The organism is Burkholderia diffusa (assembly GCF_902499115.1).
Lineage (GTDB): Bacteria > Pseudomonadota > Gammaproteobacteria > Burkholderiales > Burkholderiaceae > Burkholderia > Burkholderia diffusa.
In genome coordinates, this window is the sequence record NZ_CABVPN010000017.1 from 57672 (window position 1) to 114917 (window position 57246).

50 protein-coding genes (2 of these 50 running past the window's edge) are annotated in these 57246 nt (G+C 66.2%); 10 read left to right on the forward strand and 40 right to left on the reverse strand.

What is annotated here, in order from left to right:
- Window positions 1–414, reverse strand: partial view of a heavy metal translocating P-type ATPase gene (locus BTE28158_RS18460; RefSeq protein WP_151051973.1) — the 5' portion only. It extends 2154 nt beyond the left edge of the window; only the first 414 of its 2568 coding nucleotides appear in the window; the start codon lies at window positions 412–414; its stop codon lies off the left edge, out of view.
- An 81-nt stretch (window positions 415–495) separates the two neighbouring features.
- Here BTE28158_RS18460 and cadR point away from each other — a divergent pair, with 81 nt between their 5' ends.
- Complete coding sequence (gene cadR / locus BTE28158_RS18465; RefSeq protein WP_059602032.1) at window positions 496–927, forward strand: Cd(II)/Pb(II)-responsive transcriptional regulator; 432 nt, start codon at window positions 496–498, stop codon at window positions 925–927.
- A gap of 68 nt (window positions 928–995) precedes the next feature.
- The gene (locus BTE28158_RS18470) at window positions 996–1568 is read left to right on the forward strand and encodes a PadR family transcriptional regulator (RefSeq protein WP_151051975.1); all 573 of its coding nucleotides are present in this window, start codon (window positions 996–998) and stop codon (window positions 1566–1568) included.
- 25 nt (window positions 1569–1593) lie between these two features.
- Here the strand turns inward: BTE28158_RS18470 and BTE28158_RS18475 are convergent, their stop codons facing one another.
- The 4 genes from BTE28158_RS18475 to BTE28158_RS18490 form a co-directional block, all read right to left on the reverse strand.
- Entirely contained in the window at window positions 1594–3024 is a 1431-nt protein-coding gene (locus tag BTE28158_RS18475) for an FAD-binding oxidoreductase (RefSeq protein ID WP_151051977.1), read from the reverse strand.
- A gap of 12 nt (window positions 3025–3036) precedes the next feature.
- Window positions 3037–3825 carry an ABC transporter substrate-binding protein gene (locus BTE28158_RS18480; protein ID WP_124627925.1) on the reverse strand — a complete coding sequence of 263 codons (789 nt, stop codon included), beginning with the start codon at window positions 3823–3825 and terminating at the stop codon, window positions 3037–3039.
- Between the two features lie 115 nt (window positions 3826–3940).
- Window positions 3941–5095: a pyridoxal phosphate-dependent aminotransferase gene (locus BTE28158_RS18485; protein WP_151051979.1), complete on the reverse strand. Its 1155-nt coding sequence runs from the start codon at window positions 5093–5095 to the stop codon at window positions 3941–3943.
- Window positions 5096–5362: 267 nt separating this feature from the next.
- Window positions 5363–6031 (reverse strand): TetR/AcrR family transcriptional regulator, encoded by a 669-nt coding sequence (locus BTE28158_RS18490; protein WP_174920004.1) that lies wholly within the window; start codon window positions 6029–6031, stop codon window positions 5363–5365.
- Window positions 6032–6104: 73 nt separating this feature from the next.
- Here BTE28158_RS18490 and BTE28158_RS18495 point away from each other — a divergent pair, with 73 nt between their 5' ends.
- Window positions 6105–7757 carry an acyl-CoA dehydrogenase family protein gene (locus BTE28158_RS18495; protein ID WP_174920006.1) on the forward strand — a complete coding sequence of 551 codons (1653 nt, stop codon included), beginning with the start codon at window positions 6105–6107 and terminating at the stop codon, window positions 7755–7757.
- Window positions 7758–7876: 119 nt separating this feature from the next.
- On the opposite strand, the gene BTE28158_RS18500 is transcribed toward BTE28158_RS18495, so the two are convergent.
- The 4 genes from BTE28158_RS18500 to hemE form a co-directional block, all read right to left on the reverse strand.
- Window positions 7877–9016, reverse strand: coding sequence for a branched-chain amino acid ABC transporter substrate-binding protein (locus BTE28158_RS18500; RefSeq protein ID WP_124902785.1), 1140 nt, complete (start codon window positions 9014–9016; stop codon window positions 7877–7879).
- A gap of 84 nt (window positions 9017–9100) precedes the next feature.
- Window positions 9101–13033, reverse strand: a complete 3933-nt coding sequence (putA, locus tag BTE28158_RS18505; RefSeq protein ID WP_059602057.1) for a trifunctional transcriptional regulator/proline dehydrogenase/L-glutamate gamma-semialdehyde dehydrogenase — start codon at window positions 13031–13033, stop codon at window positions 9101–9103.
- 376 nt (window positions 13034–13409) lie between these two features.
- A complete protein-coding gene (locus BTE28158_RS18510) occupies window positions 13410–15671 on the reverse strand; it encodes a primosomal protein N' (protein ID WP_174920008.1) in 2262 nt (753 codons plus the stop codon).
- Between the two features lie 448 nt (window positions 15672–16119).
- The gene (hemE, locus tag BTE28158_RS18515) at window positions 16120–17214 is read right to left on the reverse strand and encodes a uroporphyrinogen decarboxylase (RefSeq protein WP_124627913.1); all 1095 of its coding nucleotides are present in this window, start codon (window positions 17212–17214) and stop codon (window positions 16120–16122) included.
- A 148-nt stretch (window positions 17215–17362) separates the two neighbouring features.
- Between hemE and BTE28158_RS18520 the strand changes: the two genes are divergently transcribed.
- On the forward strand, window positions 17363–18172 hold the full coding sequence (locus tag BTE28158_RS18520; RefSeq protein WP_124627911.1) for a transporter substrate-binding domain-containing protein: 810 nt from the start codon (window positions 17363–17365) through the stop codon (window positions 18170–18172).
- Between the two features lie 701 nt (window positions 18173–18873).
- Here the strand turns inward: BTE28158_RS18520 and BTE28158_RS18525 are convergent.
- From BTE28158_RS18525 to BTE28158_RS18645, 26 genes are all read right to left on the reverse strand, one after another.
- Complete coding sequence (locus BTE28158_RS18525; protein WP_151049181.1) at window positions 18874–20601, reverse strand: AMP-binding protein; 1728 nt, start codon at window positions 20599–20601, stop codon at window positions 18874–18876.
- 258 nt (window positions 20602–20859) lie between these two features.
- Entirely contained in the window at window positions 20860–21285 is a 426-nt protein-coding gene (locus BTE28158_RS18530; RefSeq protein WP_006477288.1) for a F0F1 ATP synthase subunit epsilon, read from the reverse strand.
- A 104-nt stretch (window positions 21286–21389) separates the two neighbouring features.
- A complete protein-coding gene (gene atpD / locus BTE28158_RS18535) occupies window positions 21390–22784 on the reverse strand; it encodes a F0F1 ATP synthase subunit beta (RefSeq protein WP_034183838.1) in 1395 nt (464 codons plus the stop codon).
- Window positions 22785–22850: 66 nt separating this feature from the next.
- Complete coding sequence (gene atpG, locus BTE28158_RS18540) at window positions 22851–23726, reverse strand: F0F1 ATP synthase subunit gamma (RefSeq protein WP_059602072.1); 876 nt, start codon at window positions 23724–23726, stop codon at window positions 22851–22853.
- A gap of 69 nt (window positions 23727–23795) precedes the next feature.
- Complete coding sequence (gene atpA, locus BTE28158_RS18545) at window positions 23796–25337, reverse strand: F0F1 ATP synthase subunit alpha (RefSeq protein WP_059602075.1); 1542 nt, start codon at window positions 25335–25337, stop codon at window positions 23796–23798.
- Between the two features lie 44 nt (window positions 25338–25381).
- Window positions 25382–25921 (reverse strand): F0F1 ATP synthase subunit delta, encoded by a 540-nt coding sequence (locus tag BTE28158_RS18550; protein WP_014895498.1) that lies wholly within the window; start codon window positions 25919–25921, stop codon window positions 25382–25384.
- A 2-nt stretch (window positions 25922–25923) separates the two neighbouring features.
- Window positions 25924–26394: a F0F1 ATP synthase subunit B gene (locus tag BTE28158_RS18555; protein ID WP_006477283.1), complete on the reverse strand. Its 471-nt coding sequence runs from the start codon at window positions 26392–26394 to the stop codon at window positions 25924–25926.
- A 129-nt stretch (window positions 26395–26523) separates the two neighbouring features.
- Complete coding sequence (atpE, locus tag BTE28158_RS18560) at window positions 26524–26793, reverse strand: F0F1 ATP synthase subunit C (RefSeq protein WP_006482730.1); 270 nt, start codon at window positions 26791–26793, stop codon at window positions 26524–26526.
- A 75-nt stretch (window positions 26794–26868) separates the two neighbouring features.
- Window positions 26869–27720 carry a F0F1 ATP synthase subunit A gene (gene atpB / locus BTE28158_RS18565; RefSeq protein WP_059602078.1) on the reverse strand — a complete coding sequence of 284 codons (852 nt, stop codon included), beginning with the start codon at window positions 27718–27720 and terminating at the stop codon, window positions 26869–26871.
- Between the two features lie 110 nt (window positions 27721–27830).
- Window positions 27831–28358: an ATP synthase subunit I gene (locus BTE28158_RS18570; RefSeq protein ID WP_151049183.1), complete on the reverse strand. Its 528-nt coding sequence runs from the start codon at window positions 28356–28358 to the stop codon at window positions 27831–27833.
- Window positions 28359–28684: 326 nt separating this feature from the next.
- Window positions 28685–28810: a hypothetical protein gene (locus tag BTE28158_RS32800; RefSeq protein WP_275404634.1), complete on the reverse strand. Its 126-nt coding sequence runs from the start codon at window positions 28808–28810 to the stop codon at window positions 28685–28687.
- Between the two features lie 123 nt (window positions 28811–28933).
- Window positions 28934–30064: an SLC13 family permease gene (locus tag BTE28158_RS18575; protein ID WP_124902795.1), complete on the reverse strand. Its 1131-nt coding sequence runs from the start codon at window positions 30062–30064 to the stop codon at window positions 28934–28936.
- Between the two features lie 13 nt (window positions 30065–30077).
- Window positions 30078–30971 (reverse strand): ParB/RepB/Spo0J family partition protein, encoded by an 894-nt coding sequence (locus tag BTE28158_RS18580; RefSeq protein WP_059682910.1) that lies wholly within the window; start codon window positions 30969–30971, stop codon window positions 30078–30080.
- A 31-nt stretch (window positions 30972–31002) separates the two neighbouring features.
- Entirely contained in the window at window positions 31003–31782 is a 780-nt protein-coding gene (locus BTE28158_RS18585; RefSeq protein ID WP_059602087.1) for a ParA family protein, read from the reverse strand.
- A 51-nt stretch (window positions 31783–31833) separates the two neighbouring features.
- Window positions 31834–32520 (reverse strand): 16S rRNA (guanine(527)-N(7))-methyltransferase RsmG, encoded by a 687-nt coding sequence (gene rsmG / locus BTE28158_RS18590; protein ID WP_151049187.1) that lies wholly within the window; start codon window positions 32518–32520, stop codon window positions 31834–31836.
- Complete coding sequence (gene mnmG, locus BTE28158_RS18595) at window positions 32517–34487, reverse strand: tRNA uridine-5-carboxymethylaminomethyl(34) synthesis enzyme MnmG (RefSeq protein ID WP_151049189.1); 1971 nt, start codon at window positions 34485–34487, stop codon at window positions 32517–32519. The genes rsmG and mnmG overlap by 4 nt, the downstream gene beginning before the upstream one ends.
- 517 nt (window positions 34488–35004) lie before the next feature.
- Window positions 35005–35760: an ABC transporter ATP-binding protein gene (locus BTE28158_RS18600; RefSeq protein WP_059602253.1), complete on the reverse strand. Its 756-nt coding sequence runs from the start codon at window positions 35758–35760 to the stop codon at window positions 35005–35007.
- A complete protein-coding gene (locus tag BTE28158_RS18605; RefSeq protein WP_059602095.1) occupies window positions 35760–37544 on the reverse strand; it encodes a branched-chain amino acid ABC transporter ATP-binding protein/permease in 1785 nt (594 codons plus the stop codon). Before BTE28158_RS18605 ends, BTE28158_RS18600 begins: the two co-directional genes overlap by 1 nt.
- A 4-nt stretch (window positions 37545–37548) precedes the next feature.
- A complete protein-coding gene (locus tag BTE28158_RS18610) occupies window positions 37549–38604 on the reverse strand; it encodes a branched-chain amino acid ABC transporter permease (protein ID WP_059682658.1) in 1056 nt (351 codons plus the stop codon).
- Window positions 38605–38805: 201 nt separating this feature from the next.
- Window positions 38806–39963 (reverse strand): ABC transporter substrate-binding protein, encoded by a 1158-nt coding sequence (locus tag BTE28158_RS18615; RefSeq protein WP_059602101.1) that lies wholly within the window; start codon window positions 39961–39963, stop codon window positions 38806–38808.
- 1123 nt (window positions 39964–41086) lie between these two features.
- Window positions 41087–42061, reverse strand: coding sequence for a branched-chain amino acid ABC transporter permease (locus BTE28158_RS18620; protein WP_170296431.1), 975 nt, complete (start codon window positions 42059–42061; stop codon window positions 41087–41089).
- Entirely contained in the window at window positions 42061–42945 is an 885-nt protein-coding gene (locus BTE28158_RS18625; RefSeq protein WP_059602103.1) for a branched-chain amino acid ABC transporter permease, read from the reverse strand. Before BTE28158_RS18625 ends, BTE28158_RS18620 begins: the two co-directional genes overlap by 1 nt.
- 114 nt (window positions 42946–43059) lie before the next feature.
- Entirely contained in the window at window positions 43060–44259 is a 1200-nt protein-coding gene (locus BTE28158_RS18630) for an ABC transporter substrate-binding protein (RefSeq protein WP_151049191.1), read from the reverse strand.
- A gap of 76 nt (window positions 44260–44335) precedes the next feature.
- Window positions 44336–45091: an ABC transporter ATP-binding protein gene (locus tag BTE28158_RS18635; protein WP_124902807.1), complete on the reverse strand. Its 756-nt coding sequence runs from the start codon at window positions 45089–45091 to the stop codon at window positions 44336–44338.
- Window positions 45088–45867, reverse strand: coding sequence for an ABC transporter ATP-binding protein (locus tag BTE28158_RS18640; RefSeq protein WP_059602111.1), 780 nt, complete (start codon window positions 45865–45867; stop codon window positions 45088–45090). Before BTE28158_RS18640 ends, BTE28158_RS18635 begins: the two co-directional genes overlap by 4 nt.
- Before the next feature lie 485 nt (window positions 45868–46352).
- On the reverse strand, window positions 46353–48038 hold the full coding sequence (locus BTE28158_RS18645; RefSeq protein ID WP_151049193.1) for a GMC family oxidoreductase: 1686 nt from the start codon (window positions 48036–48038) through the stop codon (window positions 46353–46355).
- A 163-nt stretch (window positions 48039–48201) separates the two neighbouring features.
- Here BTE28158_RS18645 and BTE28158_RS18650 point away from each other — a divergent pair, with 163 nt between their 5' ends.
- Together BTE28158_RS18650 and BTE28158_RS18655 are read left to right on the forward strand one after the other, a co-directional pair.
- Window positions 48202–49101 carry a LysR family transcriptional regulator gene (locus BTE28158_RS18650; RefSeq protein ID WP_174920010.1) on the forward strand — a complete coding sequence of 300 codons (900 nt, stop codon included), beginning with the start codon at window positions 48202–48204 and terminating at the stop codon, window positions 49099–49101.
- Between the two features lie 233 nt (window positions 49102–49334).
- The gene (locus tag BTE28158_RS18655; RefSeq protein ID WP_151052713.1) at window positions 49335–49868 is read left to right on the forward strand and encodes a class IV adenylate cyclase; all 534 of its coding nucleotides are present in this window, start codon (window positions 49335–49337) and stop codon (window positions 49866–49868) included.
- A gap of 54 nt (window positions 49869–49922) precedes the next feature.
- Here BTE28158_RS18655 and BTE28158_RS18660 read toward each other — a convergent pair whose 3' ends face one another.
- Window positions 49923–50408 carry an Lrp/AsnC family transcriptional regulator gene (locus tag BTE28158_RS18660; RefSeq protein ID WP_006408082.1) on the reverse strand — a complete coding sequence of 162 codons (486 nt, stop codon included), beginning with the start codon at window positions 50406–50408 and terminating at the stop codon, window positions 49923–49925.
- A gap of 106 nt (window positions 50409–50514) precedes the next feature.
- On the opposite strand from BTE28158_RS18660, the gene phhA reads away from it, so the two are divergent.
- Window positions 50515–51441 (forward strand): phenylalanine 4-monooxygenase, encoded by a 927-nt coding sequence (gene phhA / locus BTE28158_RS18665; RefSeq protein WP_151049743.1) that lies wholly within the window; start codon window positions 50515–50517, stop codon window positions 51439–51441.
- Window positions 51442–51597: 156 nt separating this feature from the next.
- Window positions 51598–51906 (forward strand): 4a-hydroxytetrahydrobiopterin dehydratase, encoded by a 309-nt coding sequence (locus BTE28158_RS18670; RefSeq protein ID WP_151049746.1) that lies wholly within the window; start codon window positions 51598–51600, stop codon window positions 51904–51906.
- 92 nt (window positions 51907–51998) lie between these two features.
- On the opposite strand, the gene BTE28158_RS18675 is transcribed toward BTE28158_RS18670, so the two are convergent.
- Window positions 51999–52229 carry a DUF3717 domain-containing protein gene (locus BTE28158_RS18675; RefSeq protein WP_006756491.1) on the reverse strand — a complete coding sequence of 77 codons (231 nt, stop codon included), beginning with the start codon at window positions 52227–52229 and terminating at the stop codon, window positions 51999–52001.
- Window positions 52230–52352: 123 nt separating this feature from the next.
- Here BTE28158_RS18675 and BTE28158_RS18680 point away from each other — a divergent pair, with 123 nt between their 5' ends.
- On the forward strand, window positions 52353–53045 hold the full coding sequence (locus BTE28158_RS18680) for a response regulator (protein WP_006401494.1): 693 nt from the start codon (window positions 52353–52355) through the stop codon (window positions 53043–53045).
- 116 nt (window positions 53046–53161) lie between these two features.
- On the forward strand, window positions 53162–54646 hold the full coding sequence (locus BTE28158_RS18685; protein WP_151049748.1) for a sensor histidine kinase: 1485 nt from the start codon (window positions 53162–53164) through the stop codon (window positions 54644–54646).
- Window positions 54647–54741: 95 nt separating this feature from the next.
- Here the strand turns inward: BTE28158_RS18685 and BTE28158_RS18690 are convergent, their stop codons facing one another.
- The 3 genes from BTE28158_RS18690 to BTE28158_RS18700 form a co-directional block, all read right to left on the reverse strand.
- A complete protein-coding gene (locus tag BTE28158_RS18690) occupies window positions 54742–55263 on the reverse strand; it encodes an SET domain-containing protein (protein ID WP_059602123.1) in 522 nt (173 codons plus the stop codon).
- Window positions 55264–55451: 188 nt separating this feature from the next.
- Window positions 55452–56564 carry an NADH:flavin oxidoreductase/NADH oxidase gene (locus BTE28158_RS18695; RefSeq protein ID WP_059602125.1) on the reverse strand — a complete coding sequence of 371 codons (1113 nt, stop codon included), beginning with the start codon at window positions 56562–56564 and terminating at the stop codon, window positions 55452–55454.
- A gap of 203 nt (window positions 56565–56767) precedes the next feature.
- Window positions 56768–57246, reverse strand: partial view of a glutamine amidotransferase gene (locus tag BTE28158_RS18700; protein ID WP_151049759.1) — the 3' portion only. Its footprint extends 232 nt past the window's final position; the window shows 479 of its 711 coding nt (coding positions 233–711); its start codon lies off the right edge, out of view; its stop codon occupies window positions 56768–56770.

Here is a 57246-nt window from a genome sequence, read left to right on the forward strand (position 1 = left end):
CCGCGCGACCGGCAGCGGCGCGAGCGATAGCGCGGCCGGCGCGCAGCATGCGCGGGCCGCGTGGTCGTGGTCGTGGTCGTGGTCGTGGTCGTGGTCGTGACCGGCATGATCGTGCGCCGCGTGGCCGTGCGAGCACGCCGCTCCATGCTCATGCCCGTCGTCGCGCGCATGGTCGGCATGGGTGCCGTGGTCGTGCCCCGTGCCGTGCGCGGATGGGCGATCGTGGTCATGATCGTGACCGCATGCATGCGGCTGCGCGCGGTGCGCCGCCGCGTCGCCATGCGCGTGCTCGCCGGCCGCCGGCGCCGCGTCGGCAGTGGTCGCCGCCTGCGTGTCGCGAGCATCGGCGCAGCACGCATCGGCGCCGCCTGCATGACGGTGTCGTGGGTCGGGGGTACGCTGGGCGTCGGTCATGACAACCTCCTCTATGGCTTGACGGTGTAGAGTTAACACCCTGAAGCCACTACAAGGTCAACCCTTACAACGGAGAAAGCCATGAAGATCGGCGAACTGGCCAAGGCGGCCCGCTGCACGCCCGAAACGATCCGCTTCTACGAGAAGGAAGGGCTGATGCCGGACGCCGAGCGCACCGATGCGAACTACCGCAACTACACCGACGTGCACGTCGAGCGGCTGCGCTTCATACGCAACTGCCGCGCGCTCGACATGGCGCACGACGAAATCCGCGCGCTGTTGCAGCTCACCGACACGCCGGCCGACCCGTGCGATTCGGTCAACGCGCTGCTCGACGAGCACATCGGCCACGTCGACGCGCGCCTCGCCGAACTGACGCATCTGCGCGACCAGCTCACCGAATTGCGCCGCCAGTGCGTCGGCGAACATTCGGTCGAGGACTGCGGAATCGTCCACGGTCTCACGACGATGGAAACCGTCGCGCCAGCCGCGAAGCGCTCACACCTCGGCTGAAACGCTTGTGGAATATGATAGTCTAGTCGATACTAGTTATATTCTTACTAGACATAATCGAACTATTCATGGCAACAAGCCGCCCGTCTCCGCTTGCGCTCGCGGTCCTCGCGACGCTCACCGAAACGCCGATGCATCCGTACGGAATGCTCCAGCAGTTGAAGGCGCGCGGCTATGACGAAGTCGTCAACGTGCGACAGCGCACGAGCCTCTACCAGACGATCGACCGGCTGGTGCGCGACGGGCTGATCGCCGTGCACGACACCGAGCGCGACGGCGCGTTTCCCGAACGCACGCTGTACACGCTGACCGAAGCCGGGCATACGGCCGGGCAGGCGTGGCTGCATGCGCTGCTCGCGGAGCCCGCGCGCGAGTTTCCGGCATTCGGCGCCGGTCTCGCATTCCTGCCGCTGCTCGACGCCGACGATGCGCGCCAGCAACTCGAGCGCCGCATCGCCGCGCTCGAGGCCGAACGCGAACGTCTCGAGTCGCTGCGCAACGCCGCGCAGAACGACCAGGTGCCGCGCCTGTTCCTGTTGCAGAACGAACATGCGCTCGTGCTGCTCAACGCGGAACTCGACTGGGCGCGCAGCGTCGTCGAACACCTGAGGATCGGCGCACTGCGCTGGGTCGACGGCTGACGCGCCCGCCATCGGCGCGTGCCGATCAAAGCACCTTGCCGGGATTGAGCACGCCGGCGGGATCGAGCGCGGCCTTCAGGCGCCGCATCAAGCCGATTTCCGCTTCGCTGCGCGTGTGCGCGAGATAGGCGCGCTTGAGCATCCCGATGCCGTGCTCCGCCGACACCGAGCCGCCCATGTCCCGAACGACCGCGTACACACAGCGATCGATCGCATCGGCGTCCGCGTCGCGCATGCCGGTGAGCGATACGCCGATATGCACGTTGCCGTCGCCGACGTGGCCGAAGAACAGGCAAACGATGCCGGGCCAGACCGCACGCAACGCCGCCTCGCAGCGCGAGGCGAACAGGCCGAGCTCCCCCGTCGGCAGGCTCACGTCGAAGTTCACCAGATGCGGCAGCGCATCGATCGCGAGGCCTTCGCGCAACGTCCACAGGTCGCGCGCCTGCCGCTCGGATGTCGCGAGCGCCGCATCGTCGACGAGCCCCGCGTCGATCGCATCCGCCAGGCCGGTTTCCAGCGCCTGGCGCGCATCGCCGCCCGGCGCGCTCGTCGCGCACTCGATCAGCACCGCGAAGCCGCCGTCGCCTGCGAACGGCGCGACGACGCCGGGCGTGTGGCCCGCGACGTGGTCGTAGAAGGCCGGCCACATCGCTTCGAAACTGACGATCTCGGGCAGTGCGCGCAGGCGGTTCCACAACCCGACGACGGCGTCGTAGCCATGCACGCGGCAGAGCGCGGTGGCCGGCGCGGCGAGCTTCGGATGCAGCCGCAGCACGGCGCGCGTGATGATGCCGAGCGTGCCTTCGCTGCCGATGAACAGCTGCTTCAGGTCGTAGCCCGCGTTGTTCTTCAGCATCCGGTTCATCGACGACACGATGGTGCCGTCGGCGAGCACGGCCTCGAGCCCGAGCACCTGCTCGCGCATCATTCCATAGCGGATCGCGCGCGTGCCGCCCGCGTTGGTCGCGAGCATGCCGCCGATCTGGCACGAACCGCGTGCGCCGAGGTCGACGCCGAACGTGAAGCCCGCCGCGTCCGCGGCTTCCTGCACCGTCTGCAGCGGCGTCCCGGCGCGCACCGTCATCGTGGCCGCCGCCGCGTCGATTGCCTCGACACCCGCGAAACGCTCCATCGACAGCACGATCTCGCCGCCCAGCGCGACCGCGCCGCGGGCGAGCCCGGTGAGACCGCCCTGCGGCACGACCGGCTGCCCGAGCCGCGTGCACAGCGCGAGCGTGCGCGACACGTCGTCGACGCTGCGCGGCCGCACCAGCGCGCGCGGCCGCACACCGGCCGGCTCGTTGTACGCGGTGAAGTAGCGCGGATCGATCCCGGCCGCCCGCGTGACCAGCGAGTCGCCCAGGCCGGCGACGAGCGCCGCCTCGAGCGCGTCGTCCGCCTGCACCGTCGCACCGTGGCCGCCTGTCTCCGCGCCCGTATCCAGGCTCTGCATCGTATGCGTCCGTTATTTGGTGGAGATGTCGATATCGCCGAAGTATTTCTGGCCGAGCGACTTCACCGTGCCGTCCGCCTTCAGCTTGTCGATCGCGGAATCGAGTTTCGCCTTCAGCGCGTCGTCGCCCTTGCGCAGGCCGAACGCGATCCCGCTGCCGAGAATCCGGTCGTCGCGCACCGGCTGGCCGACGAACGCGAAACCGTTGCCGTCCGGGCGCGACAGGAAACCGCGCTGACCGGCCGGCGCGAGCACCAGTGTCGCGTCGAGACGGCCCGCCACGAGATCCGCATACACCTGGTTCTGATCCTGGTACGCGACGATCGACACGCCGGCCGGCTCCCAGTGCGCCTTCGCGTAGGTTTCCTGGATCGATGCCTGCAACACGCCGACGCGCTTGCCCTTCAGCGATTCCGGCGTCGGCAGCAGGCCGCTGCCGGTGCGCGCGATCAGCTGCGTCGGCACACGGTAGATGATCGTCGTGAAGTCGATCGCCTGGCGCCGCTGCTCGGTCGCGTTCATCGCCGAATTGATCGCGTCGAACTTGCGGCCCTTCAGCGCGGGAATCAGCCCGTCGAACGACGTCTCGACCCACTTGCACGACAGCTTCGCGGTCTGGCAGACGGCGTTGCCGACGTCGATGTCGAAGCCCTGCAGGTCGCCGTTCGGCGCCTTCGACTCGAACGGCGGATATTGCGCCTCGAGGCCGAAACGCAGCGTTTGCCCGTCGGCGAGCGCCGCGCCGGAACCGAGCGCGCACGCGAGTGCGAACGCGAGCTTGAGTGTGTGTGCATGCTTCATCGTGATCTCCTGGCTTGTCGGCCGGCGCCGTGCGTTCGCACGTGCTCCGGTTCCGTCGGTGGCTTTCCGTGCGACGTACACGTCGCCTGCTTGGGGTGCGGGCCGCGCCCGCGATTTACAGCGACCGCAACCGCCGCGCGCCTTCGATCAGCGTCGCGTCGTCTTTCGAGAAACTGAGCCGGATCACGCCGGCGTCGGTGCCGTCGGTATAGAACGCCGACAGCGGAATCGTCGCGACGCGCGCATCGCGGATCAGGCGCAGCACGAAGTCGCTGTCGCGTTCGTCCGAGAAGTGCCGGAACCGCGCGAGCATGAAGAACGAGCCTTCGCTCGGCAGCAGCTCGAAGCGCGAACCGGCCAGCTCGCGCGCGAGCAGGTCGCGCTTGGCCTGGTAGAACGCCGACAGGCCGAGATAGCTTTCCGGCCGCGCGAGGATCTCCGCGAACGCGACCTGCATCGGCGTATCGGCCGAGAACACCATGAATTGGTGCACCTTGCGGATCTCGTCCATCAGTTCGGCCGGCGCGACGCAATGGCCGACCCGCCAGCCCGTCACGTGGAACGACTTGCCGAACGACGACACGATCACGCTGCGCTCGGCGAGCTCACGGTGACGCGCGACGCTCTGATGTTGCGCGCCGTCGAACACCACGTGCTCGTAGACCTCGTCCGACAGGACCACGATGTCGGTATTGCGCGTGAGTTGCGCGAGCCGTTCGAGATCGTCGGCGGAGAACACCGTCGCGGTCGGGTTGTGCGGCGTGTTGACGATGATCATTCGCGTGCGCGGCGTGATCGCCGCGGCCACTTCGTCCCAGTTCACGCGGAAATGCTCGGGCGACAGCTTGATCGCGACCGGCGTCGCGCCCTGCAACCGCACGATCGGCGCATAACTGTCGAACGACGGCTCGAAATAGATCACTTCGTCGCCCGGATGTACGAGCGCGCTGATCGCCGCGTAGAGCCCTTCGCTCGCGCTCGCGATCACCGTGATCTCCGTGCCCGGGTCGTAGCGCGTGCCGTACAGCACCTCCGTCTTCTCCGCGAGGCGTTCGCGCAGCGACACGACGCCGGCCATCGGCGCGTACTGGTTGTGGCCGTCGCGCATCGCGCGCGCGACGCTCTCGACGAGCGCCGGATCGGGCGCGAAATTCGGCGCGCCCTGCGACAGGTTCAGCGCATCGTGCTGCGCGGCGAGCTGGCCGATCACCGTGAAGATCGTCGTCCCGACGTCCGGCAGTTTCGATCGGGGCGTGGTGGCGCTTCGCATGACTCCTCCTTCAATTGTCCTTCGCGCCGGCCCGCGCGACGCACGCGGCCCGGTTCGTGACGCATGATTTAGCCCGAGCCAATAAGGGCGGACAACCGAAAGTTCGTCATGGCGGCCATGCATTTTTCTCATGACCGGCTATGCGCAATGCTCAATGCCAAGGCCATGTGCCCGGCAATGCATGCGCATCAGGCATCTCCTCCCACGGCCTGCCCACACTCACGACGGGCTTGCGCTGGCCGCCCGAATGCACGGCCACGCCGCGCATCACGCGCCCGCGGCGGCCAGATAGGCGCCCAGGACGGCCTGCAACTCGCCCCGCAACGCGGCGAAGTCCAGCGCCGGCCCGAGCGTGAGCAGCGCCTGCGACACGCCGCCGTAGCAGACCGCATGCGCCATTCGCGCGACCCCGTCGAGCCTCGCTGCCGGCAGCGGATCGCTGCACTGCGCAAGCGCGTCGCGCCACAGCGCGACATACGCGTCGTAATGGCGGCGGTATGCGGACAGCGGCGACACCTGCCGCTCCAGCGCGAAGAACGCACTCCACGGCGCGGCGTCGGCGGCGATCGCATCGACCTGCAGGTCGACGAGCACGGCCGCGAGCTCGGCGCGCGGCACGCCGCGCAGCCCGTGCGCCGCTTCGCGCAGCCGGTCGGCCAGCGCCAGCACGCGCCGGTGGATGCACAGCGCGGCGAGGCTCTGCTTGTCGCCGAAGTATTCGTAGAAGGTGCCGACGCTCACGCCCGCGACGGCCGCGATCTCGCGGATCGTCGCCTTCGCGTAGCCGCGCTCGAGCAAAAGCTGAACGAAGGCCTGCTGGAGCGCCTCGGACGTGGCCTGCGCGCGCGACTGGCGCGGCCGGCGGCGCAACGCGGGCGCGGGTTGCGCCGCCGACTGGCCGGGCGGCGCCGGAACCTGAACATGTCGCGGCGGCATATTTGCTACTCTGAAATTCAGCGGAAACGCGTTTGACCGGCAGACCGCGAAGCACGAGACCGGAGACAGCCCGATGACCGAATCGACCCATGCCATCACGAACCAGTTCGACGAACTGGTCGACTATAACCTCTTCGCCACCGACGTCGCGCTGCGCGAGGCACTCGCCCGCGCGGGCGCCGGCTGGGCCGTGCCGCAGCTCGACGCGTACGGCGCGCGGCTCGGCAGCGCCGACACCGCGCGGCTCGCCGACGAAGCAAACCGCCACCCGCCGGAACTGAACGCGTTCGACCGGCGCGGCCGGCGCATCGACTGCGTCGACTTCCATCCGGCGTGGCACACGCTGCTCGGCATGTACCGCAACGAGGGCTTCGTGTCGCTCGCGTTCCGCGATACGCGCCCGGGCCGCTGGGCCGCGACCGCGGCCGGCTTCTACCTGCACGGCCAGATCGAGGCCGGCACGCTGTGCCCGGCGACGATGACGCAGGCCGCGATCCCGGTGCTGCAGAAGGACCCCGCGCTGTGGGACCTGCTGCGCGACAAGTTGTACAGCGACGACTACGATCCGCGCGACGTGCCGGTCGCCGACAAGCGCTCGATCTGGTTCGGCATGGGCATGACCGAGAAACAGGGCGGCTCCGACGTGCGTGCGAACACGACGCTGGCGAGCGCCGTCGGCGCGGGCGGACGCGGCGGCGAATACCGGCTGCGCGGCCACAAGTGGTTCTTCTCCGCGCCGATGTGCGACGCGCACCTGGTCGTCGCGCGCACCGCGGCCGGCGGCCCGTCGTGCTTCTACGTGCCGCGCTGGCGGCCCGACGGGACGAAGAACGCGGTCGAGATCCAGCGGCTGAAGAACAAGGTCGGCAACCGCAGCAACTCGAGCAGCGAGATCGAGTTGAACGACGCGTGGGGCATCATGCTCGGCGACGAAGGCCGCGGCATTCCGACCATCATCGAGATGGCCACGTACACGCGGCTGAGCTGCGTGCTCGGCAGCGCGGCGATGCTGCGCCAGGGCGTCGTGCAGGCGATCGCGTACACGCGCCAGCGCCATGCGTTCGGCCGCGCGCTCGCCGAGCAGCCGCTGATGCGCACCGTGCTCGCCGATCTCGCGCTCGAAAGCGAAGCCGCGCTCGCGCTCGCGATGCGTCTCGCCGACGCGTTCGAGCGCGACGACTCGCCGCGCGAACGCGCGTGGAAGCGGATCGTCACGCCCGCCGCGAAATTCTGGGTCTGCAAGCGCGCGGTCGAGCTGACCGGCGAGGTGATGGAAGTGTTCGGCGGCAACGGCTACGTCGACGACGGCCCGATCGCGCGGCTGTTCCGCGAAGCGCCGGTCAACTCGATCTGGGAAGGCTCCGGCAACGTGATGTGCCTCGACGTGCTGCGCGCGGTGTCGCGCGAACCCGACGCGGCCGCGGCGCTCTTCGCCGAGCTGACCGACCTCTGCGCGGGCGAGCCCCACATCCGCGCGGCACTCGATGCGCTGCGCGCGAGGCTCGCGGCACCGGCCGATACGCTCGAGGCGTCGGCCCGCGTGTTCGCGCAGCGGCTCGCGCTCGTCGCGCAGGCCTGCCTGCTGCGGCGCGACGCGCCCGCTGCCGTCGCCGACGCGTTCATTGCGACGCGGCTTGCCGCGCCCGACTGGGGCCGCATCGCGGGCGGCTTCGATCCGCACGCGCTCGACGTCGCCGCGCTGCTGCAGCGCGCATACGCGGCCTGACGGGCGCCGAACCGACCGCCGACGCCAAAGAAAAAGCCACCGGACCCGACGGCCCGGTGGCTTCTTCACATGATGCCCGGCACGGCGCCCTTCGACGCCGCCGGCGACTCACGCCATGCTTACTTGCCGCCGATGCTCTTCAGCGGCTTCCACTCGCCCTTCTCGACCTTGTACATCGTGATGCCGCCGTTCTTCAGGTCACCCTTCGCGTCGTACGCGACGTGCGACGACGTGACGCCGGCCATGTCGGTCTTCGCGAGCACCGGCAGGTACTTCGCCGGATCGGTCGAGTCGGCCTTCTTCATCGCGTTGAGCATTGCCATCGCGCCGTCGTACGCGTACGGCGAGTACGTCTGCACGTCTTCGCCGAAGCGCTTCTTGTACTTGTCGGCGTAGCCCTTGCCGCCCGGCATTTCCTCGAGCGGGAGGCCTGCCAGCGATGCGATCGTGCCGTCGGCCGCGTTGCCCGCGATCTTCAGGAACGTCGGCGTCTTCACCATTTCGCCGCTCATCAGCGGTGCGGTGATGCCGAGCGTCTTCATCTGCTTGACCATCGGCGCTGCCTGCGAATCCGCGCCGCCGTAGTAGACGAGGTCCGGCTTCGCCGCCTTCAGCTTCGTCAGGATCGCCTTGAAGTCGACGGCCTTGTCGTTCGTGAATTCACGGTCGACGATCGTCGCGCCGCCGGCCTTCGCGGCCTTCTCGAACTGGTCGGCGAGACCCTGGCCGTAGGCCGTGCGGTCGTCGACGATCGCGATCTTCTTCATGCCGAGATCCTTCGCCGCGAAGGTGCCCGCCACCGAGCCCTGCTGCGTGTCGGACGTCATCATGCGGAAGGTCGTCTTGTAACCCTGCTGCGTGTATTCCGGCGCCGTCGCCATCGCGATTTCCGGAATGCCGGCGTTTGCGTAGATACGCGAAGCGGGAATCGTCGTGCCCGAGTTGAAGTGGCCGAGCATGCCCTTGATGCCGTCGTCGACGAGCTTCTGCGCAACCGTCGTGCCGGTGCGCGGGTCAGCCTGGTCGTCCTGCGTCTCGAGCACGAACTTCACCGCCTTGCCGCCGATCTTCGGGTTCGTCGCGTTGAAGTCTTCCAGCGCGAGCGCGATCCCGTTCTGCATATCCTTGCCGTAGTGCGCCTGGGCGCCCGTCATCGGCCCTGCGTAACCGATCTTCACGTCGTCCGCATGGGCCGTCCCCGCAAGCGACATGACGGCGACGAACGTCGCGCCTGCCAGCTTTTTCATCGTGTGTTGCATAGCATCTCCTTGGTACCAGGGTAAATGGAGCGGCTTCGGGATCGCCTTGCCGCTTCCTTTGTTTGATCCGAACGGCAAGGATGGTCAGCCGATCGTCATCAAATTCGCATTGCCGCCCGCCGCGGCCGTGTTCACGCTCACCGAGCGCTCGGTGAGCAGGCGCTCGAGCGCGTAGTCTTCCGCGTCGCCGTTCTCGAACGCGCCCGCCGACACGCCCTGCACCGACACGATCGGGCCCGGTCGCTGCGCGACGTCCTTCACGAGCGTCTGCAGTTCGTCGCTGTCGCCTTCGAACAGCACCGCGTCGAACGGTGCATCGGCCTGCTTGCGCACGGCCGCATGCCCCTTCAGCGCCGCCGGCAGCGCGGCGACCAGCGCCTCGCCCGCCGCGCCGGCGAACAGCGCGCGGTTGCCCGTCGCGAGCACCGCCGCGAACTGCGCGCGCGCGCCGCCCGGCGTGGCCGCGACACACAGCACGGTGCCGCGCGGGCCGAGTGTATACGTGTTTCGCTCGCCCGTCGGCCCGGTCAGCACCGCGGTCGCACCGGCCGGCACCTGCGCCAGATAGCCGTCGCAGCGTGCGGCCAGCGCCGGCTCGCGCTGCTCGATCAGCCAGTCGCGCAGCGTCGTGAGCGCCGCCGCCGGGTTGCCGCGTGCGTCGCCTTCGACCGCGCCGTCCGCGATCAGCATCTGCGCGAGCGAGCGCGGCAGGCCCGACGGACGCGTCGCGAGCAGGCGCTGCAGGTACAGCGCGCCGCCGGCCTTCGGGCCCGTGCCCGACAGCCCTTCGCCGCCGAACGGCTGCACGCCGACCACCGCGCCGATCACGTTGCGGTTCACGTAGATGTTGCCGACGTGCGCGTTCGAGATCACGTGCGCGATCGTCTCGTCGATCCGCGTGTGGATGCCGAGCGTCAGGCCGTAACCCGTCGCGCGGATCTGCTCGAGCAGCTTGTCGAGCTGGCTGCGGCGATAGCGCACGACGTGCAGCACCGGGCCGAACACTTCACGCTTCAGCTCGTCGATGCTGCCGATCTCGATCAGCGTCGGCGGCACGAACGTGCCGTGTGCGCAGGCTTCCGGCGACGACAGCTGCGTGACCGCGTGGCCCTTCTCCTTCATCGCCGCGACGTGCGTGTCGATCGTCTGCTTCGCTTCGGCGTCGATCACCGGGCCGACGTCGGTCGACAGCCGGTCCGGGTTGCCGAGCGCCAGCTCGTGCATCGCGCCCTTGAGCATCGTCAACGTGCGGTCCGCGACGTCGTCCTGCAGACACAGAACGCGCAGCGCCGAACACCGTTGACCAGCGGAGTCGAACGACGACTGCATCACGTCCGCGACGACCTGCTCCGCGAGCGCCGACGAGTCGACGATCATCGCGTTCTGGCCGCCCGTTTCCGCGATCAGCGGAATCGGCTTGCCGTCCGGGTCGAGGCGCGCGGCGAGCGTCTTGTTGATCAGGCGCGCGACTTCGGTCGAGCCGGTAAACATCACCGCGCGCGTGCGCGGATCGGCGACCAGCGCCGCGCCGACGGTCTCGCCGGTGCCCGGCAGCAGCTGCACCGCGCCGGCCGGCACGCCGGCCTCGCGCAGCAGGCGTACGGCCTGGGCGGCGATCAGCGGCGTCTGTTCGGCCGGCTTCGCGAGCACCGTGTTGCCGGCCGCGAGCGCGGCCGCCACCTGGCCCATGAAGATCGCGAGCGGGAAGTTCCACGGGCTGATACAGACCACGGGGCCGAGCGGGCGGTGCGTGTCGTTCGAGAATTCGTCGCGGATCTGCGCCGCGTAGTAGCGCAGGAAGTCGACGGCTTCGCGAATTTCGGCGATCGCGTTCGGCAGCGACTTGCCGGCTTCGCGCACGATCAGGCCCATCAGCGTGTGCATCTGCGCTTCGAGCAGGTCGGCAGCGCGCACCAGGCAGTCGGCGCGTGCATCGACCGGCGTCGCCTGCCAGATCGGCGCGGCGGCCACCGCGTGCGCGAGCGCCGCGCTCACGTGTTCGGCCGTCGCTTCGCTGACGGTGCCGACCAGGTCGCGCTGGTCGGCCGGGTTGCGCACGTCGCGCGCCGGGGCGTCGGCGAGCGCGTCGTCGGCGAGCATCGGCGCCGCGCGCCACGGATGGTGCGCGCTCGCGAGCAGCGCGGACGACAGCGACGCGAGACGATGTTCGTTCGACAGGTCGAGGCCCATCGAGTTGGGACGCTCGTCGCCGTAGAGGTTACGCGGCAGCGGGATCTTCGCGTGCGGCGCGCCGAGCGGCACGACCTTCGATGCCTCGTCGACCGGATCGGCGACCAGTTCCTTCACCGAGACCGTCTTGTCGGCGATGCGGTTCACGAAGGACGTGTTCGCGCCGTTCTCCAGCAGTCGGCGCACGAGGTACGCGAGCAGCGTTTCATGCGTGCCGACCGGTGCATACACGCGGCACGGACGGTTCAGCTTGTCGCGGCCCGTGACTTCCTCGTACAGCGGTTCACCCATCCCGTGCAGGCACTGGAATTCGTACTGGCCGGGGTAGTAGTTCTGGCCGGCCAGGTGATAGATCGCGGCCAGCGTGTATGCGTTGTGCGTCGCGAATTGCGGGTAGACGGCGTCGGGCGCCGCGAGCAGCTTCTTCGCGCACGCGAGGTACGACACGTCCGTATAGATCTTGCGCGTGTAGACCGGATAGCCTTCGAGGCCGTCGACCTGCGCACGCTTGATTTCGGTATCCCAGTACGCGCCCTTGACGAGGCGGATCATCAGGCGGTGACGGCTGCGGCGCGCGAGGTCGATCAGGTAGTCGATCACGAACGGGCAACGCTTCTGGTAGCCCTGCACGACGAAGCCGATGCCGTTCCAGCCGGCCAGCTCCGGATCGAAGCAGAGCGCTTCGAGCAAGTCGAGCGAGATTTCGAGGCGATCCGCTTCTTCCGCGTCGATGTTCAGGCCGATGTCGTAGCGGCGCGCGAGCAGCGCGAGCGCACGCACGCGCGGCAGCAGCTCGCTCATCGTGCGGTCCTGCTGCGAGCGCGAGTAGCGCGCGTGCAGCGCCGACAGCTTGATCGAGATGCCCGGGCCTTCGTAGATGCCGCGGCCGCCGGCGGCCTTGCCGATCGCATGGATCGCCTGCTCGTACGACGCGTAGTAGCGCTGCGCGTCCTCTTCGGTCGTCGCCGCTTCGCCGAGCATGTCGTACGAGTAGCGGAAGCCGCGCGCTTCGTACTTGCGGCTGTTCGCGAGCGCTTCGGAAATCGTCTCGCCGGTGACGAACTGCTCGCCCATCAGACGCATCGCCATGTCGACGCCCTTGCGGATCAGCGGCTCGCCGCCGCGGCCGATCAGGCGCGTGAGCGCCGACGACAGGCCCGCTTCGCTATTGGTCGTCACGAGCTTGCCGGTGATCATCAGGCCCCAGGTCGCCGCGTTCACGAACAGCGACGGCGCGTGGCCGACGTGCGAGCGCCAGTCGCCCTTGCTGATCTTGTCGCGGATCAGCGCATCGCGCGTCGCGCGATCGGGAATGCGCAGCAGCGCTTCGGCCAGACACATCAGCGCGACGCCTTCCTGGCTCGACAGCGAGAACTCGTGGATCAGCCCCTCGACACCACCGCCCGAGCTCTTCTCGCGCAGCGCCTCGACGAGCTGCGTCGCGAGCGTCTGCACGTCGGCCTGCAGGTTCGCGGGCAGGCGCGCCTGGCCCAGCAGGAACGGCACGCATTCCGGCTCGGGGCGGCGATACGCGGCCGTGATCGCCGCGCGCAGCACCGATTGCGGCTGCACGTTCTGCGCGAACTCGAGGAACGGATGCGGCGAGTTGTCGTCGTCGCCGTCCGTCGCCTGGCCGTCGGCGAGCTCCGTCACGCCGCTGTTGCCCGACAGTTCAGGCGGCAGCTGGCCGTGCTCGATCCGCTCGAGATACGCGAAGATCGCCTGCTTGATCAGCCAGTGGGGAGTGCGCTCGAGACGCGCTGCCGCGTCTTTCAGGCGCGAGCGGAGAAGGTCGTCGACTTTGACGCCGAGAGTCGTGCTTGCCATGGTGGGTTCGTGCGCCGGTGCGAGTCCGGCGATGTGGTGTGAGAGGATGCGCGAAATCCTACGGCACGCAATAAAAAGGTGCAACCGAATTGATGGATCGGTTGCACCTTCAAGTTACTCAATATAATCAGCCACTTATGAAGTTGCAACCTAGGGGTTGCCCGTGGTCGGCGGATCGGTGTTTTCCCTGATCGGGGCGAGTCGGCGCGCGTGGGCAACCCTCGGCGTGCACCACCGAGGGGAAAAGCGGGTTGCACTGCGCGGGGTGACAGGGAATTCAGGTGGGTGTGGGACGGGCCGGCAGGCGGCTCGCGCAGGTTGCCGGTTCCGGCCGGCTCGGTATCGGCGAGCGGTGCGCCGGCCGCGCGCGCAGCGCTCAGATATCCAGCGGATCGACCTCGACGCTCCACCGCAGCACGCCCTTCAGCGCACGCAGTTCCGGCTGCCATGCGCGCAGCGCATGCTGCAATGCCGCCCGCGACGCGCTTTCGAGCAACAACTGCGCGCGGTGGACGTTCGCGACCTTGACGATCGTCATCGGCACCGCGTCGTAGACGGTCACGCGATCGGCGCCCGGCAGCCCCGGCAACGCGGCCGCGGCCTGCAGCAGGAACGCGAGCGCCGCATCGAGCGTGCGTCCTTCGGCGCGCAGCAGCGCCTGGTAGACGAACGGCGGCAGATGCGCGTCGCGGCGCTCGCCGAGCGTCGAATTCGCGAAGCCGACGTAATCCTGCCGGCCGAGCGCGTGATACAGCGCGTGACGCGGGTAACGCGTCTGCACGAGCACCTCGCCCGGCAATCCGGCGCGCCCCGCGCGGCCGCTCACCTGCATCAGCTGCGCGAACAGCCGCTCGCTCGCGCGGAAGTCGTGCGAGAACAGCGCGGTGTCGGCATTGAGCACGCCGACGAGCGACACGCGCTGGAAGTCGTGCCCCTTCGCGATCATCTGCGTGCCGACCAGGATGTCGACTTCACCGGCGTGCACGTCCGAGAACAGCGCCTGCGCACTGCCCTTGCGTCGCGTGCTGTCCGCGTCGATCCGCAATATCCGTGCGCCCGGCACGGCCTCGGCGAGCGCTTCCTCGATGCGCTGCGTGCCGCGCCCGAGCGGCGCGATATCGACGTTCCCGCATTCCGGGCACGACCGCGGAATGCGCGCTTCCCAGCCGCAGTGATGGCAGCGCAGCGCATGCTCGGGCTTGTGCAGCACGACGTAGGCGCTGCAGCGCGGGCAACCGGCGACCCAGCCGCACGCGTCGCATGCGAGCTGCGGCGCGTAGCCGCGCCGGTTCAGGAACACGAGGCTCTGCTCGCCGCGCTCGAGCCGCGCCTTCAACGCCGCGACGAGCGGCCCCGACAGCCCGCCCATCGACGCGCGCCCGCGCCGCCGCTCCTCTTCGAGATCGATCAGCCGCACGGTCGGCAGCGTCGCGTCGGCTACCGCGCGGCGCGACAGCGTGAGCCGCGTGTAGCGGCCCTGATCGGCCTGCCACCAGCTCTCGAGCGAAGGCGTCGCCGAGCCGAGCACGACCGGAATGCCGAGATGCTTCGCGCGCCACACGGCAAGATCGCGCGCCGAATAGCGCAGCCCTTCCTGCTGCTTGTATGCGGGCTCGTGCTCCTCGTCGACGACGATCAGTGCGAGCGTCGGCAGCGAAGCAAGCACCGCGAGCCGCGTGCCGAGCACGATCCGCGCGCGGCCCGTGTGCGCGGCGAGCCAGTTGCGCGCACGCTCGCCCTCGGCGAGCCCGCTGTGCAGCGTGACGATCGCGTCGTCGGCGAGCGTGCCCGCGAAGCGTGCGCGGAACGCGGCCTCGAACTGCGGCGTCAGGTTGATTTCGGGCACGAGCACGAGCGCCTGCGCGTCGGGCCGCGCATCGAGCAGCGCGGCGAGCGCATGCAGATAGACCTCGGTCTTGCCGCTCCCGGTCACGCCATGCAGCAGGAACGGCGCGAAGCCCTGCGCGGCGCGGATCGCGTCGAGCGCCTCCGCCTGCTGGTCGGTGAGCGCCGGCGGCACAGTTCGTCCACTGGTTGTCGACAGGTTATCCACAGGTTTGGGCACAGGTGCGTCGGCCCAGCCGATTTCCTCGATGGCGACCCAGCCGTGCGCCGCCCAGTCGTCGAGCGTGGCGGCGGCCTTCGGATGCAACGCCCGCGCATCGGGCAACGTCATCGAATCGGTGTCGGCGAGCGCCTGCGCGAGCCGCCGCAGCGCGGCCCCGCGCGCCGGCAGTGCGTCGGGCAGCGCCGCGCGGCCGGCTTCGGTCAGCCGGTAGCGCACCTCGGGCGCCAGCAGCCGGCCCCAGCGCTCCGCGTCGCGCAGCGCCTGCGGCAACGCCGGCAGCGCGACTTCGCCGCGACCGCGCTGGTAATAGTCGGCCGCGAACGACACGAGCGCGAGCCAATCCGGCGCGAGCGGCGGCAGCTCGGTACAGATCGCGTCGATCGCCCGCAACCGGGACGGCGGCACGTCGGTGTGAGTCGTCACTTCGCAGACGAGGCCGACAACCTGCCGCTTGCCGAACGGCACCTGCACCAGGGTGCCGGGCTCAGGCGCCGGCTGGACGTCGCAGCGGTAGTCGAACAGGGTGGCGAGCGGATGGTCGAGGGCGACCCTGAGGTAGGTGCCGCCCATCACCGCGCTCCGGCGACAGCACGGGGCGCACCGGCGAATTGCACCCGGGTCCGCGCCACGGTGGCGAACTTAAAGTAAAACTTCAGATTCGGCGCTAAGTTTTGGATTCGCATTAGGAATCGCCGTATACCCTGACCAGCCTGTGGATAACTTTGTTGAGAACTCGCCGTTCAACAGCCGCGAAGCGCGCGGGGCCGTGCTTCCCGCTGTTTTCGGCCGCCGTCGGCCGCGCCCCGCGGAGCCTTATTCCATAAGGCTGCTATTCAAATTACGGAACCATAGCGAGACATTTCGACCGATACAGGGCTCTACCGCGCTGCAACGTGGAAAATGTGCATAAGTCAAGTCTTGACAAGCCTTGAATCGGCAACCGGTGCGGGGTTGCGCCCTGTTTAGCGCCGACAGCGAAACGCCGCCACCCCGCAGTGCAGCATGGCAGCGCTTGCGCTTAGCCCACCGATCCGCTACGGATCTTGCGGCTGTGGGTGTGCACTTCGTCGACGAGCTCGGCGACGTGGTCGGGCGACGTGAACTGCGAAATGCCGTGGCCGAGGTTGAATACGTGACCGGGGTGATTGCCGTAGCTGTCGAGCACCGCACGCGCCTGCTCGCGCACCACGGCCGGCGGCGCAAACAGGATCGTCGGGTCGAGGTTGCCCTGCAGCGCGACGCGCCCGGCGACGCGTTCGCGCGCGGCGCCGAGATTGACCGTCCAGTCGAGGCCGACCGCGTCGACGCCGGTCGCCGCGATTTCCTCGAGCCACAGGCCGCCGCCCTTCGTGAACGTGATCACCGGCACGCGCTCGCCGTCGTGCTCGCGCTTCAGCTGCGCGACCACGCGACGGATGTAGTCCAGCGAGAAGCGCTGATATGCGCCGTCCGCGAGTGCGCCGCCCCACGTATCGAAGATCATCACGGCCTGCGCGCCGGCTTCGATCTGCGCGTTCAGGTACGCGGCCACGGCCTGCGCGTTCACGTCGAGGATCCGGTGCATCAGGTCGGGGCGCGAATACGCCATCGACTTCACCGTGCGGAAATCATCCGACCCGCCGCCTTCGACCATGTAGCACGCGAGCGTCCACGGGCTGCCCGAGAAGCCGATCAGCGGCACGCGCTGGCGGCCCTGGCCGTCGGTCAGCGCGCGGCGGATCTCGCGCACGGCGCCCGTCACGTAACCGAGCGTCTCCTCGATGTCCGGCACCGCGAGCTTCGCGACGTCGGCCTCGGTGCGCACCGGATGCGCGAACTTCGGCCCTTCGCCGACCTGAAAGTCGAGGCCGAGGCCCATCGCGTCGGGAATCGTCAGGATGTCCGAGAACAGGATCGCTGCGTCGAGCGGGAAGCGCTCGAGCGGCTGCAGCGTCACTTCGGTCGCGTAGTCGGGATTCTTCGCGAGGCCGAGGAAGCTGCCGGCGCGCGCGCGCGTCGCGTTGTATTCGGGCAGATAGCGGCCGGCCTGACGCATCAGCCAGATCGGCGTGTAGTCGGTCGGCTCGCGCAGAAGCGCACGCAGGAAGGTGTCGTTGAGCAGGGTATGGGCCACGGTAGGAGCGACGAGCGAAGGCAAAGCGGCATTTTACCGGAGCGCGGCCGCACGGCTGCGTATGCCGATGCGATGGCGGCCATATGACGCGCGCGATGGCTCCGTTATGATCGGACGCTGATATCGAACCGACCGAAGGAGGAGACCGATGAAGACATTCGCCACGCTGGCCACGCTCGCCGCTGCCATGCTTTGCTGCGCCGCCGCGCACGCGCAGGGTACGACCACGACGGCGGCCCCGACCACCGCGGCCGTCGGCTCGCGGCTCGACGACGTGGTCGCACGCGGCACGCTGCGCGTGTGCACGACGGGCGACTACAAGCCGTATTCGTACTACCGCGCGGACGGCCGCTTCGAGGGCATCGACATCGACATGGCCGAGTCGCTCGCGAAATCGCTCGGCGTGAAGGCCGAGTTCGTGAAGACGAGCTGGTCGAACCTCACCAACGACTTCGTCGCGAAGTGCGATGTCGCGGTGGGCGGCGTGTCGACGACACTCGAGCGCCAGAAGCGCGTGTTCTTCACGCAGCCGTACGTGGTCGATGGCAAGACGCCGATCGTGCGCTGCGCGGACGCCGACAAGTACCAGACCGTCGCGCAGATCGACCGGCCCGAGACCCGCGTGATCGTGAACCCGGGCGGCACCAACGAGCGCTTCGCGAAGCAGTTCTTCACGCATGCGAACCTGAGCGTCTATCCGGACAACGTGACGATCTTCAAGCAGATCCTCGCGGGCAAGGCGGACGTCATGGTGACGGATGCGTCCGAGACGCTGCTGCAGCAAAAGCTGAATCCGGGCCTGTGCTCCGTGCATCCGGACAAGCCGTTCCAGTTCGGCGAAAAGGCATACATGGTGCCGCGCGGCGACGTCGTCTTCCAGCAGTACGTCGACCAGTGGCTGCATCTGGCGCTATCGTCCGGCGAATACCAGGCGATCTCCGACAAGTGGCTGAAGTGAGCACGATCGCTCGCGGGACGGGCATCCGATAACGACATGGACCCCGTTGTTGCCGCCGGCCGCGCACCCCGCCGTTACACATCGGCGTGGCGCGTGGCCGGCGTGAAATCGCGAAAACCGGCCGAATGGCCGACTATCGCGTGCCTCAATCACGTTTCAAAATCTTTCCGACGAATGAATCGTCATGTGCGGTATCTGCCGCGTGATGCACATTCCGGCGTGTAAATCGGCATTTCATCGACGCCGATACGCATGAAAAACGCATTATGCGCACCCGATGAAAACTCTGCGGAAATGACGAGTAAATATGACCTTCTTCAGGACCCCGAAAACAGAAAAAAATCCCGGAAAGCCTTATCTGGCGGGCGTTACAACCTGAAACACTTTGTTACCGTGAGGGATCATTAATTCGCCCACAATGGGCTCAACGGTTTCAACACGGATGCGGTCTCGTGTGCCAAGTGTGAGCGGACGCGAAGCGCTGCGAGCCAGTCGGTCACGTACCGAAGCCCTTCCGAGGGGCATCCCTGTTGGAGTCGTTTCCGGCTCCCGCCGGACTCGGTTTCATCTTTGGTCTCCTCGCGCTAACCCCGTAGCGTGTGGTTTTTAGCGGGCTAATAAGCCCGCTTTTTTTCGTCCATCGAAAACGCAACGGCCCGCAGGCCGCCGCGTTCGTCCCGCCGCCGGGCCGCTTGCTCGTATCAAGCGGTCTTCTGCACGTCGAGCTTCAGTTCGTCGATCATCCGTTCGCGCATCACGAATTTCTGCACCTTGCCCGTCACCGTCATCGGCAGCTCGTCGACGAAGCGGATGTAGCGCGGAATCTTGTAGTGCGCGATCTGGCCGCTACAGAACGCGCGCACGTCATCCTCGGTCATCTGCTCGTTCGCGCGCAGCACGATCCACGCGCACAGCTCCTCGCCGTATTTCGCGTCGGGCACGCCGAACACCTGCGCGCTCTGAATCTTCGGATGCCTGAACAGGAATTCCTCGATCTCGCGCGGATACACGTTCTCGCCGCCGCGAATCACCATGTCCTTCAGCCGGCCGACGATGTTGCAGTAGCCGTCGGCGTCGAGCGTCGCGAGGTCGCCCGTATGCATCCAGCCGTCGACCAGCACCTCGCGCGTCTTCGCGTCGTCGTCCCAGTAGCCGAGCATCACCGAGTAACCCTTCGTGCACAGCTCGCCCGTCGCGCCGACCGGCACGATCTCGCCGGTTGGGTCGACGATCTTCACCTCCAGGTGCGGCTGGATGCGGCCGACCGTCGTCGTGCGCTTCTCGAGCGGATCGTCGGTCGAGCTCTGGAACGACACGGGGCTCGTCTCCGTCATTCCGTACGCGATCGTGATCTCGGACAGATGCATCTGCGACACGACGCGCTTCATCGTCTCGATCGGGCACGGCGAGCCGGCCATGATCCCGGTGCGCAGCGTCGACAGGTCGAACTTCGCAAAGTCCGGATGATCGAGCTCCGCGATGAACATCGTCGGCACGCCGTGCAGCGCGGTGCAGCGCTCCTCGGCGACGGCCGCGAGCGTCGCGACCGGATCGAACGCCTCGCCGGGGAACACCATCGCCGCGCCCTTCGACACGCACGCGAGCACGGCCAGCACCATCCCGAAGCAGTGATACAGCGGCACCGGGATGCAGAGCGAATCCTGCTCGGTGAAGCGCATCGCCATCGCGATCGAGCGCGCGTTGTTGACGACGTTGCGGTGCGTGAGCGTCGCACCCTTCGGGCTGCCGGTCGTGCCGCTCGTGAACTGGATGTTGATCGGATCGGTGGCCGCGAGTGTCGCGCCGATTGCGTCGAGCCGCGCGACATCGAGCGTGTCGCGGCCGCGCGCCATCACGTCCGCGAAGCGGAACATGCCGGCCGGCGCGACCTCGCCCATCGACACGACCGTGCGCAGGCTCGGCACGCGTGCCGCATGCAGGTCGCCCGGCGTCGCGCCCGCGAGCTCCGGCGCGATCGTCTGCAGCATCTCGACGTACGCCGACGTCTTGAAGCGCTCGGCCGCGATCACGGCCTTGCAGCCGACCTTGTTCAGCGCGTATTCGAGTTCCGCAAGCCGGTAGGCCGGGTTGATGTTGACGAGGACTGCGCCGATGCGCGCGGTCGCGAATTGCGTGAGCAGCCATTCGCTGCGGTTCGGCGACCAGATGCCGACGCAGTCGCCCTTCACGATCCCGAGCGCGGCGAGGCCCGCCGCGAGCACGTCGACCTCGTGCGCGAACGCGCGCCAGGTCCAGCGCACCTGCTGTTCGCGGAACACGACGGCCGGGCGATCGGGGAAGCGGCCCGCCGTGTCGAGCAGGAACCGGCTGATCGTCGCTTCGGATAGCGGCACGTCGGTCGCGCCGCGCACGTACGACAGTCCGTTTTCGGGCGCGATCAGCGCCCCCTTGCCAAGGTCTGCTGCCATCGATGTCTCCGTCCGTTTTTGTCTGATCGGCGCAACACGCGGCTGACGCGCGCGCCTGCTCCGCCACGATCGCGGCGGACTGCCTCTGCGCGGATGATGCCGCGTTCTGCTGACGACACTCTGACATCAAATCGCGGCGGGCGGATGAAATAGCACGACCGGACGATACGATCCGGCCCGCAAAAAACCGACGAAAACGACGGACGAAAAAAAAGCAGCCCGAAGGCTGCTTTCTTTCGCGGGATACGCGCGCGCGGCTCAGTGCCGGCTGCGAATCTTCGCCAGACGCTGGATCGCTTCGAGCTGCGCCATCGCGGTCGCGAGCTCCGATTGCGCCTTTGCGAGGTCGAGGTCCGACTTCGCGTTCTGCAGCGTTTCCTCGGCACGCTTGCGCGCTTCCTCGGCTTTCGCCGCGTCGAGGTCCTTGCCGCGGATCGCGGTATCGGCGAGCACCGTCACGGCGCCCGGCTGCACTTCGAGAATGCCGCCTGCGACGAACACGAATTCGTCGTTGCCGCCCTCGACTTCGATGCGCACCGCACCCGGACGAATCCGCGTGATCAGCGGCGTGTGACCCGGCAGAATACCCAGCTCACCCGTTTCGCCCGGCAGCGCGACGAATTTCGCCTCGCCCGAGAAGATCTGCTCTTCCGCGCTGACGACGTCTACTTTGATGGTTGCCATATCGACTCCTGGTTGAGCGTATTACGTGGGCGCCCGTCCGTGAAAAGATGCCATCGAGACATCCTTCACGAACGCACAGGCGCCCGCTGCGTTACACCCGACCTTTACTGGATCTTCTTGGCCTTTTCGAAGGCTTCGTCGATCGTGCCGACCATGTAGAACGCCTGTTCCGGCAGGTGGTCGCACTCGCCGTCGACGATCATCTTGAAGCCACGGATCGTTTCCTTCAGCGGCACGTACTTGCCCGGCGAGCCCGTGAACACTTCAGCGACGTGGAACGGCTGCGACAGGAAACGCTGGATCTTACGAGCGCGCGCGACCGACAGCTTGTCTTCCGGCGACAGTTCGTCCATACCCAGAATCGCGATGATGTCGCGCAGTTCCTTGTAGCGCTGCAGCGTCTGCTGAACGCGACGGGTGATCGAGTAGTGCTCTTCACCGATCACGTTCGGGTCGATCTGGCGCGACGTCGAGTCGAGCGGGTCGACCGCCGGGTAGATACCCAGCGAAGCGATGTCACGCGACAGAACGACGGTTGCGTCCAGGTGGCCGAAGGTGGTTGCCGGCGACGGGTCGGTCAAGTCGTCCGCAGGGACGTACACGGCCTGAACCGACGTAATCGAGCCCTTCTTGGTCGACGTGATGCGTTCCTGCAGCTTGCCCATTTCTTCAGCCAGCGTCGGCTGATAGCCCACTGCCGACGGCATACGGCCGAGCAGTGCCGACACTTCGGTACCGGCCAGCGTGAAACGGTAGATGTTGTCGACGAAGAACAGCACGTCGAGGCCTTCGTCACGGAAGTGCTCGGCCATCGTCAGGCCGGTCAGCGCAACGCGCAGACGGTTGCCCGGCGGCTCGTTCATCTGGCCGTACACCAGCGCGACCTTGTCGAGAACGTTCGAGTCCTTCATTTCGTGGTAGAAGTCGTTCCCTTCACGGGTACGCTCGCCCACGCCCGCGAACACAGAGTAACCGCCGTGTTCCTTCGCGATGTTGTTGATGAGCTCCATCATGTTGACGGTCTTGCCCACGCCAGCACCGCCGAACAGGCCAACCTTGCCGCCCTTTGCGAACGGGCAGATCAGGTCGATAACCTTGATACCCGTTTCGAGCAGCTCGGTCGACGGCGACAGTTCGTCGAACGCCGGAGCCTTCTGGTGGATCGAACGCGTATGTTCGCTCACGATCGGGCCGGCTTCGTCGATCGGACGGCCGAGCACGTCCATGATACGACCGAGGGTCGGCTTGCCGACCGGCACCGAGATCGGATTTGCCGTGTTCTTCACGGTCAGACCGCGGCGCAGGCCGTCGGATGCACCCAGACAGATGGTACGGACAACGCCGTCGCCCAGCTGCTGCTGGACTTCGAGCGTCAGTTCCGAGCCATCGAGAATGAGCGCGTCGTAGATCTTCGGCATGCTGTCGCGCGGGAATTCCACGTCGATAACGGCGCCGATGCACTGTACGATCTTGCCTTCTACCAAAGCAGCAGTACTCATCGCTTTTCCTTTAAATACCTGATTCTTTACTCGCGCAAAGGCGCAGTTGTCGTCCGTGGCGCGCGCTTAAACAGCAGCTGCGCCGCCGACGATCTCCGACAGTTCTTTCGTAATCGCGGCCTGGCGGCTCTTGTTGTATACGAGCTGCAGTTCGCTGATCACCGTCTTCGCGTTGTCGGACGCGGCCTTCATCGCGACCATCCGCGCCGATTGCTCGGACGCCATGTTTTCAGCGACGGCCTGGTACACCAGCGCCTCGACGTAACGCACGAGCAGTTCGTCGACGACTGCCTGCGCGTCCGGCTCGTAGATGTAGTCCCACGACGTAGCCGGCGTACCGTCATCGGCTTCGAAGTGTTCCGACGACAGCGGCAGCAGCTGCTCGATCACGGCTTCCTGCTTCATCGTGTTGACGAAGCGCGTGTAAGCGATATAAACCGCCGACAGCTTGCCTTCCGAATACAGGTCGAGCTGCGTCTTCACTGCGCCGATCAGCTTGTCCAGATGCGGGGTGTCGCCGAGGTGCACGACCTGCGACATCACCTTCGCGCCGAAGCGGTTCAGGAAACCGAGGCCCTTGCTGCCGATCGCCGTGGCTTCGACCTTCTGGCCCTTCTCTTCCAGCTCCTTGAACTTCTGCACCGTCGCACGCAGCACGTTGGTGTTCAGCCCGCCGCACAGACCCTTGTCCGTCGTGACGAGGATGATGCCGGCCGTGTTCGCGCCGTCGTTTGCCACCATGAACGGGTGGCGGTACTCCGGGTTCGCGCGGCTCATGTGCGCGGCGATGGCACGGACCTTGTCCGCGTAAGGACGAGCGGCGCGCATGCGTTCCTGCGCGCGGCGCATCTTCGATGCGGCCACCATCTCCATCGCCTTCGTGATCTTGCGCGTGTTCTGCACGCTCTTGATCTTGCCGCGAATTTCCTTCATTCCAGCCATAGCTTGCTCCTTGACCGAAGCTGCGCGGGCGCATCAGCACCCGCGCGGCCTCAGTGTGTCACTCGCGGATCAATAGGCACCCGACTTCTTGAAGGATTCGATCGCCGCGCGCAGCGCGCCTTCGTCGTCCTTCGAGAGATCCTTGGTGTCTTCGATGCGCTTGATGAGGTCAGCGTGGCTGGTCTTCAGGTTGTCGCGCAGGCCCTTCTCGAACGGCAGCACTTGCTTCACGTCGAGGTCGTCGAGGTAGCCGTTGTTCGCGGCGTACAGCGACACGGCCAGTTCCCAAACCTGCAGCGGCTGGTACTGCGGCTGCTTCAGCAGTTCCGTCACGCGGCGGCCGCGCTCGAGCTGCTTGCGGGTCGCTTCGTCGAGGTCCGATGCGAACTGCGCGAATGCGGCCAGTTCACGGTACTGCGCGAGGTCGGTACGGATACCGCCCGACAGCTTCTTCACGACCTTCGTCTGAGCGGCGCCACCGACTCGCGACACCGACACGCCGGCGTTGATTGCCGGGCGGATGCCTGCGTTGAACAGGTCGGTTTCCAGGAAGATCTGGCCGTCGGTAATCGAGATCACGTTCGTCGGAACGAACGCGGTCACGTCGCCAGCCTGCGTTTCGATGACCGGCAGTGCCGTCAGCGAGCCGCTCTTGCCCTTCACTTCGCCGTTCGTGAACTTCTCGACGTACTCTTCCGACACGCGAGCAGCACGCTCGAGCAGACGCGAGTGCAGATAGAACACGTCGCCCGGATATGCTTCACGGCCCGGCGGGCGGCGCAGCAGCAGCGAGATCTGACGGTATGCCCAAGCTTGCTTGGTCAAGTCGTCGTAAATGATCAGCGCGTCCTGGCCGCGGTCGCGGAAGTATTCGCCCATCGTGCAGCCGGCGTACGGTGCGAGATACTGCATCGCTGCCGAATCCGAAGCCGTAGCGGCGACGACGATCGTGTATTCCATCGCGCCCGTTTCTTCGAGCTTGCGAACCACGTTCATGATCGACGAAGCCTTCTGGCCGATCGCGACGTAGATACAGATCAGGTCCTTGCCCTTCTGGTTGATGATCGCGTCGAGCGCCACCGCGGTCTTGCCGCACTGACGGTCGCCGATGATCAGCTCACGCTGGCCACGGCCGATCGGCACCATCGCGTCGATCGACTTGATGCCCGTCTGCACCGGCTGCGACACCGACTTACGCCAGATCACGCCCGGGGCGATCTTTTCGATCGCGTCGGTCAGCTTCGCGTTGACCGGGCCCTTGCCGTCGATCGGGTTGCCGAGCGCGTCGACCACGCGGCCGACGAGTTCCGGACCAACCGGGACTTCCAGAATGCGGCCCGTCGTCTTGACGACGTCGCCTTCCGAGATGTGTTCGTATTCGCCGAGAATCACCGCGCCGACCGAGTCGCGCTCGAGGTTCAGCGCGAGGCCGAACGTGTTGCCCGGAAACTCGAGCATTTCGCCCTGCATCACGTCCGACAGGCCGTGGATGCGCACGATACCGTCGGTCACGGAGATCACGGTGCCCTGGTTGCGAACGTCTGCGCTCGCTTCAAGGCCCTGGATCCGGCTCTTGATCAGCTCGCTGATCTCAGAGGGATTGAGTTGCATTATTCGCTCCTGATAGTCAATTCTGTTGCGTGCCGGCGTGGCGCTCAGGCGGTCAAGGCAGCCTGCATCGATGCGAGGCGCGCGCGAACCGAGGTGTCGAGCACTTCGTCGCCGACCGTCACGCGCACGCCGCCGATCAGCGACGAATCGACTTCGACCGTCGGCTTCAGCTTGCGCTTGAACTTGCGTTCGAGGCCAGAGACGAGGCTTTCGAGATCCGCGCCGTTCAGCGGGAACGCGCTCACGATCTCGGCGTCGGCTGCACCTTCGCGTTCGTTCTTGAGCGCCTCGAACTGCTCGGCGATTTCCGGCAGCAGCGCGATGCGATGATTGTCGACCAGCATCTGCACGAAGTTCTTCGCTTCGGCGCCAGCCGCGACCGGCGACTTCACCGCAGCAAGCAGCAGCTCGGCCACTTGCGTGCGCGTCACCTTCGGGCTCGACGCGACCGACAGCACTTCCGGCAGACGCGCAACCTGGGCCAGCTCTTGCACGAGCGTGGACCAGGCGGCGATGTCACCTCCCTCGGCCACGCGGAACAGCGCTTCTGCGTAAGGGCGGGCGATGGTTGCAAGTTCGGCCATGATCAGAGCTCGGCTTTCAGTTGATTCAGCAGTTGGGCGTGGGCCGTTTGATCGACTTCGCGCTTCAGGATCTGCTCGGCGCCCTTCACGGCCAGCGCGGCGACTTCGCCACGCAGCGCTTCGCGCGCCTTCACGATTTGCTGTTCTGCTTCCGCTTTCGCCTGGGCGACGATGCGGGCGGCTTCAGCCTGGGCGTTGGCCTTGATTTCCTCGGCGACCGCCTGTGCACGCTTTTCAGCGTCGGCGATGCGCTGCTGGCCGTCGTTGCGGGCCTGCGCGAGTTCCTGGTCCACGCGCTTGTGCGCTGCGTCGAGTTCCGCCTTGCCCTTCTCCGCGGCGGCGAGGCCGTCGGCGATCTTCTTCGAACGTTCGTCGAGGGCGTTGATCAACGGCGGCCACACGAATTTCATCGTGAACCACGCGAGGACCAGGAACACGACCATTTGCGCAAACAGAGTTGCGTTGAGATTCACGGTGTTTCCTTATCTGCTATTCCGGAAAAATGAAACGGTAAGGCGCTCATCGAGTTGCATTCGATCAGCGCCCCAAGTCTCCGTTCCGCCCTGCGCCGGCTCACGCCGGGCGCATATTTCCGAGGAACCTTAGCCTGCGAGCTTCGACAGGAGCGGGTTCGCGAACGCGAACAGCATTGCGACACCAACGCCGATCAGGAATGCAGCGTCGATCAGGCCGGCCAGCAGGAACATCTTCGTTTGCAGCGGGTTGATGAGTTCCGGCTGACGTGCGCAGGCTTCGATGTACTTGCCACCCATCAGCGCGATACCGATACAGGCGCCGATTGCACCCAGGCCGATGATGATGCCGATACCGATGGCGGTCAGACCCTGGATGTTGGCGATGTAAGCTTGCATGATCACTCCTTTGTGAAAAGACTTGGAACTGAGATTTAAAAAACTAAAACGGAAACTCTTTTTTGCACGCCGCGCTTAGTGCTTGTCGTGCGCCTGGCCGAGATACACCAGCGTCAGCATCATGAAAATGAATGCCTGCAACAGAACAATCAGGATGTGGAAGATTGCCCAGACGCTACCCGCGATCACGTGACCAACGAAGCCGAGGAACGTTGCGTCGCCACCGAAGCTCCACATGCTGCCGAGCAGGGCGATCAACAGGAACAACAGCTCACCCGCGTACATGTTGCCGAACAGCCGCATGCCGAGGGAAACGGTCTTTGCGAGATATTCGACGATGTTCAACGCGAGGTTCGGGATCCACAGCAGCGGGTGCGCGCCGAACGGGGCCGACAGCAGCTCATGCACAAAGCCGCCCACGCCCTTGATCTTGATGCTGTAGTAGATCATCAGGACGAACACGCCGAGCGCGATGCCGAGCGTGCCGTTCAGGTCGGCCGTCGGGACGATGCGATGGTGGGAAATCACGTCCGACAGACCGAGCAGGCCGATGACGCGGCCCGGCAGGTCGACGGGGAGGAAGTCGAGGGAGTTCATCAGCGCGACCCACACGAACACCGTGAGGGCGAGCGGAGCGATGAAGGTGCGGTTGCCGTGGACGATGGCCTTCGATTGATCCTCGACCATTTCGACGAGCATCTCGATCGCACACTGGAAACGGCCCGGCACGCCCGAGGTCGCCTTGCGGGCGGCCAGACGCAGCAGGACGATCGTCACGATACCGCACACGATCGACCAGAACAGCGTGTCGAGGTTCCAGACGTGGATGTCGAAAATCGACGTCTGATGCGAGGTGGAGAAATTCTGCAAGTGGTGCGCAATGTACTCGGACGGATCCGGACCGCGCGTGCCTTCGCTAGCTGCCATATCGTTAATGCCACCCAAATTGTCGAAAATCGTTTTGCCCCGTTCCGCAATACGCTATTGCGGGAACGGGCCGGTGCGGTTCATTGTCGAAACCGCACGCTGCTTGTTGCTTACCGCCAGGCCAGCGCGATCCAGTACGTCTTCAGCACGACGAGGTAGGTGACGAGGAGCGCCGGCCAATGCACGCCGGCATAGCCGTACGCCACTGCGGCAAACATCCCGATCGTCACGCCGAGCTTCAGGGCTTCGCCCATCACCCAGCTCATCACGGTGGCCGAACCACCTGCCTTCAGTCGTGCCACGAACAACGCGCTTGGCACCCAGCCGATCGCCCCGCCCAGAAACGCGGATTGCGCAGCGGCGCCCGGCGACTTCGAAAACAGCCACCACGCCAGCGTTGCAACCAGGGACAAGACCACCTGCGCGATCACCACCTTGTAGGGGGTTACGCGCGGCGGCTTGCTCACGTTCGAACCGAACAGCCTCTCGGCTTCCGTCCGCGTGAGCGGAACGATGTTGTTATCTTGCAGCTCGGCATCCCAGTCGTCGCCATCGGGCTCGCGCCGCTCGCCGGCCGCTGAAGCGGTGCGTTGCGCTCGGTGATCATCGTGCCTGTCGTTCGGCGCCTGACCCGCCATCGCAATCTTCCGCAAAATCCTTGAACCCGGCCCCAAGCTTTCTGAAAGCTTTCAGGGGTGCCTAGCTAACAAATCCGGGCGATTGTAAGCGATAGTTGCAGGTGATTCAAGGCTTTAGACGCGACAAAAACCTGCGTAAAACGACGCCTCATGATGTGAAAAAGCGCGCGCGTCGATGACGTACGATGACAGTTGTAAGGTCGGCTTTTTGCGCCGGCATTTCTTGCCCGAAAAAGCGCGGTCGCGATGAAATGAGGTGACAACGAAGTCTGGTGCGGGCGACACCGGCGCGACGTGATCGCAGCAGAAATCCTGCTGTGACGCGATCACGGGAAATGACCCGACGCGGCGACGGGTAACAGAGGAAGCACTGTGACCGCCACGTCGAGCGCGATGCGCGAAATGCGCTTGAACGTGAACACGCCTATGCCTGCAATCAGTTGTTGTGCCACCACAGTCGTTCGACTGTGGTGGCACAACACTTATCAACAGGACCGCCTTCGCAACGACCAGGAACGCTGTGCGCCCTCCCCGCCACGCTTGCGACATGCATAAGCCGCACTGATCCGCATCGCTCAGCCGTGAACGAGCAACCACGCACCCAGCGCCGCGCTCAGGATCGCGAACGGAATCGACACGAGGTGAAACGGCAGCCACATGCGAGGCTCCTTCGCAAGACGCACCGCGATCAGGTTCGCGAGCGAACCGATCGCGAACCCGAAGCCGCCGACCGATACGCCGAACGCGAGCGCCCGCCAGTCGCGCGTGAATTCCGACAGCAGGATCGCCGCCGGCACGTTGCTGATTCCCTGTGACACCACCGCGCCCGCTGCGAACACACGCAGCGGCGAATCGAGATGGGTTCGCGCGATCGCATCGTGGACGACCGGCAGCGCAGCCGCGCTGCGCAGCACGACGAACATCAGCACGAAGATCAGCAGCAGCAGCCAGTCGATCTTCAGGACCGCGTCACGTCTCGCCACCAGCAGCGCGATCACGACGGCGATCAGACCCGGCACGGGATTGTGCGCATCGGCAAGCAGCACGAACGCACCGAACAGCACCGCCGCGAGCAACGCATGCATGCGCTGCACGGGAACGGCCTGGACGTCTCCCGACAGATCGAGCGGCTTCGCGCGAAACGCGCACGCCGTCAGCACGAGCAGCAGCGCCATCAACGCCAGCGCGAGCGGCCCGAGCGTGACGACGAAGCGGCCAAACGACACGCCGCTCAATTGCCACAGGAAAAGGTTCTGGGGATTGCCGAGCGGGGTCGCGACGGACCCCGCGTTGACGGCCAGCGCGACCACGATCACGAGCCGCCGGAACGGCAGCGGCGTCAACGTGCGCAGCGATACCATCAGCGGCACGACGACGAACAGCGCGACATCGTTGGTGAGCCACATCGCGAGCGCCGCCGCGAACACGACGAGCAGCATCGCAAGCCCGCGCTCGGAATGCACGTGATGCACGATGCGATGCGCGAGCCACATCAGGCACCCGGACAGCTCGAGCGCCTTGGTCAGCATCAGCAGACCCGCGAGCGTCGCGACGGTCTGCCAGTCGACGAGACCGACCAGCGCGGCAATTGGTTGCGGACGCAACCATTGCAGAACAACCAGCGCAAGCGCCAGCACCGTTAGTACGGGTTCCTGCAAAAGCCAGCCGAGCCACCGGCGCGGCGCCGGTGCGCCCGTGTTTTCCATCGATCGTGCCTCGTTATTCTTCGGCCGCGACGTTGCCGCGCAAGCGCGCAAGAATGCCCTCGAGCGCGTCGAGGTTGCCGAAATCGATCATCACCTGCCCTCGCCCGCGGCGGCCGAGCTTGATCTTCACCGTCGACGCAAGCAGGTCGGACAACTCCTCCTCGAGACGACGCGTGTCGCGGCCGCCGTCATCCTTCGCGCGCGCCTTCACCGCCGGCGCTTCCTTCGTCGTATGCGCGACCAGCTTCTCGGTCTCGCGCACCGACATGCGCTTGTTGACGACCTGGTGTGCGAGTGTGATCTGCGTCGCGGCATCGACCGCAAGCAGCGCACGCGCGTGGCCCATGTCGAGGTCGCCGGCCAGCAGCATCGTCTGCACCGGCGCTGCGAGGTTCAGCAGACGCAGCAGGTTCGATACCGCGCTGCGCGAGCGGCCGACCGATTCGGCCGCCTGTTCGTGCGTGAAACCGAACTCGTCGAGCAAGCGCTGGATACCGTGCGCCTCTTCCAGCGGATTCAGATCCTCGCGCTGGATGTTCTCGATCAGCGCCATCGCGGCGGCGGCCTGATCGGACACGTCCTTCACGAGCACCGGTACTTCGTCGAGGCCGGCCAGGCGTGCCGCGCGGAAACGCCGCTCGCCCGCGATGATTTCGTATTTGTCAGATGAAATAGGTCGTACCAGGATCGGCTGCATCACGCCTTGCGCGCGAATGCTGGCCGCCAGCTCCTGCAAGCTGCCTTCGTCCATCCGCGTCCGCGGTTGGTACTTGCCCGCCTGCAGCTTGCCGAGCGCGAGCGTGTTCGGCGCCCCTTCGATCTTCACCGCTTCGGTGATGTCCGCACTGCCGCCGAGCAGCGCTTCGAGGCCACGTCCCAAGCCCTTCTTCTTTGGTACCGCGTTCATGTCTTTCTTCCTCGCTTCGCTCATGTCCGGATCACGACACCTCGAACGCGCGCACGCGATCGATCATCTCGGCACCAAACTGGATATACGCCTGCGCACCGCGCGAGTTGCGGTCGAATACGACGCCCGGCAACCCGTAACTTGGCGCTTCCGCCAAGCGCACGTTGCGCGGAATCACCGCGTCGAACACCTTGTCGCCGAAGTGCGCTTTCAATTGATCGGAGACTTGCTGCTGCAGCGTGATGCGCGGATCGAACATCACGCGCAGCAAGCCGATGATCTTCAGGTCGCGGTTCATGTTCGCGTGAACCTGCTTGATCGTATTGACGAGATCCGACAGCCCCTCCAGCGCGAAGTATTCGCACTGCATCGGGATCACGACGCCATGCGCCGCGCACAACCCGTTCAGCGTCAGCAGCGACAGCGTCGGCGGGCAATCGATCAACACGAAGTCGTAGTCGTCGGCCACGCGTTCGAGCGCGCCCTTCAACCGTCGCTCGCGGTTATCGATGCTGATCAGCTCGATCTCGGCACCGGACAGTTCACGGTTGGCCGGCAGCACGTCGTACGTGACGCCTTCCGGACGCACGCGCGCTTCCGTCACCGATACGCCGTCGACCAGCACTTCGTACACGGTCGACTCGCAGGCGGCCTTGTCGATCCCACTACCCATCGTCGCGTTGCCCTGCGGGTCGAGATCGATCAGCAGGACTCGTTGCTCCTGCGCTGCAAGGCTTGCGGCGAGATTGACCGATGTCGTCGTCTTGCCGACGCCCCCCTTCTGGTTCGCAACGCAGAAGATCTTTGCCATCGTTGGTGTGTTCCCTTTACCTTCAAACAAACGGCGCGCTACCGCGCGCCTTCAATTCGCTTCGTCGACGGTGACCTCGATCAGATGCCGTTCGGCATCGAGCATCGGTACCGCCAGCCGCATCGTCTGCTTTACATGACTGCCCTCCGGCAACCGTGCAATTTCGTCGTCCGGATGGACACCCTTCATTGCCCAGATCGATCCACCGGGCGCGACGAGATGTCGAGCAAGTTTAACGAAGTCGGATAGATCCGCGAAAGCGCGGGATACGATCATGTCGAATTTTTCCGGCACTTCGATACCCGGCTGCAGCGATTCGACACGCCCGGTGACGACAGACAGGTTCGCGAGCTTCAGCTCGGCGCGCATCTGCGTCTGGAATGCAGACTTCTTCTGCACGATATCGTTCAGCGTGACCTGCCAGTCCGGCTGGACGATCGCCAGCACGATACCGGGCAACCCACCGCCCGAACCCACGTCGAGCACGCGCGCCGATGCACGGTCGCGCAGATGCGGAACGATGGAAAGCGAATCGAGAATGTGCTGGATCAGCATCTGCTTCGGGTCGCGGATCGCGGTCAGGTTGTAGACCGCGTTCCACTTGCCGAGCAGCGCGACATAGTCGAGCAGCTGGTTCCGTTGTGCATCCGTCAATGCGATGCCGAGCTCGGCCGTGCCGTCGACGAGCATCTGTTCAAGTACGTCCCGATTAACCGCCGGCGCGCGACGCGCCGTCATTGTTGCGTCGGGACGGTGCCGCCCCCCTGTTCCGTCGCCTCTGCGGCGGTGCCGTTACGACGGCCAAGGCCTCGGCGTTTCAGGTGCACCATCAGCAGCGAGATCGCTGCCGGCGTGACGCCCGAGATCCGCGATGCCTGGCCGATCGTTTCCGGGCGGAACTCGTTCAGCTTCTGGCTCACCTCGAACGACAGGCCGCGCACCTCGCGGTAGTCGATACCGTCCGGCAGGCGTGTGTTCTCGTTCGCATCGTTGCGCTCGATCTCACTGGCCTGCCGCTCGATATAGCCCTGATATTTGATGCCGATCTCGACCTGTTCCTTGATCTGCTCAAGCAGCACCGGATCGTCGGCCAGCGACTCTGCAGGCGCGCATTCACCGTCCTTCAGGCCGCACACACCGTCGTAGCTGATACCGGGGCGGCGCAGCAGTTCGGCGAGGCTGTACTCGTGATCGATCGCCTTGCCGAGCAACGCGGTCGCCTCTTCAGGCGGCAGCGTCTTCGGCGTAACCCACGTCGACTTCAGTCGTTCGGTTTCACGTGAAACAGCGTCGCGCTTCCGGCTGAATGCGTCCCAGCGCACGTCGTCGACGAGGCCCAATTCGCGGCCGATCTCGGTCAGGCGCATGTCCGCATTGTCTTCACGCAGGCTCAGGCGGTACTCGGCACGGCTCGTGAACATCCGGTACGGCTCGGCCACGCCACGTGTGACGAGGTCGTCGACCAGCACGCCAAGGTAGGCCTGGTCGCGACGCGGGCACCAAGCTTCCTTCTCTTGCACGTAGCGGCCCGCATTCAGACCGGCCAGTAGCCCTTGTGCGGCCGCTTCTTCGTAGCCGGTCGTGCCGTTGATCTGGCCCGCAAAGAACAGCCCGTTGATCGCCTTCGTCTCGAGCGATGCTTTCAGCGCGCGCGGGTCGAAGTAGTCGTATTCGATCGCGTAACCGGGGCGCAGGATGTGCGCGTTCTCGAGGCCGCGCATCGAGTGCACGAGTTCGAGCTGCACGTCGAACGGCAGGCTCGTCGAAATCCCGTTCGGATAGAACTCGTTGGTCGTCAGCCCTTCCGGCTCGAGGAAGATCTGGTGCGATTCCTTCGATGCGAATCGGTGGATCTTGTCCTCAATTGACGGGCAGTAACGCGGGCCGACACCTTCGATCACGCCTGTATACATAGGCGAACGGTCGAGGCCGCCGCGAATGATGTCGTGCGTGCGCTCGTTCGTGTGCGTAACCCAGCAAGGCAGCTGCTGCGGATGCTGCTCTACACGGCCCAGGAATGAGAATACGGGGATCGGATCGAGGTCGCCCGGCTGCTCGTCCAGCTTCGAAAAGTCGATCGAGCGGCCATCGATACGCGGCGGCGTACCGGTCTTGAGGCGTCCCTGCGGCAGCTTCAACTCCTTCAAGCGCGCCGACAGCGACACGGCCGCCGGATCGCCCGCGCGACCGCCCGTGTAGTTGTTCAGGCCGACGTGAATCTTGCCGTCGAGGAACGTACCCGCCGTCAGCACGACCGCACGTGCGCGGAAGCGGATGCCGATCTGCGTGACGGCGCCGACCACGCGATCGCCTTCGACCATCAGGTCGTCGACAGCCTGCTGGAACAGCCACAGGTTCGGCTGGTTCTCGAGCCGATGGCGGATCGCAGCCTTGTACAGGATGCGGTCGGCCTGCGCACGCGTCGCGCGCACGGCCGGGCCCTTCGACGAATTGAGGATCCGGAACTGAATACCGCTCTCGTCCGTCGCGGCGGCCATCGCGCCGCCGAGCGCATCGACTTCCTTGACCAGATGGCCCTTGCCAATGCCGCCGATCGACGGATTGCAGCTCATCTGGCCAAGCGTTTCGATGTTATGGGTCAGCAGCAGTGTTTTCGCACCCATACGGGCCGATGCCAATGCGGCTTCCGTGCCGGCGTGCCCGCCACCGACGACGATGACGTCAAATTCTGTGGGAAAAAGCATGGTGGATTCCGGGCGCAGAACTGCGCACGAACCTATCTGAGAAATGTATGGGCCGAATTATAGCGGGTTCGCTTTTCACCCGAAGACCGTCCGAATGGTAGGGCCGGTTCATTTGGCCACTTTTTTGCCCGATCGGCCGAGCTGTGCCGTGCGGCCTGCTTCGGCGGCGCTGCTGCAGCCTCAGCGCACATCGTCATACTGTGCAAAATCGCGCACCCGGCAGTGGTTTGCGACCTCCGCCATCGCTGTGCCATCACAGCATTTCGGATCGACCTGCCCGAGCTTATCCCCTGTGCCGCTTGGCTCATGTCGATAGAACACTGTCACGCGTACAGCGCTCACGGCCCTGTGCAACCCGGCGCGATGAGGCCCCCACTCTCGTCACAGGGTTTCTGCATGTCGCTCCGGCACTTATCCCCACGCCCGATTCGCCGAGGCATCGCCCCTCTCCCGGAAAACAAAAGCGGCGTGTTTCACGTGAAACACGCCGCACGTTTCCCGCCGACCGCCCCACCCATCAAGCCGTTTTTTTCACCAGCCCCAGGTATGTTTCGATCACGCGCGGATTCTGCGCCAGCTCCGCCGCCGGTCCTTCAAGCGCAAACTCCCCCGTCTCCAGTACATAGCCGTAGTCCGAGATCTGCAGCGCAGCCCGAGCGTTCTGCTCGATCAGAAGCGTCGCGACGCCTGTGCCGCGTAACGCGCTGATGATATGAAAAATCTCCTTCACGATCAGCGGCGCCAGCCCGAGGCTCGGCTCGTCGAGCATCAGCAGATCGGGCTTGCCCATCAGCGCGCGGCCCACCGCGAGCATCTGTCGCTCACCACCCGATAGCGTGCCGGCTGCCTGCTTGCGTCGCTCCTTGAGCCGCGGAAACAGCGCAAACACATGATCGAGCTGGTCGAGGAAGTTCGACTCGCCTGCGAGCTTGCGGCGATACGCGCCCAGCACGAGGTTATCCTCGACCGTCATCGTGCTGAACAGCTCGCGCTTTTCCGGCACAAGGCACATTCCCCGCGCGACACGCTGTTCGACCGGCAGCGCGCCCACGTCCTTGCCACGGTACACAACTGCCCCTGTCGCATGTCCGGTCACCGGCAACGCGCCCATGATTGCGTTCAGCAACGTCGACTTGCCGGCCCCGTTCGGGCCGATCACGCTGACGATCTGTCCGGCGCCGACCTTGATCGCCGCTCCGTGTAACGCCTCTACCTTCCCGTATCGCACCGCCAGGCCGCGCACGTCGAGAATCGGCATCGTCGTCTCCGCCATCATTCCACCCCGCCCAGATACGCTTCGAGCACCGCCGGATCCTGCTGCACGTCCTGCGGCAGTCCTTCCGCGATCCGCGTGCCGAATTCCATCACCACTAGCCGGTCGGTGAGGTTCATCACGAAATCCATGTCATGTTCCACGAGCAACACACTCATTCCTTCCGCCTTCAGGCGCCGCAGCAGGTGGGCAAGCTGCTGCTTCTCCTGGTAGCGCAGCCCGGCGGCCGGCTCGTCGAGCAGCAACAGCGTCGGATCGCAGCAAAGCGCGCGCGCGATTTCGAGAATCCGCTGCTGGCCGAGCGCGAGACTGCCGGCTTCGTCGTACATGTGCCTCTCCAGCCCGACGCGACGGATCTGTCGTGCCGCTTCGGCCAGTAGCTGCGCTTCCTCGTGCGCATTGAACCGCGCGATGCTGCGCCACACGCCCGTATGGCCGCGCAGGTGCGCGCCGATCGCGACATTCTCGAGCACCGTCATCGTCGGCAGCAGCTTCACGTGCTGGAACGTACGACCGATCCCCCGCCGGACAATCTGGCGCGACGTGAGCCCGTCGATCCGCTCGCCGCGGAACGTGATCGTGCCGCCGGTCGGCTGCAGCACGCCGGTCACGAGGTTGAACGTGGTCGACTTGCCGGCGCCGTTCGGGCCGATCAGGCCGATGATCTGTCCCGCCTTCACCTCGAAGCTGACGTCGTTGACGGCCACCAGGCCACCGAACTGCTTGCGCGCGTTGTCGACGACGAGCAGCGGCTCGCCCGCCACCGGCTTCGCGCGCTGCGGCAGCGGATCGGCATGGTCGGGCACATGCGCGCGCGGCCCGCGCGGAAACAGCTTCGCGACGAACGGCCACACGCCTTGGCGTGCGTACTGCAGCAGCAGCACCATCAGCACGCCGAACACGATGATCTCGAAGTTGCCCTCCGAGCCGAGCAGCTTCGGCAACAGCGTCTGCAGGTAGTCCTGAAGCACGGTGAGGATCGCGGCACCGAGCACCGCGCCCCACACGTGCGACACGCCGCCGACCACGGCCATGAACAGGAATTCGATCCCGTGGTTCAGGCCGAACGGGGTCGGGTTCACCGCGCGCTGCAAGTGCGCGTACAGGAAGCCCGAAACCGCAGCGAGCACGGCCGCGTAGATGAAGATCACGACGCGCATCCACGCGGTGTTCACGCCCATCGCCTCTGCCATCACGCCGCCGCCACGCAATGCGCGGATCGCACGGCCTGGCCGGCTGTTGAGCAGGTTCTGCACCGACACGATCGCGGCCAGCACGACGGCCCAGATCAGGAAGTACAGGCTTCGGCCGCTTCCGAGCTCGATGCCGAACAGGTTCAGTGCCGGAATCCCGTTGATCCCGTCGTACTTGCCGAGCAGTTCCAGGTTTCCGAAAAGATAGAACAGCGCGAGACCCCACGCGATCGTGCCGAGCGGCAGGAAGTGCCCGGACAGGCGCATCGTGACCGCACCGAGCACGAGCGCGACGAGCGCCGTCAGCACGACGCCGACGATCAGCGCGAGCCACGGCGACACGCCGTAGCGCGTCGTCAGGAATGCGGTCGCATACGCGCCGATGCCGACGAATGCGGCCTGACCGAAACTCGTCATGCCGCCAACGCCCGTCAGCAGCACGAGGCCGATCGCGACGATCGCGTAGAGGCCGATGTAGTTCAGCAGCGTGATCCAGTATTCGGGCACCTGCAGCGCGCCGGGCAGCACCGGCAGCGCGAACAGCACCACGAGAAACACCCAGAAAGTCTTGTTGCGTACCATCGTCTTCATCGCGTCACTCCTCTTCCTCTTCCGTGTGCGGCGTCGCGAAACTGCGCCACAGCAGCACCGGGATGATCAGCGTGAACACGATCACTTCCTTGTACGCGCTCGCCCAGAACGACGAATACGATTCGAGCACGCCGACCAGCAGCGAGCCGGCGGCCGCGAGCGGATAGCTGACCAGCCCGCCGATGATCGCGCCGACGAAACCCTTCAGGCCGATCAGGAAGCCGGAGTCGTAATAGATCGTCGTCAGCGGACCGACGAGGATGCCGGACAGCACACCGAGCCCGGCCGCCAGCGTGAACGCGAGCCGCCCTGCTTCGGTCGTGCCGATGCCGACGAGCCGCGCGCCGAGCCGGTTCACGGATGTCGCACGCAGCGCCTTGCCGGCGATCGTGCGGCCGAAGTACACGTAGAGCGCGCCGATCAGCACCAGCGCGGTCACGACCACGAGGATGCTCTGTACCGACACCGTCATGCTGCCGACCGACAGCGACGCATCCGCGAAGCCGTTGGTGCGCGAGCCTTCCGCCCCGAACATCACGAGCCCGAGGCCGACCATCGCGAAATGGACGGCGACGGACACGATCAGCAGCAGGAGTGTCGTGCCTTCGGCGATCGGCTGATAGACGAGCCGGTAGACGAACGGCCCCATCGGCACGACGATCGCGAGCGTCAGCGCGATTTGTGCAAGCATCGGCATCGGCTGCGCGGCAAAGCCGCGCGTAATCGCGAACACCGCGAGCGGCAGCAGCACGTAGCGGCTGCCGAGCGTCGCGAGCGTGCGGCCGAGCTGATGACGGCGTTCGCGATGGCGGATCAGGCCACCGACTTCCAGCAGGAAGCACGCGATGCCCATCACGAACAGCAGCCAGCAGGTGGCGGGAAATTTCTGCGCCTGCAGCGCCGCAAGCGTGAGCGCACCGTAGGCGACGAATTCGCCCTGGGGAATGAAGATCACCCGCGTGACGGAAAACACCAGCACGAGCGCCAACGACAGCAATGCATAAATGGCGCCGGTCGTGATGCCGTCTTGCGCGAGGATCGCCGCAATCGAGAGATCCATACGTTTCGGGTATCGAAAATGCTGCGAAGAAACGAAAGACGGGAATGGCCGCGGCGCACGAACGGCAAAATCGGCGCGTCGGGCGCCACGCGGCGGGCCCCGGTGATTCCATGCGGCACGGGAGCGGCCCGTCAGGCCCGCTCCGTTGCCGACGGCGCGCACGGCGCCGTTCGCGCCGCGCCCGCCGGTTTCACGTGGTGCTTACTCGGCCTGCAGCTTCCACTTGCCGTCGACGATCTGCACCATCACGCGCGCACGCGTGTCGAAGCCGTTGTGATCGGTCGGCGTCGTGTTGATCACGCCGTGCGACACGGGCAGGTCCTTCACGCTCTCGAGCGACGCGCGCAGCGCCTCGCGGAACGCCTCGGTGCCCGGCTGGCCCTTCTTCAGCGCTTCCGGGATCACACGCTGCAGCAACAGCCCCGCATCCCATGCGTGGCCGCCGAAGGTCGACAGCGACCCCGCGCCGTACGCCTTCTCGTACGCGGCCTTGTAGCCGAGCGCCGGCTTCTTCACCGGGTTCGAATCGGGCAGCTGGTCGGTCACGAGCACCGGGCCGGCCGGGAGGATCTCGCCCTCGCAATCCTTGCCGCACACGCGCAGGAAGTCGTTGTTCGCGACGCCGTGCGTCTGATACACCTTGCCCTTGTAGCCACGCTCCTTCAGCGTCTTGGCGGGCAGCGCGGCCGGCGTGCCGGACCCGGCGATCAGCACCGCATCGGGATTCGAGCCCATCAGCTTCAGCACCTGCCCCATCACCGACGCGTCGGTGCGGTTGTAACGCTCGTTCGACACGACCTTCAGCCCGTTCTTCGCGGCAGCCGCATTGAACGTGTTGTACCAGCTGTCGCCGTACGCATCGGCGAAGCCGATGAAGCCGACCGTCTTCACGCCGTGCTTCGCCATGTAGCCGGCGATCGCATCGGCCATCAGCTGGTCGTTCTGCGGCACCTTGAACATCCATGCGCGCTTCGCGTCCATCGGCGAGATGATCTGCGCGCTCGCCGCGAGCGAGATCGTCGGCGTCTTGCCCTGCGATATCGGATCGAGCATCGCGAGCGAATTCGGCGTGACGGACGAACCGATGATCGCGTCGACATGATCCTCGTCGATCAGCTTGCGCACGTTCTGCACCGCGCGGCTCGTGTCGGACGCATCGTCGAGCACGATGTACTGGACGCTCTTGCCCGCGATTTCCTTCGGCAGCAGCGCGATCGTGTTCTTTTCCGGAATCCCGAGCGACGCGGCCGGCCCGGTGGCCGACAGCGTTACACCGATCTTCACCTGCGCCGACGCCGTGGCCGCCGCGCACACGAGGCCCGCGGCAAGCAGAACCTCCATCCATCGATTCATCTTCATTTACGTTGTCTCCAAACGCTGCTCGAAAAATCCGCGGGTCGCTCGGGCGGCTCCCGGTCCTCAAACAAGTTAATAATTTAACTATCTCGCCGTACCGCGCCTACACTCGTTTTCCCGTGAAACGCCTGAACCGCCATCAAGCCCCGGTGATACCGCGCGCGCACGCGCCGCGGCGCGTTCCGAAACGGTCGTGCGACCGCCACGATGCGCGGCAGTAATGTCGTCTGGATGAACCAACCGGAGAAATGCGACGTTGCGCGAGACACGATCGATGCGGACGCAACGATCATCGGAAGGTCGGCCGGCCGGGCCGGGTTCGGCTCCGCAAGCGGGCGATGCAGGATCGAAAAATCGGCCGTTCATGCGAACGCGAACGACACGTCGGATGCGAACGCAACGACCGCGGAGACCGTCGTGCCGGCAAATCGCACCGGAACGCGCATGCCGGCCGCAGGACGGCTCGTGAACGCCGGGGTATGTCCGTGCACCGCCGACCCCGAACGAGCGGCGCCAGCCGCCCCTTGCACCCCGATCCATCGTCCCGCGCTTCTCATCCAACCGCACTCCCTCTTCTGCATTTTGCTTGTAGGAGAACTGCCGACCGTTTTCCCGACCGCACGGTCGGCGAAAGCTGAGTGTAACGGACGCTTTTTGCGCACGCCAACCGGGTAAGCCCGGACGGCAATGCACGTGGCTGCGCGCCAGCGGCGATCGACCGGCAGGAAGGAAGGACGAAAACGGAGGAAGACGGGATGAGACGCGAGCGCGGTCGGCCAGAATGTGGCGGCACGCCTTTGCACCAGCAACGGAAATTCGCGCACCAAATGAAAAAGCGCTGTTGGATTCCGTCCAACAGCGCTTTTGGGGTCCGGGCACTTTGTGCCTCGATTGTCTCCTCGTTCTCCACCTGCAAATTCGTTTCGCGGTGCATCAGAACTGAAACGAAGATTAAAGGACCTTTCACCCTGCGACAACTTAGCATTTACCCCTATGGTGCATCGCCGCACGAAAATGGGGCACCAGCCTTGCCGCGCGGCACCGGCGCGAGGCCGCCGAAACGCCCTTCCCGGCTGCGCCGGATGGTGCTTCGCATCAACGCGCCGCAACGGCCGCTGCGATGCAATCAGGACGGCCTGAGCGTCTTCACCCGCGCGACCATCTCGCCGACGATCCCGCGCCGGAACGCAAGCACGCATGCGATGAAGATCAGCCCCGTGACGATCGTCGCCGATTCGCCGAGCGAGTGGAACCAGCCGATGCCGGTCGCCGACGCGAGCCATTCGCCGATGTCGCCGAGCCGGTCCTCCAGCGCGACGATCAGCGCCGCGCCGAGCAACGGGCCGAACAGCGTGCCCATCCCGCCGACGAGCGTCATCAGCACGACGAGGCCCGACATCGTCCAGTACGCGTCGGACAGCGTCTCGAAACCGAGCACCAGCACCTTCAGCGAACCGGCCAGCCCCGCGAGCCCGGCCGACAGGATGAACGCGAGCAGCTTGAAGCGATCGGTATCGTAGCCGAGCGAGATCGCGCGCGCCTCGTTCTCCTTGATCGCGACGAGCACCTGGCCGAACGGCGAGTGCACGATCCGCACGATGAAGGCGCACGCCGCGACGATCACCGCGAGTACGACGTAGTAGAGCGCGACGTCGTTCGACAGGTCGACGACCCCGAACAGGTGCCCGCGCGGCACGCCCTGCAGGCCGTCCTCGCCGTGCGTGAACGGCGCCTGCAGGTAGATGAAGTAGACCATCTGCGCGAACGCGAGCGTGATCATCGCGAAGTAGATGCCCTGCCGGCGGATCGCGAACAGGCCGACGACGAGCCCGAGCAGCGTCGCGGCAACGGTACCGACCAGCACGCCGAGCTCCGGCGTGAAGCCGAGCGTCTGGATCGCATAGCCGGTCACATAGCCGGCGGTCGCGAGGAACATCGCATGACCGAACGACAGCAGCCCCGTATAGCCGATCAGCAGGTTGAACGCGGCCGCGAACAGCGCGAACGTGAGCACCTTCATCACGAACACCGGATACGCACCGATGAACGGCGCGACGAGCAGTGCCGCGAGCAGCACGCCGTAGAGCACTTTTCTCTGCATCATTTTTCCTTGCCGAACAGGCCCGCCGGGCGGAACAGCAGCACGATCGCCATGATCACGAACACGACCGTGGCCGATGCTTCCGGATAGAACACGCGCGTGAAGCCCTCGATCACGCCGAGCAGCAGGCCGGTGATGATCGAGCCGAGGATCGAGCCCATCCCGCCGATCACGACCACCGCGAACACGGTAATGATCATCGGCTGGCCCATCAGCGGCGACACCTGGATCACCGGCGCCGCGAGCACGCCCGCGAACGCCGCGAGCGCGACCCCGAAGCCATAGGTGAGCGTGATCATCATCGGCACGTTCACGCCGAACGCCTCGACGAGTTTCGGGTTCTCGGTGCCGGCGCGCAGATAGGCGCCCAGGCGCGTCTTCTCGATCACGAACCAGGTCGCGAGACACACCGCGAGCGACGCGACGACCACCCACGCGCGGTAGTTCGGCAGGAACATGAAGCCGAGATTGGTCGCGCCGGACAGCTGCGACGGCACGTCGTACGGCTGGCCGGACGATCCGTAGATCGACCGGAACACGCCTTCGACGACCAGCGTGAGCCCGAACGTGAGCAGCAGCCCGTACAGGTGATCGAGCTTGTACAGCCAGCGCAGCATCGAACGCTCGATCAGGATCCCGAACGCACCGACGATCAGCGGCGCGAGCACGAGCATCGCCCAGTACGGCAACGCGAAGTACGACAGCCCCATCCACGCGAGCATCGCGCCCAGCATGAACAGCGCGCCGTGCGCGAAGTTGATCACGTTGAGCAGCCCGAAGATCACCGCGAGCCCGAGGCTCAGGATCGCGTAGAACGAGCCGTTGACGAGCCCGAGCAGCAACTGGCTCAGCATCGCCGGCAACGGAATGCCAAAGATTTCCATCGACTTAGCCGTCAGAATGAGTTTCGTTGCGCGCGCAACGTTCAAGCCGTCGCGCGCACGGGCGGCGCAGCGGGCACATCGCTGCGGCCGCCACCACGCGCCGCTATGTCGCGCTTACTTCCACATCGCGCAGCGCGATTCCTGCTTGGTGCCGAATGCCTGGTCGCCCGGAATCGTGGCGAGCACCTTGTAGTAGTCCCACGGCTCCTTCGATTCCGACGGCTTCTTCACTTCCATCAGATACATGTCGTGAATCATGCTGCCGTCCTGGCGAATGAAGCCCTTCGCGTAGAAGTCGTTGATCTTCATCTTCTTCAGCTCGGCCATCACCTTGTCGGAGTCGGTCGTGCCGGCCGCCTGCACGGCCTTCAGGTACGTCGTCACCGACGAATAGTCGGCCGCCTGCAGACTCGACGGCATCTTCTTCATCTTGCCGAAGTAGCGCTGCGCCCACTGGCGCGATGCCGCGTCGCGGTTCCAGTACCAGCTGTCGGTCAGCACGAGGCCCTGCGTCGTCTCCAGGCCGAGGCTGTGCACGTCGTTGATGAACATCAGCAGCGCGGCGATCTTCATCGTCTTCGTGATGCCGAATTCCTTCGCGGCCTTGATCGAGTTGATCGTGTCGCCGCCCGCGTTCGCGAGGCCGAGGATCTGCGCCTTCGACGACTGCGCCTGGAGCAGGAACGACGAGAAGTCCGACGCCGACAGCGGGTGGCGCACCGTGCCGAGCACCTGGCCGCCGTTCGCCTTCACGACATCCGACGTGTTCTTCTCGAGCGCCTTGCCGAACGCGTAGTCGGCGGTCAGGAAGAACCAGCTCTTGCCGCCCTGCTTCACCACCGCCGAGCCGGTGCCCTTCGCGAGCGCCATCGTGTCGTACGCGTAGTGGACCGTGTACGGCGTGCACTGCTCGTTGGTCAGCGTGTCGGCGCCCGCGCCGATGTTGATGTAGACCTTCTTCTTCTCGGCCGCGACCTGGTTCATCGCGAGCGCGGTGGCGGAGTTCGTGCCGCCGACCAGCAGGTCGAGCCCGCCGCGGTCCATCCATTCGCGCGCCTTCGACGCGGCGATGTCGGCCTTGTTCTGGTGATCGGCATAGACGACCTCGATCGGCTTGCCGAGCACCTTGCCGCCGAAGTCGGCAACCGCCATGCGGATCGCCTCGAGGCCGCCCTGCCCGTCGATATCGGCGTAAAGCCCCGACATGTCGGTGATGAAACCGATCTTCACGGTATCCGCGGCCTGCGCGGCGCCGGTGGTGAACGCGGCAGTCGCGAGTGCGAGACAGGCGTGTGCGAGGGTCTTCATTTTCATTGACGTCTCCTGTTGTTCTGATGCGTTGTGGTTGTTCGAAGCCGCCACGGCTAGCGGCGAGAGAGACGGGGCGGCGTCACACCCCGAGCAGGTCGTGCAGGGTGGGCATCTTGCTTTCCAGTTCGGCCGCGCGGAAATGCTCGACGATGCTGCCATGCTCCATCACGTAGAACCGGTCGGCAAGCGGTGCCGCGAAGCGGAAATTCTGTTCGACCATCACGATCGTGTAGCCGCGCGCCTTCAGCGCGACGATCATCCGCGCCAGCGCCTGCACGATCACCGGCGCGAGGCCTTCGGAAATCTCGTCGAGCAGCAGCAGGTTCGCGCCGGTGCGCAGGATCCGCGCGACCGCGAGCATCTGCTGCTCGCCGCCGGACAGCCGTGTGCCCTGGCTCTGCCGGCGCGACGCGAGGTTCGGGAACATCGTGTAGATCTCGTCGATCGACATCGCGTGGTCGCGCGGCCCGATCGGCGGCGGCAGCATCAGGTTCTCCTCGCACGACAGGCTCGAGAAGATCCCGCGCTCCTCCGGGCAGTAGCCGATGCCGAAATGCGCGATGCGGTGCGTCGCGAGGCCGATCGTCTCGTTGCCCGCGACCTTGATCGACCCGCTGCGGCGGCCCGTGAGGCCCATGATCGCGCGCAGCGTCGTCGTGCGGCCCGCGCCGTTGCGGCCGAGCAGCGTGACGACCTCGCCGCGATGCACCGTCAGGTCGACGCCGTGCAATATGTGGGATTCCCCGTACCAGGCCTCCAGGCCCGTGATCTCCAGCGCGGGCGTACCGCTCTCGACGCCGCTCAATTCGCGTTCCTCCCGTTCGCTGTGCTTCATGCGTGCGCCCCCGCGAGCGCCGCGTCGGCGCTGCCCATGTAGGCCTCGATCACGAGCGGATTCTTCGACACTTCCGCATACGAGCCTTCGGCCAGCACCTCGCCGCGTTGCAGGACGGTGATCGTGTCGGAGATGCCCGCGATCACGTTCATGTTGTGCTCGACCATCAGGATCGTGCGGCCGCTCGCGACCTTCTTGATCAGCGCGGTCACGCGATCGACGTCCTCGTGGCCCATCCCCTGCGTGGGCTCGTCGAGCAGCATCAGTTCGGGTTCCATCGCGAGCGTGGTCGCGATCTCGAGCGCGCGCTTGCGGCCGTATGCGAGCTCGACGGTCGGCACCTGCGCGAAATCGGTGAGGCCGACCTGCGTGAGGAGGTCCATCGCGCGGTCGTCGAGCCGCTTCAGCGTGCGTTCGCTGCGCCAGAAATGGAATTCGGTGCCGAGCGCGCGCTGCAGGCCGATACGCACGTTCTGCAGCGCGGTCAGGTGCGGGAACACGGCCGAGATCTGGAACGAGCGGATGACGCCGCGTCGTGCAACCTGCGCGGGCCGCTCGTCGGTGATGTCGATGCCGTTGAATACGATCTGGCCGGCCGTCGGTGTCAGGAACTTGGTGAGCAGGTTGAAGCAGGTGGTCTTGCCCGCGCCGTTCGGTCCGATCAACGCATGGATCGCACCGCGCCGCACACGCAGGTTGACACCGTTCACGGCGGTGAAGCCCCTGAATTCCTTCGTCAGTCCGCGTGTTTCGAGAATCGTGTCGCCGAGAATCATGTTCCCTTCCGTACGAAGTCAGGCGAAGCACCGGGAAGATTCGCGAGAAGCGTCCGCGAACAGGTCCGCGGATCAGCGGGCTGCCCCCCGGGCGCCGAATTACGCCTCGAGGGTGGTCTCCCGCGCCGACGCGTATGCACACTGCGCAACATTGTCGCGCCGTTGGTGCAGTGCAATCATCGGGATTTGCACTTATAGGGCTGGCCGCCATATGACACGCGGCTGAGCGCGAATTTCGACGCGTTTTTTTTGACGCGCGCATCATCGAAGGTCGCTCAATCGCACGACGCGTGCCTGCGCGAACGCGGGCACGTTACGCCGCGCGTCATGTCGTCGCGCAACGAGAAGGCGCGCGCAATGCGCGGCTTGCGGCACGATCGCATTGCGTGTCGTCGATCCGTTGCGATCCGCACGCCGGCTTGTTTCGCATAGCGAATCAGCGGGCACCCGCATGACGGCCCGCTGTCGTGCCTGTCAGCGTGGCGTCATGCAGCCGTCATCGTCGCTTCCGTTCGCACCTGCGTCGCGTCGTGCGCAGCACGTCGATCGGCGCGGATCATGTCGCTCGCGCGCTCGGCGATCATCAGCGTCGGCGAATTCGTGTTGCCCGACGTGATGAACGGCATCACCGATGCATCGACGATTCGCAGCCCGGCGATGCCGCGCACGCGCAGCCGGCTGTCGACGACGGCACGCTCGTCATCCGTGCGCCCCATCCGGCACGTACCGACGGGATGGAAGATCGTCGTACCGACCGCACCCGCCGCTTCGATCAGTTCGGCTTCGGTCTGGTACCGCTTGCCCGGCAGGATCTCTTCCGGCTGGTAGCGCGCGAGCGCCGGCGCGGACGCGATACGCCGCGTGAGGCGCAGCGCATTCGCCGCGACATGACGATCGTGGTCGGTCGACAGATAGTTCGGTGCGATCGACGGCGCCGCGCCCGCATCGGGGCTCGCGATGTGCACGCTGCCGCGCGAGCTCGGCCGCAGATGGCAGACGGACGCCGTAAAGGCGTTGAAGCCGTGCAGCGGCTCGCCGAAACGCTCCAGCGACAGCGGTTGCACGTGGTATTCGAGATCGGGGCGCGTGAGCGCGGGATCGTCCGGATCAGACTTCGCGAACGCGCCGAGCTGCGACGGCGCCATCGACATCGGCCCGCGCTGCAGCAGTGCGTATTCGGCGCCGATCATCAGCTTGCCCCACCAGTGCGCGGACAGCGTGTTGAGCGTGCGCACGCCTTCGACGCGAAATGCCATCCGCAACTGCAGGTGATCCTGCAGGTTCTCGCCGACACCCGGCAGATCCTGCACGACGTCGATGCCGAGCGCCTGCAGCCGTGCGCCCGCGCCGATGCCCGACAATTCGAGCAGCTGCGGCGAATTCACCGCGCCGGAGGTGAGCAGCACTTCGGCCCGCGCGCGCGCGACGTAGTCGGTGCCACCGCCGCGATATTCGACGCCGACCGCGCGCCGCCCGTCGAAGATCACGCGCTGCGCATGCGCGCCGGTGATCACCGTCAGGTTCGGGCGCGTCATCGCAGGCCGCAGGAACGCCTTCGACGTATTCCAGCGCACACCGCGCTTCTGGTTCACCTCGAAATAGCCGACCCCGGCATTGTCGCCGCGGTTGAAATCGTCGGTCGCCGGGATGCCCGTCTGCTGCGCGGCCTGTGCGAACGATTCGAGGATCTCCCAGCGCAGCCGCTGCTTCTCGACACGCCAGTAGCCGCCTGCGCCGTGCGCATCGCTCGCGCCCGCGTGGTGATCCTCGCTGCGCTTGAAGATCGGCAGCACGCTGTCCCACGACCAGCCGGCGTCGCCGGTTTCCTGCGCCCAGCTGTCGTAGTCCTCGCGCTGGCCGCGCATGTAGATCATCCCGTTGATCGACGAGCAGCCGCCGAGCACGCGGCCGCGCGGGTACGACAGCGCGCGGCCGTTGAGCGCCGCCTCGGGCTGCGTCTTGTACAGCCAGTCGGTGCGCGGATTGCCGATGCAATACAAATAGCCGACCGGGATGTGGATCCAGTGATAGTCGTCCTTGCCGCCGGCCTCGAGCAGCAGCACGCGGATCTCGGGATCCTCGGTCAGGCGGTTCGCGAGCACGCAGCCCGCGGTGCCCGCGCCGACGATCACGTAATCGAACTCGCCCTCGAGCGTGCGTTGAGTACTCACGAGTGTCTCCATCAATTGTTGTGCACCGCGCGCGCGATTCCGCGCGTCGCTTTCAGCATAGTGCGGCGCGGGCGATGCGGTCGATGAAGCGTACTCCGGCCGCCCGCCGCCGATCCAATGAGTTATGCTGAATCGCGTTATAAGCTGCACTCATATCACGACGATGGATCTCACCCTGCTCCGTGCGTTCGCGACGGTCGCCCGCGAAGGCAACCTGACGCGCGCCGCCGTGCAGCTGCACCTGACGCAGCCGGCCGTCAGCCTGCAGATCAAGCATCTGCAGGAAACGCTCGGCGTCACGCTGTTTACGCGCACGTCGCGCGGGCTTGCGCTCACGCGCGACGGCCAGACCCTGCTGCCGCACGCCGAGCGCGCGCTGGCCGCGGCCGCCGACGTGCAGCGCGCCGCTGCTGCGCTGCGGCACGAGGTGCGCGGCCGGCTGCGGATCGGCACGATCCTCGATCCCGGCTTCCTGCGGCTCGGCGGCTTCCTGCGCGCGCTGGTCGAAACCCATCCGCAGATAGAAACCGCATTACGGCACGGGATGTCCGGCTGGGTGCTCGAACAGGTGCGTGCGCAGGCGCTCGACGTCGGCTATTACATCGGCCGGCCCGACGAGGACGATCCGCGCGACGACACGCTGTTCCACACGATCACGCTCACACGTTTCCAGTACCGCGTGCTCGCGCCGGCCGGCTGGAAGGAGCGCGTGCAGCGCGCGCACGACTGGCGCGCGCTCGCTGCGCTGCCGTGGATCTGGACGCCGCCGGCGTCCGCCCATCACCGGCTGCTGTCGCGGCTGTTCGCGGCGGCCGGCGCGCAACCTGTGAAGGTCGCCGAGGTCGACCAGGAGCAATCGATGCTCGATCTCGTGAAATCGGGGATCGGGTTGACGCTCGCGCGCGACTCGACCGCGCTGGCCGAAGCGCACGCGCATGCGCTGGCCATCGTCGAACACGTGACGGTGCCGACCGAGCTGACCTTCGTGACGCTCGCCGCGCGGCGCGCCGAACCGGCGATCGCCGCCGCGCTGCGGCTGATCGAGACCCAATGGGCGATATGAATGCCGCTGATGCCGATGCGGCCGGTCGTGCATCGGGCTCAGGACGCAGGCGTGCGACGCGCCGCGGGTGTCCAATCGACGCCCGCAGGTGACGGGTGTTATCGCGAACGGGCTCGAATCGCGTGCCCCGCATCGCGTCGCCGCTTCCCGCTTGCGCGTCACGCCACCATCGCAGGCTTTTTGCTAGATTGTGCCTTCGCACACCGCGAGACCCCTGATTGAAGGAGACCCGCATGGCCCGCAACATCGAGATCAAAGCCCGCGCCCGCGAATTCGACCGGCTGCGCGAACAGGCGGCCAGGCTCGCCGCCGAAGCGCCGCTCTTCTACCGCCAGCAGGATTTCTTCTACGACGTGCCGCGCGGCCGGCTGAAGCTGCGCCGCTTCGAGGACGGCACGCCGGCCGAACTGATCTTCTACCAGCGCGACGACCGTGACGGGCCGAAGGCGTCGTACTACACGCGCAGCCCGGTGACGAACCCGGACGCGATGCACTCGCTGCTCGCGACCGCGCTCACCACGCGCGGAATCGTGACGAAGGAACGGCACGTGTACCTCGTCGGCCGCACGCGAATCCATCTCGACCGCGTCGACGGCCTCGGCGACTTCATCGAACTGGAAGTGGTGCTCGGTCCCGACGACGACGAAGCCGGCGGCGAAGCCGAGGCCCATGACGTGTTCGAGAAGCTCGGCGTGGCGCAGGAGGATCTCGTCGCGGTCGCGTACGTCGACCTGCTGAACGCCGACGCACGATCCGAAGCGGCCTGATCTGGCCCTGTCCGCGGCGGCGCCTCGCGCCCCGCCGCCGGCCCGGCCGCCGCGTCAGGCGGCGCCGGGCGCCAGGTGCGCGAGCGGCAGCGCGCCGTTGCGCTTGAAGGTCGTCAGCACGATGTTCGAGCGCACGCTGTCGACGCCCGGCACGCGCATCAGCTTCTTCATCACGAACTGGGACAGCGCGTTGAGATCCGGCGCGACGATCCGCAGCAGATAGTCGGCGTCGCCGACCACCGCATGACATTCGAGCACTTCGGGCAACACGTCGATCTGTTGCTGGAACTGCTCGATGATCGAATCGCCGTGGTGCTTGAGCTTCAGGCTCGTGAACGCCGTGACGCCGAGCCCGAGCTTTTCGGGGCGCAGCATCACGCGGTAGCCTTCAATCACGCCGGCCGCCTCGAGCCGCTGCAGCCGCCGGCCGATCTGCGACGGCGACAGCGGCACCTCCTCGCCGAGCTGCTGGTGCGTCGCACGGCCGAAGCGCTGCAGCACGTCGAGAAGCGCGAGATCGAAGTGATCGAGTTCCAGCATGAGCGTTCTCCGCATTGATTCCTGTTTTGATGCGCGATTATCGCATCAACAGGCGAATTCACGCCATCTTTGCGCTCATTCCGCACGCCACTCGCTCTACACTTGCATGGTTCCCAACCACAGCGTGCAGAGCCTCACCATGTCCACCGTCGTCACCGCGAAACTGCAGGAGCAGTTCGACGCGGGCCTCGAAACCCGCGCCGATTTCACCATCGACCAGCCGCTCGAACGCTACGGCCAGGTCGACCACGCGGTGTGGCAGCAGCTCTATGCGCGCCAGTCGGCGCTGCTGCGCGGACGCGCATGCGGCGCGTTCATCGCAGGGCTCTGGAAGATCGACCTGCCGGCCGATCGCGTGCCGTCGTTCGCCGACGTGAATCGCCAGCTGAAGCCGGCCACCGGCTGGGAGATCGTCGCCGTGCCGGGCCTCGTGCCCGATCGCGTGTTCTTCGAGCACCTCGCGAACCGGCGGTTTCCGGTCACCTGGTGGATGCGCCGCCCCGATCAGCTCGACTACCTGCAGGAACCCGACTGCTTCCACGACCTGTTCGGCCACGTGCCGCTCCTGATCGAGCCGGTGTTCGCTGACTACATGCAGGCATACGGCCGCACCGCGCTCGCGGTCGCGGACGACGAAGCGGCGCTCGCGCGCCTGGCGCGCCTCTACTGGTATACGGTGGAGTTCGGACTGATCCGCGACACGAATGGCACGAACGGACTGTCGATTTACGGCGCCGGGATCGTGTCGAGCAAGGGCGAGAGCCTGTACAGCCTCGAAAGCGCGGCGCCGAACCGGCTCGGTTTCGACCTCGAGCGCGTGATGCGCACGCGCTACCGGATCGACACGTTCCAGAAGACCTACTTCGTGATCGATGATTTCGCGCAGTTGTTCGCGCTGGCTGACGTCGATGGCCGTGCGCTGGCCGACCGGCTGGCCCCGTTGTCCGAGTTCCCGGCCGGCGCGGTGGTCGACCGCGATCTCGTGCTGCATCGCGGCACGGGCGAAGGCTGGCCGGACGACGCCGACGCGTAAGGCCGCGGGCCACGCCGGCATGATTCGCGCGCCGGCGCCCGCTTCCGGATGCCCGTTGCCGGATGGCCATCCCGCAACTATGAAACAATGACCGGTACCGGTTTTGCCGCGTGGCCTCTGCCCGCGTGCGGGCGCCGTTACCGAACGAGGTGCAACATGATTCACAAGCTCACATCAGAAGAACGCAAGACCCGACTCGAAGGCCTGCCTCACTGGACGGCCGTGCCGGGCCGCGACGCGATCCAGCGCAGCCTGCGCTTTGCCGATTTCAACGAGGCCTTCGGCTTCATGACGCGTGTCGCGATCAAGGCGCAGGAAATGAACCACCATCCGGAATGGTTCAACGTGTACAACCGCGTCGACGTGACGCTGTCGACCCACGACGCGGACGGCCTGACCGAACGCGACATCGCGCTCGCAACGTTCATCGACCAGGTGTGCGCACACACCAATCCGGCCGCCTGAGACCTTCCTCTACCGCCGCGCATCTTTCGACGCGCGGCGCGTCAACTTTTCATTTCGATGAACGTTTTCTAGGATGTACTCAGCGAAAGCCTTCAGCTTTCCAAGCCATCCTTAAGGCGCACGTAAGTCTCGTACGCTTTCCGCGCCTTGGGGTCCAAACCTTCCAGTTGCAGCGCGCCTTCGCGCTGTACAATCAGCAGCGCATACGGCTTGGAGAGCGCGCTGGCCTCTTCGCAGAGTTTGAGTTCGTCGCCGCTCGACGGCGAGCGGGCGCGCCAGAAATTGATCGCGGCTTCGAGGTCGTGAATCGAAATATCGGACATGATTGGATTTAATCGTTCGCTGGCCGCCATGCTTGATTGTCAGGCGATGCGTCGCCCCTGTGGAAACGGCGTCGTGCTGTCCGCGTGCCTGAACCGCCAACCCATTGTACTTGAGCGAACTTCATGCGACTCCTTCTGATCGAAGACGACCGCCCCATCGCACGCGGTATCCAGAGCAGCCTCGAGCAGGCTGGCTTCACCGTCGACATGGTGCATGACGGCATCTTTGCCGAACAGGCGCTGGCACAAAACCGCCACGAACTCGTGATCCTCGACCTCGGCCTGCCGGGCATCGACGGTATGACGCTGCTCACACGCTTTCGCCAGACCAATCGCCACACGCCGGTCATCGTGCTGACCGCGCGCGACGAATTGAACGACCGGATTCAGGGCCTGAACTCCGGCGCCGACGATTACATGCTCAAGCCGTTCGAGCCGGCCGAGCTCGAAGCGCGCATCCGCGCGGTGATGCGCCGCAGCGGCCCGCACAGCGACATGCCGCGTCCGGAAGTGTCGCTCGGCGGCGTCCGCCTGTCGGGCGTCGATCGCCGCATCTTCAACGACGACAAGCCGCTGGAACTGTCGCCGCGCGAATTCGCGGTGCTCGAAATGCTGCTGCTGCGTCACGGCCGTGTGGTCAGCAAGGCCCAGCTGCAGGATCACCTCACGCACTTCGGCGGCGATCTCGGCGACACCGCGATCGAAGTTTACGTGCACCGGGTGCGCAAGAAACTGGAGCAGTGCCGTGTCGAAATCGTCACGGTGCGCGGCTTCGGCTACCTGCTGCAGGAAATCCGCCAGACCGCGAGCGTCTGAGCGGCGCCGCACGCCGGCCGGCCGCGTGCCGCCGGCAAGCCGCCCTGCCCGCGTCGCCGTCCGACGCACGTCCGCGCCGCTCCCCGTGAGCGGCGCTTATCCATTTGCCCGTCGAAATGTCTTCTGATCCGGCTGTCACCACCAGCCTGCGCCGCTCGCTGCTTCGGCGCCTCGCCGCGCCGCTGTCGATGCTCGCGCTGATGAGCGGCCTGATCGCCTACTGGCTCGCGTGGCAATACACGCAGCACGTGATCGACCGCTCGCTCGCCGATCTCGCCACCGCCATCTCCAAACAGATCCAGATCGCCGGCCCCGACGCGCCGTTCACGGTGCCGCCGCTCGCGCAGGCGATGTTCTCCGATCCGGCGGAAGCGCTGATCTACCGGATCAGCGACGGCGAACAGGAACTCGCCGGCGACCCGAAGCTGCCGCTGCGCGGCATCAACGTGCGCCGCATGCATCACGCGTACGTGTTCGAGGCCGAGTACGACAATCGCGCGGTGCGCGTCGCGCAGGTGCGTGTCGACAATGTCGAGGGCGGCAAGCCGATGGTGGTCGAAGTCGCGCAGCCGGTGCGCCACCGTTACCGGATCGCGGCCGAATTCCTCGTCGCGATCATGATGCCGCTGTTGCTGTTGCTGCTCGCGGGCTGGGGCATCGTGTGGCGGGTCGTGAACCAGCAGCTCGGCCCGCTCACGCATCTCGCCGATTCGCTGAACCGGCAGACCCACACGTCGCTGGAGCCGGTCGACGAAACCGACGTGCCGCTCGAGATCCGGCCGCTGACGAGCGCGATGAACGCGCTGCTCGGCCGCCTGAAGACCGCGCTCGACGCGCAGCGCAAGTTCATCGCCGATGCCGCGCACCAGTTGCGCACGCCGCTCACGGCCGTGAAGCTGCATGCGGAACAGGCCGCCGTCGCGCGCGACCCGCAGCAGACCTACGCCGCCGTGCGCGAACTGCGCGCGGCCGCCGACCGCGCGGTGCGGCTGTCGAACCAGCTGCTGTCGCTCGCGCGTGCGGAGCCGGGCGAACAGGCCGCGCGTTTCGTCGACGTCGACCTGGCCGCGATGGCGTTCGAGACGGGCGCCGAGTGGGTGCCGCGCGCACTCGCCTCGCATGTCGATCTCGGCTTCCAGCGCAGCGACGATCCCGGCGAAGACGAAACGCTGAACGTGCGCGGCAACCCCGTGCTGCTGCGCGAAGTGATCGCGAACCTGCTCGACAATGCGCTGAAATACGTGCCGCTCGCACGGCCGGCGGGCGCGCGGATCACGGTGAACGTCGCACGCGGCGCGCTCGAGAACGGCCAGCCAGCCGCCGAGATCGTCGTCGAGGACAACGGCCCGGGCGTGCCGGCCAGCCAGCAGGCCGACCTGTTCAAGCGCTTCTTCCGCGGCGATGCGCAGAGTGGCAACGGCGTCGAGACGGGCGCCGGGCTCGGCCTCGCGATCGTGCACGACATCATCGCGATGCACGGCGGCACGGTGTCGTACGAGGATGCAGCGGGAGGCGGCTCGCGTTTCGTGGTGCGGGTGCCGCTCGCCAAGCGCACCGCGAAGCCGGCGAGCGAGACGCCGGCCGCCGCGCCGACGCACTGAGGCGCGTGCTGGCCCGTATCGGGCAGGACGGACGGCCGCGCGGCGGCCATCCTGGTGAAGGTGAAGCAGCCGCGCACGATGCGCGGCCGCGCCGGTCACTTCTTCTTTTTCTTGTCCTTCGCGTCGGACTCCGACTTCCTGTCCTTCTTCTTTTTCTTCTTGCCGTCGTCGTCCGGCGTGGCGAGCAGCGTGCCGCGACACGCGGCCGCGCCGCAATGGCACGCGTATTCGCGCTTGAGCTTCTTCGTCAGCTTCTCGTCGATCACGAGGCCATAGTCGTAGAACAGCTCTTCTTCTGGCCCGATATCGCGCAGCGCATGGATGAACACGCGGCCCTCGATCTCCTCGGCCTCGCAGTTCGGCGCGCACGAATGGTTGATCCAGCGCGCGCTGTTGCCGTCGATCTTGCCGTCGATCACGCCGCCCTCTTCCAGTGCGAAGTAGAACGTATGGTTCGGCTCGTTCGGGTCGTGCGGATGGCGGCGCAGCGCTTCCTTCCACGAAATTCGCTCGCCCTTGTATTCCACTACGCGTTCGCCGGCCTTGATCGGCGCCACCGCGAACACGCCCTTGCCGTGTACTCCCGAGCGGCGCACCGCGATCCTGCGTGAACTCATCGAACGAATCCTTTGAAGACGACTTGAATGGAAGACAGCCGCGCTTTCGACTTGTGCGACTCAACGTCGCGCGAAACGAAAACGCGGCACCGGTGGGTGCCGCGTCGGGGCATGCGGCGAATCACCCGCATCCTACACGTTCACGATTGCTTCGTTCAACATCGCGCGCAATATCGCGCGCATGCCGCTCAGCGCTGGCCGAATGCGATGTCGCCGAACAACGCCTTGTGCTCGCGGGGCTGCGAACGCCAGTACTGCGGCGGCGCCGACACCTGTGCGCCGAGCTCGGCGGCCGCATGCCACGGCCAGCGCGGGTCGTACAGCATCGCGCGCGCCATCGCGACGAAATCGGCGTCGCCGGCCTCGATCAGCTGGTTCGCATGCGCGGGCTCGTTGATGAGGCCGACCGCGATCGTCGGCATCCCGACCGCGCGCTTCACCGCCTTCGCGAACGGCACCTGGTAGCCGGGCGACAGCGGGATCTTCTGCAGCGGCGACACGCCGCCGGACGACACGTCGATCCAGTCGCAGCCGCGCTCCTTCAGTTCGTGCGCGAACGCGATCGTATCCTCGAGTTCCCAGCCGCCCTCGACCCAGTCGGTCGCCGACACGCGCACGCCCACCGGCCGGTCCGCCGGAAATGCCGCGCGCACGATGTCGAAGATCTCGAGCGGAAAGCGCATCCGGTTTTCTCGCGAGCCGCCGTATTCGTCGGTGCGCTGGTTCGAAAGCGGCGACAGGAACTGATGCAGCAGATAGCCGTGCGCCGCATGCACCTCGATCGCATCGATGCCGAGGCGCGCGGCGCGCTTCGCTGCGGCAGCGAACGCCTCGCGGATCCGGTTCAGGCCGGCCGCGTCGAGCGCGAGCGGCGGCGTCTCGCCGTCCTTGTGCGGTAACGCCGACGGCGCATGCGGCAGCCAGCCGCCATCGGCGACGGACACGAGCTGGCCACCCTTCCACGGCACCTCGCTCGACGCCTTGCGCCCCGCATGCGAGAGCTGCATCGCGACACGGACCGGCGAATGCTTGCGGATCGCCGCCAGCACCGGCTTGAGCGCCGCTTCGGTCACGTCGTCCCACAGGCCGAGGTCGCCGGCCGTGATGCGCCCGTCGGGTTCAACGGCGGTCGCTTCGATGCAGAGCAAGCCCGCACCGGACAGCGCGAGATGGCCGAGGTGAATCATGTGCCAGTCGGTCGCCTCGCCGCGCTCGGCCGAGTACTGGCACATCGGGGAGATCACGATCCGGTTCGGAAGGGTCACGCCGCGCAGCGTGAACGGAGAAAACAACGCAGTCATGGATGCCGCTCGCCAGGAAAGGGAAACAGCGGACCAGCGTAGCATGCGGGCTCGAAGCCTGCTCGTAGCCGGCTCGGCAGTAAGCGGATGGTCAGGCAGGGCCGGCGTGCAGCCGGCCGCGAGGCAACGCGCACGCGGCGTGCGGCGGTGCGCCGACCCGCAATGCCCGCGGGCCGGTCACGCGCGGTGCCGCTCGCCCGGGATCAAAGCCCGACGCTGTCGAGCCACTCGCCGAACATGCGTCGTGCGGCCGTCTCCAGCGCAGGACCGTGCTGAACGGTGTCGGCGCGCAACTGGCGCGCGTCGATGCCGGGCGTCGACGCGATTTCGCCGGCGTTGCCGATCAGCCAGGGTTCGAAGCGGTCGGAGCGGATTTCAGGATGACATTGCAGCGCCAGCACGTGCTGCCCCCACGCGAACGCCTGATGGCGGCACGCCGGTGTCGATGCAAGATGGATCGCGCCGCCCGGCAGGTCGAACGTATCGCCGTGCCAGTGCAGCATCGAAGTCGCCGCGCCGTCGAGGTGACGCAGCGGCGACGCGCGGCCCGCGTCGGTGAGCGTCAGCGGCGCCCAGCCAAGTTCCTTCTGCGCAGCCGGATAGACGCGCGCACCGAGCGCGCGGGCGATGAACTGCGCCCCGAGGCAGATGCCGAGGATCGGCAGTCCGGCATCGATGCGCT

Excerpts from the sequence above, each read along its gene's own strand:
- BTE28158_RS18605 (WP_059602095.1), bottom strand. The coding sequence starts at position 37,544 with ATGAAGACGATGGTACGCAACAAGACTTTCTGGGTGTTTCTCGTGGTG.
- BTE28158_RS18575 (WP_124902795.1), bottom strand. The coding sequence starts at position 30,064 with ATGGAAAACACGGGCGCACCGGCGCCGCGCCGGTGGCTCGGCTGGCTT.
- BTE28158_RS18610 (WP_059682658.1), bottom strand. The coding sequence starts at position 38,604 with ATGGATCTCTCGATTGCGGCGATCCTCGCGCAAGACGGCATCACGACC.
- BTE28158_RS18500 (WP_124902785.1), bottom strand. The coding sequence starts at position 9,016 with ATGCAACACACGATGAAAAAGCTGGCAGGCGCGACGTTCGTCGCCGTC.
- rsmG (WP_151049187.1), bottom strand. The coding sequence starts at position 32,520 with ATGACGGCGCGTCGCGCGCCGGCGGTTAATCGGGACGTACTTGAACAG.
- BTE28158_RS18520 (WP_124627911.1), top strand. The coding sequence starts at position 17,363 with ATGAAGACATTCGCCACGCTGGCCACGCTCGCCGCTGCCATGCTTTGC.
- BTE28158_RS18470 (WP_151051975.1), top strand. The coding sequence starts at position 996 with ATGGCAACAAGCCGCCCGTCTCCGCTTGCGCTCGCGGTCCTCGCGACG.
- BTE28158_RS18670 (WP_151049746.1), top strand. The coding sequence starts at position 51,598 with ATGATTCACAAGCTCACATCAGAAGAACGCAAGACCCGACTCGAAGGC.
- atpE (WP_006482730.1), bottom strand. The coding sequence starts at position 26,793 with ATGCAAGCTTACATCGCCAACATCCAGGGTCTGACCGCCATCGGTATC.
- BTE28158_RS18695 (WP_059602125.1), bottom strand. The coding sequence starts at position 56,564 with ATGACTGCGTTGTTTTCTCCGTTCACGCTGCGCGGCGTGACCCTTCCG.
- BTE28158_RS18530 (WP_006477288.1), bottom strand. The coding sequence starts at position 21,285 with ATGGCAACCATCAAAGTAGACGTCGTCAGCGCGGAAGAGCAGATCTTC.
- BTE28158_RS18600 (WP_059602253.1), bottom strand. The coding sequence starts at position 35,760 with ATGGCGGAGACGACGATGCCGATTCTCGACGTGCGCGGCCTGGCGGTG.
- atpA (WP_059602075.1), bottom strand. The coding sequence starts at position 25,337 with ATGCAACTCAATCCCTCTGAGATCAGCGAGCTGATCAAGAGCCGGATC.
- BTE28158_RS18490 (WP_174920004.1), bottom strand. The coding sequence starts at position 6,031 with ATGCCGCCGCGACATGTTCAGGTTCCGGCGCCGCCCGGCCAGTCGGCG.
- BTE28158_RS18495 (WP_174920006.1), top strand. The coding sequence starts at position 6,105 with ATGACCGAATCGACCCATGCCATCACGAACCAGTTCGACGAACTGGTC.
- BTE28158_RS18585 (WP_059602087.1), bottom strand. The coding sequence starts at position 31,782 with ATGGCAAAGATCTTCTGCGTTGCGAACCAGAAGGGGGGCGTCGGCAAG.
- BTE28158_RS18690 (WP_059602123.1), bottom strand. The coding sequence starts at position 55,263 with ATGAGTTCACGCAGGATCGCGGTGCGCCGCTCGGGAGTACACGGCAAG.
- BTE28158_RS18525 (WP_151049181.1), bottom strand. The coding sequence starts at position 20,601 with ATGGCAGCAGACCTTGGCAAGGGGGCGCTGATCGCGCCCGAAAACGGA.
- BTE28158_RS18475 (WP_151051977.1), bottom strand. The coding sequence starts at position 3,024 with ATGCAGAGCCTGGATACGGGCGCGGAGACAGGCGGCCACGGTGCGACG.
- BTE28158_RS18680 (WP_006401494.1), top strand. The coding sequence starts at position 52,353 with ATGCGACTCCTTCTGATCGAAGACGACCGCCCCATCGCACGCGGTATC.
- BTE28158_RS18685 (WP_151049748.1), top strand. The coding sequence starts at position 53,162 with ATGTCTTCTGATCCGGCTGTCACCACCAGCCTGCGCCGCTCGCTGCTT.
- BTE28158_RS18625 (WP_059602103.1), bottom strand. The coding sequence starts at position 42,945 with ATGGAAATCTTTGGCATTCCGTTGCCGGCGATGCTGAGCCAGTTGCTG.
- BTE28158_RS18485 (WP_151051979.1), bottom strand. The coding sequence starts at position 5,095 with ATGCGAAGCGCCACCACGCCCCGATCGAAACTGCCGGACGTCGGGACG.
- BTE28158_RS18480 (WP_124627925.1), bottom strand. The coding sequence starts at position 3,825 with ATGAAGCATGCACACACACTCAAGCTCGCGTTCGCACTCGCGTGCGCG.
- BTE28158_RS18570 (WP_151049183.1), bottom strand. The coding sequence starts at position 28,358 with ATGGCGGGTCAGGCGCCGAACGACAGGCACGATGATCACCGAGCGCAA.
- mnmG (WP_151049189.1), bottom strand. The coding sequence starts at position 34,487 with ATGCTTTTTCCCACAGAATTTGACGTCATCGTCGTCGGTGGCGGGCAC.
- BTE28158_RS18675 (WP_006756491.1), bottom strand. The coding sequence starts at position 52,229 with ATGTCCGATATTTCGATTCACGACCTCGAAGCCGCGATCAATTTCTGG.
- phhA (WP_151049743.1), top strand. The coding sequence starts at position 50,515 with ATGGTTCCCAACCACAGCGTGCAGAGCCTCACCATGTCCACCGTCGTC.
- cadR (WP_059602032.1), top strand. The coding sequence starts at position 496 with ATGAAGATCGGCGAACTGGCCAAGGCGGCCCGCTGCACGCCCGAAACG.
- BTE28158_RS18580 (WP_059682910.1), bottom strand. The coding sequence starts at position 30,971 with ATGAACGCGGTACCAAAGAAGAAGGGCTTGGGACGTGGCCTCGAAGCG.
- BTE28158_RS18630 (WP_151049191.1), bottom strand. The coding sequence starts at position 44,259 with ATGAAAATGAAGACCCTCGCACACGCCTGTCTCGCACTCGCGACTGCC.
- BTE28158_RS18650 (WP_174920010.1), top strand. The coding sequence starts at position 48,202 with ATGGATCTCACCCTGCTCCGTGCGTTCGCGACGGTCGCCCGCGAAGGC.
- BTE28158_RS18620 (WP_170296431.1), bottom strand. The coding sequence starts at position 42,061 with ATGCAGAGAAAAGTGCTCTACGGCGTGCTGCTCGCGGCACTGCTCGTC.
- atpB (WP_059602078.1), bottom strand. The coding sequence starts at position 27,720 with ATGGCAGCTAGCGAAGGCACGCGCGGTCCGGATCCGTCCGAGTACATT.
- atpG (WP_059602072.1), bottom strand. The coding sequence starts at position 23,726 with ATGGCTGGAATGAAGGAAATTCGCGGCAAGATCAAGAGCGTGCAGAAC.
- BTE28158_RS18635 (WP_124902807.1), bottom strand. The coding sequence starts at position 45,091 with ATGAAGCACAGCGAACGGGAGGAACGCGAATTGAGCGGCGTCGAGAGC.
- putA (WP_059602057.1), bottom strand. The coding sequence starts at position 13,033 with ATGGCAAGCACGACTCTCGGCGTCAAAGTCGACGACCTTCTCCGCTCG.
- BTE28158_RS18655 (WP_151052713.1), top strand. The coding sequence starts at position 49,335 with ATGGCCCGCAACATCGAGATCAAAGCCCGCGCCCGCGAATTCGACCGG.
- BTE28158_RS18640 (WP_059602111.1), bottom strand. The coding sequence starts at position 45,867 with ATGATTCTCGGCGACACGATTCTCGAAACACGCGGACTGACGAAGGAA.
- BTE28158_RS18615 (WP_059602101.1), bottom strand. The coding sequence starts at position 39,963 with ATGAAGATGAATCGATGGATGGAGGTTCTGCTTGCCGCGGGCCTCGTG.
- BTE28158_RS18660 (WP_006408082.1), bottom strand. The coding sequence starts at position 50,408 with ATGCTGGAACTCGATCACTTCGATCTCGCGCTTCTCGACGTGCTGCAG.
- atpD (WP_034183838.1), bottom strand. The coding sequence starts at position 22,784 with ATGAGTACTGCTGCTTTGGTAGAAGGCAAGATCGTACAGTGCATCGGC.
- BTE28158_RS18550 (WP_014895498.1), bottom strand. The coding sequence starts at position 25,921 with ATGGCCGAACTTGCAACCATCGCCCGCCCTTACGCAGAAGCGCTGTTC.
- BTE28158_RS18510 (WP_174920008.1), bottom strand. The coding sequence starts at position 15,671 with ATGGGCGGCACCTACCTCAGGGTCGCCCTCGACCATCCGCTCGCCACC.